The 57,671-nt window shown below is 35.9% G+C and carries 48 protein-coding genes, 2 tRNA genes, 2 rRNA genes and 1 riboswitch (2 of these 53 cut by a window edge); of the genes, 13 read left to right on the top strand and 39 right to left on the bottom strand.

Annotated elements, in window-relative coordinates:
* The 8 genes from NBX25_RS02605 to NBX25_RS02570 all read right to left on the bottom strand — a co-directional run.
* On the bottom strand, window positions 1-1,599 hold the 5' portion of the coding sequence (locus NBX25_RS02605) for a reprolysin-like metallopeptidase (protein ID WP_123909694.1). It extends 1,392 nt beyond the left edge of the window; the window shows 1,599 of its 2,991 coding nt (coding positions 1-1,599); its start codon is at window positions 1,597-1,599; its stop codon lies beyond the left edge, outside the window.
* Between the two features lie 137 nt (window positions 1,600-1,736).
* Window positions 1,737-3,839 (bottom strand): prolyl oligopeptidase family serine peptidase, encoded by a 2,103-nt coding sequence (locus NBX25_RS02600; protein WP_502799720.1) that lies wholly within the window; start codon window positions 3,837-3,839, stop codon window positions 1,737-1,739.
* Window positions 3,840-3,944: 105 nt separating this feature from the next.
* A complete protein-coding gene (locus tag NBX25_RS02595; protein WP_250252698.1) occupies window positions 3,945-4,610 on the bottom strand; it encodes a hypothetical protein in 666 nt (221 codons plus the stop codon).
* Between the two features lie 83 nt (window positions 4,611-4,693).
* The gene (prfA, locus tag NBX25_RS02590; RefSeq protein ID WP_045501508.1) at window positions 4,694-5,779 is read right to left on the bottom strand and encodes a peptide chain release factor 1; all 1,086 of its coding nucleotides are present in this window, start codon (window positions 5,777-5,779) and stop codon (window positions 4,694-4,696) included.
* A 147-nt stretch (window positions 5,780-5,926) separates the two neighbouring features.
* Window positions 5,927-7,225 (bottom strand): APC family permease, encoded by a 1,299-nt coding sequence (locus tag NBX25_RS02585; protein ID WP_123909691.1) that lies wholly within the window; start codon window positions 7,223-7,225, stop codon window positions 5,927-5,929.
* A 7-nt stretch (window positions 7,226-7,232) separates the two neighbouring features.
* The gene (locus NBX25_RS02580; protein WP_250252697.1) at window positions 7,233-9,677 is read right to left on the bottom strand and encodes a TonB-dependent receptor plug domain-containing protein; all 2,445 of its coding nucleotides are present in this window, start codon (window positions 9,675-9,677) and stop codon (window positions 7,233-7,235) included.
* Between the two features lie 94 nt (window positions 9,678-9,771).
* Window positions 9,772-9,876, bottom strand: a riboswitch (SAM riboswitch).
* A gap of 98 nt (window positions 9,877-9,974) precedes the next feature.
* Window positions 9,975-12,809 (bottom strand): alpha-amylase family glycosyl hydrolase, encoded by a 2,835-nt coding sequence (locus NBX25_RS02575; RefSeq protein WP_250252696.1) that lies wholly within the window; start codon window positions 12,807-12,809, stop codon window positions 9,975-9,977.
* A 199-nt stretch (window positions 12,810-13,008) separates the two neighbouring features.
* Window positions 13,009-14,037 carry a T9SS type A sorting domain-containing protein gene (locus NBX25_RS02570; RefSeq protein ID WP_250252695.1) on the bottom strand — a complete coding sequence of 343 codons (1,029 nt, stop codon included), beginning with the start codon at window positions 14,035-14,037 and terminating at the stop codon, window positions 13,009-13,011.
* Between the two features lie 143 nt (window positions 14,038-14,180).
* On the opposite strand from NBX25_RS02570, the gene NBX25_RS02565 reads away from it, so the two are divergent.
* Window positions 14,181-15,053, top strand: coding sequence for a helix-turn-helix transcriptional regulator (locus NBX25_RS02565; protein ID WP_250252694.1), 873 nt, complete (start codon window positions 14,181-14,183; stop codon window positions 15,051-15,053).
* A gap of 93 nt (window positions 15,054-15,146) precedes the next feature.
* On the opposite strand, the gene NBX25_RS02560 is transcribed toward NBX25_RS02565, so the two are convergent.
* Entirely contained in the window at window positions 15,147-15,434 is a 288-nt protein-coding gene (locus NBX25_RS02560) for a hypothetical protein (RefSeq protein ID WP_185145558.1), read from the bottom strand.
* 170 nt (window positions 15,435-15,604) lie between these two features.
* Window positions 15,605-17,212 (bottom strand): fumarate hydratase, encoded by a 1,608-nt coding sequence (locus NBX25_RS02555; protein ID WP_123909686.1) that lies wholly within the window; start codon window positions 17,210-17,212, stop codon window positions 15,605-15,607.
* A gap of 198 nt (window positions 17,213-17,410) precedes the next feature.
* Between NBX25_RS02555 and fumC the strand changes: the two genes are divergently transcribed.
* Window positions 17,411-18,805, top strand: a complete 1,395-nt coding sequence (fumC, locus tag NBX25_RS02550) for a class II fumarate hydratase (protein WP_123909685.1) — start codon at window positions 17,411-17,413, stop codon at window positions 18,803-18,805.
* 82 nt (window positions 18,806-18,887) lie between these two features.
* On the opposite strand, the gene NBX25_RS02545 is transcribed toward fumC, so the two are convergent.
* The 11 genes from NBX25_RS02545 to NBX25_RS02495 form a co-directional block, all read right to left on the bottom strand.
* A complete protein-coding gene (locus NBX25_RS02545) occupies window positions 18,888-19,925 on the bottom strand; it encodes a porin family protein (RefSeq protein WP_250252693.1) in 1,038 nt (345 codons plus the stop codon).
* Window positions 19,926-19,955: 30 nt separating this feature from the next.
* Window positions 19,956-20,570: a hypothetical protein gene (locus NBX25_RS02540; protein WP_250252692.1), complete on the bottom strand. Its 615-nt coding sequence runs from the start codon at window positions 20,568-20,570 to the stop codon at window positions 19,956-19,958.
* Window positions 20,557-21,117, bottom strand: a complete 561-nt coding sequence (locus NBX25_RS02535) for an RNA polymerase sigma factor (RefSeq protein ID WP_123909682.1) — start codon at window positions 21,115-21,117, stop codon at window positions 20,557-20,559. The genes NBX25_RS02540 and NBX25_RS02535 overlap by 14 nt, the downstream gene beginning before the upstream one ends.
* Before the next feature lie 126 nt (window positions 21,118-21,243).
* Window positions 21,244-21,972, bottom strand: a complete 729-nt coding sequence (locus tag NBX25_RS02530) for an ABC transporter ATP-binding protein (protein ID WP_250252691.1) — start codon at window positions 21,970-21,972, stop codon at window positions 21,244-21,246.
* A 3-nt stretch (window positions 21,973-21,975) separates the two neighbouring features.
* A complete protein-coding gene (locus NBX25_RS02525) occupies window positions 21,976-23,442 on the bottom strand; it encodes a DUF5687 family protein (RefSeq protein WP_250252690.1) in 1,467 nt (488 codons plus the stop codon).
* Between the two features lie 50 nt (window positions 23,443-23,492).
* On the bottom strand, window positions 23,493-25,142 hold the full coding sequence (locus NBX25_RS02520; RefSeq protein ID WP_250252689.1) for a DNA repair protein RecN: 1,650 nt from the start codon (window positions 25,140-25,142) through the stop codon (window positions 23,493-23,495).
* A gap of 641 nt (window positions 25,143-25,783) precedes the next feature.
* Window positions 25,784-26,689 (bottom strand): type IX secretion system protein PorD, encoded by a 906-nt coding sequence (porD, locus tag NBX25_RS02515; RefSeq protein WP_250252688.1) that lies wholly within the window; start codon window positions 26,687-26,689, stop codon window positions 25,784-25,786.
* 121 nt (window positions 26,690-26,810) lie between these two features.
* The gene (gene coaBC, locus NBX25_RS02510; protein ID WP_123909677.1) at window positions 26,811-28,016 is read right to left on the bottom strand and encodes a bifunctional phosphopantothenoylcysteine decarboxylase/phosphopantothenate--cysteine ligase CoaBC; all 1,206 of its coding nucleotides are present in this window, start codon (window positions 28,014-28,016) and stop codon (window positions 26,811-26,813) included.
* Between the two features lie 123 nt (window positions 28,017-28,139).
* Window positions 28,140-28,463 carry a DNA-directed RNA polymerase subunit omega gene (locus NBX25_RS02505; RefSeq protein WP_034681463.1) on the bottom strand — a complete coding sequence of 108 codons (324 nt, stop codon included), beginning with the start codon at window positions 28,461-28,463 and terminating at the stop codon, window positions 28,140-28,142.
* A 42-nt stretch (window positions 28,464-28,505) separates the two neighbouring features.
* A complete protein-coding gene (locus NBX25_RS02500) occupies window positions 28,506-29,501 on the bottom strand; it encodes an outer membrane protein assembly factor BamD (protein WP_123909676.1) in 996 nt (331 codons plus the stop codon).
* A gap of 103 nt (window positions 29,502-29,604) precedes the next feature.
* Window positions 29,605-30,234 (bottom strand): TetR/AcrR family transcriptional regulator, encoded by a 630-nt coding sequence (locus NBX25_RS02495; protein ID WP_066693165.1) that lies wholly within the window; start codon window positions 30,232-30,234, stop codon window positions 29,605-29,607.
* A 96-nt stretch (window positions 30,235-30,330) separates the two neighbouring features.
* Between NBX25_RS02495 and NBX25_RS02490 the strand changes: the two genes are divergently transcribed.
* From NBX25_RS02490 to NBX25_RS02475, 4 genes are all read left to right on the top strand, one after another.
* Window positions 30,331-30,957: a TatD family hydrolase gene (locus NBX25_RS02490; protein ID WP_250252789.1), complete on the top strand. Its 627-nt coding sequence runs from the start codon at window positions 30,331-30,333 to the stop codon at window positions 30,955-30,957.
* Entirely contained in the window at window positions 30,950-31,675 is a 726-nt protein-coding gene (locus NBX25_RS02485) for a tRNA threonylcarbamoyladenosine dehydratase (RefSeq protein ID WP_123909675.1), read from the top strand. Before NBX25_RS02490 ends, NBX25_RS02485 begins: the two co-directional genes overlap by 8 nt.
* On the top strand, window positions 31,675-32,046 hold the full coding sequence (rnpA, locus tag NBX25_RS02480; RefSeq protein WP_123909674.1) for a ribonuclease P protein component: 372 nt from the start codon (window positions 31,675-31,677) through the stop codon (window positions 32,044-32,046). Before NBX25_RS02485 ends, rnpA begins: the two co-directional genes overlap by 1 nt.
* A 290-nt stretch (window positions 32,047-32,336) precedes the next feature.
* Entirely contained in the window at window positions 32,337-32,942 is a 606-nt protein-coding gene (locus tag NBX25_RS02475) for a DUF4126 domain-containing protein (protein WP_123909673.1), read from the top strand.
* Window positions 32,943-32,988: 46 nt separating this feature from the next.
* On the opposite strand, the gene NBX25_RS02470 is transcribed toward NBX25_RS02475, so the two are convergent.
* From NBX25_RS02470 to NBX25_RS02410, 13 genes are all read right to left on the bottom strand, one after another.
* Window positions 32,989-34,998, bottom strand: coding sequence for a DUF8458 domain-containing protein (locus NBX25_RS02470; RefSeq protein ID WP_250252687.1), 2,010 nt, complete (start codon window positions 34,996-34,998; stop codon window positions 32,989-32,991).
* Window position 34,999: 1 nt separating this feature from the next.
* On the bottom strand, window positions 35,000-35,551 hold the full coding sequence (locus NBX25_RS02465; protein WP_123909671.1) for an LptE family protein: 552 nt from the start codon (window positions 35,549-35,551) through the stop codon (window positions 35,000-35,002).
* Window positions 35,541-36,248 (bottom strand): hypothetical protein, encoded by a 708-nt coding sequence (locus NBX25_RS02460; protein WP_123909670.1) that lies wholly within the window; start codon window positions 36,246-36,248, stop codon window positions 35,541-35,543. The genes NBX25_RS02465 and NBX25_RS02460 overlap by 11 nt, the downstream gene beginning before the upstream one ends.
* Before the next feature lie 17 nt (window positions 36,249-36,265).
* On the bottom strand, window positions 36,266-37,552 hold the full coding sequence (locus NBX25_RS02455) for a sigma-54 interaction domain-containing protein (protein WP_123909669.1): 1,287 nt from the start codon (window positions 37,550-37,552) through the stop codon (window positions 36,266-36,268).
* A gap of 30 nt (window positions 37,553-37,582) precedes the next feature.
* On the bottom strand, window positions 37,583-38,380 hold the full coding sequence (locus NBX25_RS02450; protein ID WP_123858254.1) for a tetratricopeptide repeat protein: 798 nt from the start codon (window positions 38,378-38,380) through the stop codon (window positions 37,583-37,585).
* Window positions 38,352-38,867 (bottom strand): hypothetical protein, encoded by a 516-nt coding sequence (locus NBX25_RS02445; RefSeq protein WP_250252686.1) that lies wholly within the window; start codon window positions 38,865-38,867, stop codon window positions 38,352-38,354. The genes NBX25_RS02450 and NBX25_RS02445 overlap by 29 nt, the downstream gene beginning before the upstream one ends.
* A gap of 9 nt (window positions 38,868-38,876) precedes the next feature.
* Window positions 38,877-40,313 (bottom strand): tRNA (N6-isopentenyl adenosine(37)-C2)-methylthiotransferase MiaB, encoded by a 1,437-nt coding sequence (gene miaB / locus NBX25_RS02440; protein ID WP_250252685.1) that lies wholly within the window; start codon window positions 40,311-40,313, stop codon window positions 38,877-38,879.
* Between the two features lie 170 nt (window positions 40,314-40,483).
* Window positions 40,484-40,897 (bottom strand): energy transducer TonB, encoded by a 414-nt coding sequence (locus NBX25_RS02435; RefSeq protein ID WP_123909666.1) that lies wholly within the window; start codon window positions 40,895-40,897, stop codon window positions 40,484-40,486.
* Window positions 40,898-41,019: 122 nt separating this feature from the next.
* On the bottom strand, window positions 41,020-41,499 hold the full coding sequence (locus tag NBX25_RS02430; RefSeq protein WP_123909665.1) for an energy transducer TonB: 480 nt from the start codon (window positions 41,497-41,499) through the stop codon (window positions 41,020-41,022).
* 132 nt (window positions 41,500-41,631) lie between these two features.
* Complete coding sequence (locus NBX25_RS02425) at window positions 41,632-43,365, bottom strand: thiamine pyrophosphate-dependent enzyme (RefSeq protein WP_250252684.1); 1,734 nt, start codon at window positions 43,363-43,365, stop codon at window positions 41,632-41,634.
* 362 nt (window positions 43,366-43,727) lie between these two features.
* Window positions 43,728-44,930, bottom strand: a complete 1,203-nt coding sequence (gene lysA, locus NBX25_RS02420; RefSeq protein WP_185145557.1) for a diaminopimelate decarboxylase — start codon at window positions 44,928-44,930, stop codon at window positions 43,728-43,730.
* Between the two features lie 259 nt (window positions 44,931-45,189).
* On the bottom strand, window positions 45,190-46,413 hold the full coding sequence (locus tag NBX25_RS02415; protein WP_123909663.1) for a 3'-5' exonuclease: 1,224 nt from the start codon (window positions 46,411-46,413) through the stop codon (window positions 45,190-45,192).
* 142 nt (window positions 46,414-46,555) lie between these two features.
* The gene (locus NBX25_RS02410; protein ID WP_123909662.1) at window positions 46,556-48,082 is read right to left on the bottom strand and encodes a helicase HerA-like domain-containing protein; all 1,527 of its coding nucleotides are present in this window, start codon (window positions 48,080-48,082) and stop codon (window positions 46,556-46,558) included.
* Window positions 48,083-48,437: 355 nt separating this feature from the next.
* On the opposite strand from NBX25_RS02410, the gene NBX25_RS02405 reads away from it, so the two are divergent.
* The 3 genes from NBX25_RS02405 to NBX25_RS02395 are packed head-to-tail and all read left to right on the top strand — an operon-like array spanning window position 48,438 to window position 50,541.
* A complete protein-coding gene (locus tag NBX25_RS02405) occupies window positions 48,438-49,847 on the top strand; it encodes an MBL fold metallo-hydrolase (protein ID WP_250252683.1) in 1,410 nt (469 codons plus the stop codon).
* A gap of 4 nt (window positions 49,848-49,851) precedes the next feature.
* Window positions 49,852-50,226 (top strand): rhodanese-like domain-containing protein, encoded by a 375-nt coding sequence (locus NBX25_RS02400; RefSeq protein ID WP_250252682.1) that lies wholly within the window; start codon window positions 49,852-49,854, stop codon window positions 50,224-50,226.
* A 15-nt stretch (window positions 50,227-50,241) separates the two neighbouring features.
* Window positions 50,242-50,541 (top strand): thioredoxin family protein, encoded by a 300-nt coding sequence (locus tag NBX25_RS02395; RefSeq protein ID WP_065396340.1) that lies wholly within the window; start codon window positions 50,242-50,244, stop codon window positions 50,539-50,541.
* Between the two features lie 46 nt (window positions 50,542-50,587).
* Here NBX25_RS02395 and NBX25_RS02390 read toward each other — a convergent pair whose 3' ends face one another.
* Complete coding sequence (locus NBX25_RS02390) at window positions 50,588-51,337, bottom strand: nitrilase-related carbon-nitrogen hydrolase (RefSeq protein WP_250252681.1); 750 nt, start codon at window positions 51,335-51,337, stop codon at window positions 50,588-50,590.
* Window positions 51,338-51,522: 185 nt separating this feature from the next.
* Here NBX25_RS02390 and NBX25_RS02385 point away from each other — a divergent pair, with 185 nt between their 5' ends.
* From NBX25_RS02385 to NBX25_RS02375, 3 genes are all read left to right on the top strand, one after another.
* Window positions 51,523-51,963 carry a DUF6646 family protein gene (locus tag NBX25_RS02385; protein ID WP_250252680.1) on the top strand — a complete coding sequence of 147 codons (441 nt, stop codon included), beginning with the start codon at window positions 51,523-51,525 and terminating at the stop codon, window positions 51,961-51,963.
* Between the two features lie 106 nt (window positions 51,964-52,069).
* The gene (rseP, locus tag NBX25_RS02380; RefSeq protein ID WP_250252679.1) at window positions 52,070-53,551 is read left to right on the top strand and encodes an RIP metalloprotease RseP; all 1,482 of its coding nucleotides are present in this window, start codon (window positions 52,070-52,072) and stop codon (window positions 53,549-53,551) included.
* Window positions 53,552-53,631: 80 nt separating this feature from the next.
* A tRNA-Asn gene (locus tag NBX25_RS02375) sits at window positions 53,632-53,705 on the top strand.
* Window positions 53,706-53,755: 50 nt separating this feature from the next.
* On the opposite strand, the gene NBX25_RS02370 is transcribed toward NBX25_RS02375, so the two are convergent.
* Together NBX25_RS02370 and NBX25_RS02365 are read right to left on the bottom strand one after the other, a co-directional pair.
* Window positions 53,756-54,964, bottom strand: coding sequence for a beta propeller repeat protein (locus tag NBX25_RS02370; protein WP_250252678.1), 1,209 nt, complete (start codon window positions 54,962-54,964; stop codon window positions 53,756-53,758).
* Window positions 54,961-55,659 (bottom strand): class I SAM-dependent methyltransferase, encoded by a 699-nt coding sequence (locus NBX25_RS02365; RefSeq protein ID WP_250252677.1) that lies wholly within the window; start codon window positions 55,657-55,659, stop codon window positions 54,961-54,963. The genes NBX25_RS02370 and NBX25_RS02365 overlap by 4 nt, the downstream gene beginning before the upstream one ends.
* 656 nt (window positions 55,660-56,315) lie before the next feature.
* Here NBX25_RS02365 and NBX25_RS02360 point away from each other — a divergent pair.
* Window positions 56,316-56,389: transfer RNA gene (locus NBX25_RS02360), tRNA-Asn, on the top strand.
* Window positions 56,390-57,158: 769 nt separating this feature from the next.
* On the opposite strand, the gene rrf is transcribed toward NBX25_RS02360, so the two are convergent.
* Together rrf and NBX25_RS02350 are read right to left on the bottom strand one after the other, a co-directional pair.
* Window positions 57,159-57,266 (bottom strand): 5S ribosomal RNA (gene rrf, locus NBX25_RS02355).
* Between the two features lie 145 nt (window positions 57,267-57,411).
* Window positions 57,412-57,671, bottom strand: a 23S ribosomal RNA gene (locus tag NBX25_RS02350); it runs 2,500 nt beyond the window's last position.

Raw genomic sequence — 57,671 nt, 5'->3', positions numbered from 1 at the left:
TGCATTTTGATCTCTTACAGTAACAGCATATGTTAATGTTCTTGGAATATAAGACACTGTCTCCCATACTGTTTTATTCGTAAGATTACCAGACATTACAACTGGTAAACTAGGGAAATATCTTCTTCCACTTGCAGTACCAAAATAAGACCTTGTCAATGCACCTTGTGGATTATATCCCCATCCACTATCTCCAGAGATAGAAGCATAATCATCTACACTGTCATTCTGTTCCCATGTATAGGTCAATGCATCTCCTTCAGCATCTGTTGCTGATGCATCAAGATAGTAAGCTGTTCCTTTAGGTACTGTATAAGCAGTAAGCTCACCTATTGTAGGTGGAGTATTGTTAGTAATTGCTTCTGAAGTTCCACAGCCTGATTTTCCTTCCAGACTTGTCAAAATCTGATCTATTGATTTATAATGAAAATAAGCATCTGAAGCCATTGCAACGTTATCACTAGTAATTCCTGCATATCCCATAATGGTAGTTCCTCCTCCAGGTTCTACATTAGCTCCGGATCCTTCTGATTTATTTGAGAAAGTATGATTACCTCCCAATTGGTGTCCCATTTCATGAGCAACATAATCAATATCAAAAGAATCTCCCATAGGGTTAGTATTTTGGGTAAAGGCAGCGCCTTTCGCTAAAGCAGTAGAAGATGCCGGGTTAACACACATTACCCCTATTCCTCCTGCATTACCATTACCCCCTGCTGCATTGAATACATGCCCAATATCATAATTGTCATTTCCAACTTGGGAAGTTAATGTCTGCTGAAGTTGTAGATTTAAATTCCCCGTATAAGGGTCTGAAGCAGGATCTGTGAAAATAATACCTGGTAAATCTTTCATAATAAGCTTAACTCCAAAATCTTTCTGGAAAACACCATTTACACGATCCATAGTTGCATGCATCTGGATAACAGTATTTGTAATTCCACCAGTTGGGTCAAACTTTTTAGTATATTCACCTGTTGTTGAAAGAGCTAATCTATAGGTTCTGAAAGTTGTACTAGAAGGTCTGCTTGTTATTCCTACATTAGAAAGGCTATTTTTTCCATTAAGCTCTAAAGCCTTTATATCTTTAAAGTTCTTCTCCTCTGTAGTACATTCAAAGCCATGCTCTCCTTCGGTTCTTTTTGTTTTATAAAAAACTCCATAAACTTGCTTATCAGTACTAATAGGCTCTATAAACTGGAATTTTCCATCTTTAATAATCATAGACTGCATCTGAGTTGGAGCAGTACTGAATCTTACATATTTTCCGGGATCATCTACTCCAACCCCTACGTAAGAACCTAGCTGATATCTATCTGCCATAGATTTCTCCACAATAGGATCACTATATACAGCAAATCTCTCAATTTTCCCCTCTGCTGTAGGTAAAGATACAACTACTGCCTGGGCACCTCTTCCTCTTTCTACAGCATCTTTTAAAGTATTTCTCAATGACTGTAAATCTAATCTGTAAGAATATTGAACTTCTACTTCTTTTCTTACTTCAGACGTTTTTTGTGAGGCTGGCGTCCACCTCTGTGCATTAAAGCTAGACAGTCCTGCTGCCAATGCACAAACTAGTAAAATTCTTTTTTTCATAATTACTTAATTAATCTAAGATTAATAAACTTTAAATATCCGGCGTAAAAATAACAATTATAAACACAACTAAGCATAAAAAAACGACTAATTTATTAAAAATTAGTCGTTACGTTAAATATTTTATTTTTTAAGTGCTATTTCTTTATTCCCATTTCATACAATGCAAATGATATCAAATCTGCATTTTCACCGATTACCTGATCTGTCGATCTCCCGGCACCATGTCCTGCATTCTTCTCAATTCTCAATAAAATAGGGTTCTTACAAGCCTGTTTTTCTTGTAATTCTGCTCCAAACTTGAAAGAGTGAGCGGGAACAACCCTGTCATCATGATCACTGGTAATAATCATTGTAGACGGATAACATGTTTTCACTTTTACATTGTGTACTGGCGAGTATGATTTCAGATATTCAAACATTTCTTTGCTGTCTTCTGCCGTTCCATAATCGTAAGCCCATCCAGCACCAGCTGTAAATTTGTTATACCTTAGCATATCCAACACTCCAACTCCCGGGAACGCAACTCTTGCCAAATCAGGACGTAAAGTCATTGTGGCTCCTACCAACAAACCTCCGTTTGATCTTCCGGAAAGTGCCATATATTCTTTTGAAGTGTAGCCTTTGCTTTGTAGATATTCTCCTGCCGCAATAAAGTCTTCAAAAACGTTTCTTTTCTGCATTTTTGTTCCTGCATCATGCCATTTTTTACCATATTCACCACCTCCACGGATGTTTGGAACAGCATAAATACCTCCATTTTCCATCCAAATGGCATTCACTACTGAGAAAGATGGCTGTAAACTGATATTGAAACCTCCGTAAGAGTATAGAATCGTAGGGTTTTTACCATCAAGTTTAGTTCCTTTCTTATAATTAATCATCATAGGCACCTTTGTTCCATCTTTGGAAGTGTAAAATACCTGTTCAGAAACGTAATCATCCGGATTGAATTTCACCTTTGGTTTTTGATATACTTCAGATTTCCCTGAGTCTACATTGAATTTATACGTAGTTCCAGGGGTAATATAATTACTGAAAGAATAATAAATTTCTTTCTCTTTTTCTTTTCCTCCAAAACCTGAAATATTTCCTTTCCCAGGAAGTGTAATTTCTCTGACTAGTTTTCCAGTTTTATCGTATTGCTTTACCTGATCTATGGCATCAATCATATATGTTGCAAAGAAATATCCACCACCCGTAGAAATTCCCAATACGTTTTCTGTTTGTGGAATGACATCTTTCCATGTTTCCGGAGCAGGGTTACTGATTCTTGTTTTGACAAGGCGCATATTCGGAGCGTCTTTATCTGTAGAAATGAAAAGATCATCTCCCTGAGTGTCTACAATATTTGCATTGATATCAAATCCTTTATTAATCTGTACAAAATCGCCGCCTTTTTTCAAATCTTTGATAAACAATTCATTTCCATTGGTTGCGTTAGCTGCTGAAATGATTACATATCTCTGATCGTCTGAAACGCTCGCTCCCAGATATCTTCTTGGTGTTTTTTCTCCGCCGAAAATCAATTTATCTTCAGACTGCTTTGTTCCCAGCTTGTGAAAATACACTTTATGTTTATCGGTCATTCCGGAAAGTACAGTTCCTTCCTTCGGTTTATCATAACTCGAGTAATAGAATCCTTCGTCTCCCTGCCATGAAATCCCACTGAACTTAACATCTACTAAGGTCTCATCGATCTGTTTTTTGGTAACAGCATCAATGATAATAATCTTGTTCCAGTCACTTCCGCCTTCTGAAATAGAATAAGCGGCAAGAGTTCCTTTTTTGTTGAAAGAAAGATTAGATAATGAAGTGGTTCCTTTTTCTGAGAATTTATTCGGATCTAAAAATACTTCAGTAGCCTTAGTCTTATTATTTGTTCTGTATAAAACTGACTGCGCCTGCAGACCATCATTTTTAGAATAGTAAGTGTAGTCTCCCTCTTTGAAAGGTGCAGAAATTTTCTCATAATTCCAGATATCTTTCAGTTGGTTTTTAATTTTATCCCTGAATGGAATTTTTGAAAGGTAATTCTGGCTATATGCTACTTCTTCATCTACCCATTTTTTGGTAGCATCAGAATCGTTTTCCAGATCTCTGTACGGATCAGAAACTGCTGTTCCAAAGTAAGTATCGGTTTGACTTCCCTTTAATGCTTTTGGATAATTCATTGTTTGAGAATAAAAAGATGCTGAAAACAGAACTCCAGCAGTTAATAACATAGGTTTAAAATTCATACTGAACGGTTTTTATCAAAAATACATAAAGTATGTGAAATAAAAAAAGTCCCATTTTGGGGGACTTTTAATTATTTAATAATCTATTAATCAATCCTTCACTGATTATAAGTTATCAAAATAGAAATCGGTAAGATTGGTTACAATTTCATCCGGACTTCCGTTCCAGTAGTATATTTTATCACCTTCCTTCAATTCGTATAAACTGAATTCCTGGTCTGTAGTGATTGTTTTATCAGCATTACTTATATTCTGCGCCATCTGAAGCAAATATTTTTTCAGTTCATCAGCCTTAATTTTGGCAGGCTCTACTTTAGGCTCAGGGGTTGGGTTTGCAGGCACCTTAAAACTTACAGTATACTTCACCTCAGCAATTTTCTGATCTTCTATATATTCATTCTGAACAACTTTGATGTCCTTAATTATAAGTTTAGCATTTCTGAAATTGGAAAATAAGATTCTGAAATAATCCTCAGCTTCCTTTTGACAGGCTGAAGTGGCCGCCTTAGGGAATACAGAAAGAAAGCTCTCTGCACTTGTTTTTATCATCCCTTCTTCATTTTCTTTAAAGTTTACATCAAAAGCGTCTTTCCCTTCCACTGTAGGTCTCAGATAATCATTCAGTTTAAGACGGGTGGCTTCATCATTATTCAAAAAAGATCCGAAGAAAAGTTCAAATACTTCTTTTGGTTTCTTTACTTCTGTCTGTGCACTAAGCTGCTGCCCCATCATCGTGAGTAACAGCAAAAAAATAATTTTGTAGTTTTTCATAGTTTAATAATTTGAATTCATTGTACGTTTAAAAGAAAAGCCCCTGAAAAAATCAGAGGCTTTGTTTTATTTTTTTGAAACTTTTAGTAGTTTTCTTCTTCTCCTTTCATTTTTTCTGCATTCTCAGCCATAATTACGGCATCAATCATTTCAGAAATATCTCCATTCATATAAGCATCCAGATTATACATAGACTTGTTGATTCTATGATCTGTTACTCTTCCTTGTGGATAATTGTACGTTTTAATTTTTGCAGAACGGTCACCTGTAGAAACCATAGATTTACGTTGTGCTGCAATATCTCCCTGCACTTTCTGTAGTTCGATATCGTATAGCTTCGTTCTTAGCATTTCCATTGCCAATTCACGGTTAGCTAACTGAGAACGAGCTTGTTGACAAACCACTACCAACCCTGAAGGCTTGTGTGTTAACTGTACTTTCGTTTCAACCTTGTTTACGTTCTGACCTCCGGCCCCTCCTGAACGGGAAGTCTGCATTTCGATATCAGCAGGATTCAGTTCAAAGTCTACTTCTTCCGCTTCCGGTAAAACAGCTATTGTAATCGCAGAGGTATGAACTCTACCCTGAGATTCTGTTTCCGGTACACGTTGTACACGGTGAACTCCTGATTCGAATTTCATGATTCCGTAAACACCTTCTCCTTCCACCTTCATGATCAATTCCTTGTACCCTTTTGCTGCTTCATTAGAATCTGTCACTTCATGTCTCCATCCTTTTGTTTTGAAATACATGGTATACATTCTGTAAATGTCTTCCACGAAGATCGCTGCTTCATCACCTCCGGTTCCGGCACGTAATTCAACGATAACGTTTTTATCATCCGCAGGATCTTTAGGAATCAAAAGAACTTTAAGTTCTTCTTCTAATCCCGGAAGTTTGGATTGAGCTTCTAATTTTTCTTCTTTTGCAAGATCTACAAGATCTCTATCTGAGCCATCTGCAATAATTTCATCAGATTCTTCGATGCTATCTAAAGCACCTTTATACTGATCATAAACTCTTACAATTTTTCCCAAATCACTATATTCTTTGTTCAAAGAAGAATATCTTTTTTGGTCTGAAATGACATCAGGCTGTATAATAAGGTCTGCAACCTCATTATATCTTTGTTTTATAGCTTCTAATTTTGGAATTAATGATTTAGACATTGTCGAATTTTTGTGGGTGCAAAGATAAGGATTATTAATTCAAAAGTAAAGTATAAATTTTTGAGCATTAGGGATCAAGGAAACAAAATAATAAAAAGATCTCTTTATGAATTGACCCATCCTCTTTTTTAGGTTTTCAATATTCCTTTAAACTCCTTTGGAAAGTCTTCTGTCAATCCAATATAAAATGAGTCCTACAGCAATAATTCCTAGTCCTATTAAACTTTCTTTGGGGTTATGAATAAAGGTAAAATAAAGGATATAAAAACTGAATAGTAAAAAAACAGTCGGAAAAATATAAAAAGCATTGGATTTAAATATTTTTCTATCCTTCTTTTTAAGAAAATATACCGTCGAAATTGCTAAACTGGCAAATAATTGAAGGATAAATGCAGTATATACAAAAATCTCCTTGAAGCTTCCTGTTAAAATTATGATGGTCGCGATAACTGCATGAGCAAAGATCGCTCTCACCGGAATTCCTTTTTTATTTCCTACTGAAAGAGGCTTCCAGATACGGGTATCTTTTGCAAAGGCCTGAGTCAATCTTGAACCTACCCATAAGTATCCACTAATTGTTGCAATAAGCTGTAATGCGATAAAAATATTTACAATTTTCCCGAAGGAAATCCCAAACATATTCACCGCAGCCTCACCCATTACATCTTCTTTTCCCGCCAGTTGACTTACCGGAGCATGTTTCAGCATGATATAGTTCACAAGAATATAACTTACCGTCACAAAAACGGTTCCTATAATCAGTGATTTAGGAAGATTCTTCTGAACATCCTTTATTTCCCCGGCAATATAAGACGCTGAATTCCATCCGGTATAGGAATAGGTAACAAAAACCAATGAGGTAGCAAAGGCAGGAAGCATCATTTCATTCTGCCAGCTATTACTGAAATTCAGGCTGTTTCCAATTTGTGGAGAGCCTGATAATCCAACACCCAAAATTATCAATATAATGATAAAGGCAATTTTGATGAATGTAAAAAAATTATGGAACCGGCTTGAAGTCTTTAAACTGAACGACAAGGTAATAGCTACCAAAAAGATCGCTGCAATCGCAAAGCCATTTCCGAATGAATAATCAAATACAGAAAGATATTTCGACATGGCTAAAGCTGCCAATGCGACTGGCGAAGAAAACCCAATAATTAAGGAAATCCAACTTATCAGGTATCCAAATAAAGGATGATACGTTTCTTTAAGATAAATAAAATCACCGCCGTTTCCTTTAAAATGGGAGCCTAATTCCGCATAGCAGAAAGCTCCGAACAGCGCCAGAATTCCTCCGATTATCCATAACAGGAAAATACTGTAGGTATTGGTAATATCTGATAATTGAAATCCCAGGGTTGTAAAAATCCCTGTCCCTATCATATTGGAAACGACAATGGCTGCGGCTGTTTTCCAGCCAATCTGATGTGAAGCAGTACTCATTTACTCATTAAAAATTAAAATTAAGCCTTCCAAAGAAATAGCTTCCCAATGTACCCATTTGAACCGGTGCATATTTGAACACTCCATAATATGAATTTTTATAGATCTGAAGATCCGGGAAAACATCAAATACGTTATTAGCTCCCACCGTAAAGTTGATATTTTTTGTAATATCATACCCTACACTTACATCAGTAACCACCTTTGGTGAAAACTCCTGAACCTCTCCGAAAGGAAATCCGTCTCTTATGACTTTACCAAAATAGGTATTTCTTACGAGAAAATTGAATTTTCCAATTCCATACGTCAATCCTAATGAAGCTTTTGTTTTTGGGGATAAAGTTTCAATAATATTAATCTGATCCGGGCCAAAAAATTCATTCTGAGGTGTTCCCAGATGTTCAGGAAAATGAAAGTCTGTAATTTTTGTTTCTGTATAGTTTCCGGCAAGATTGATATTTAAGTTTCCACCTGCCAGTTTCCAATCATAGGAAACCACTACATCTACTCCTTTTGTTTCCGTATCAATCGCGTTGGCAAAGAATCTGCCGCTTTCTACTGCATTTCCTTCTCCTACTACTGAAATATCAGATAATCTGGAATCTGTGATATTGCTGGTAATGACAATTCTGTCTTTCACTTTAATAATATATCCGTCTACAGTAATGAATAAGCCTTTGGCAGGTTGTAAGGTAAATCCGGCACTTCCGTTTACAGATGTTTCCTGTTTTAATTTATCAAATCCGAGAACCTCTGCTGCCTTGCTATCATTATTAAAAATTCCTTTCCTTACAATTCCATCACCTGAAGTAGAAATATCCGCAAAAGAGTTATTAAAATACTGCTGCTGAAGTGATGGTGCCCTGAATCCTGTTCCTACAGCTGCTCTTACTGCATAATTTTTCACAAACTCATATCTCACAGCCAATTTTCCGTTCAGAGTACTTCCAAAATCTGAATAGTTTTCAAATCTGGCAGCAGCATCAATATTCAGTTTCTTAGCAAGATCATAGGAAATATCAGCATACACCGCTGTTGAATGCCTATCTTTTTTCAAGGCATTATCCGGTGAAAAACCTATAAAAGACTGAGAACCTCCTGCCCCAATCACTGTAGAACCTTGTGTTGCAACATTACCGTTCACATCATATTGGGTATAAGAAGCCTCATCGCCTGCTTTAATCTGGTATTGTTCAAACCTGAATTCTCCTCCAAAGGCAATATTGAAGTTCTTTATCTTTTTTGAAATATCAAGATTAATGGTATTTTGCAGAAAACTGTGTGCTCCTGCATAAAATCGGGTGGGCGATTTTATCCCAAGAGAAGCATTATTGGTATTGCTTACGTTATAATTGAAAGTATTGCTCCCAAAGGTATTACTCAGGTCTATCAGCCAATTATTAACATTATATTTCGCACCCACAGCATAGGAAATATCGTAGATCTGAGAATTCAGAACTGCCTGAAAACCGTTAGGGTATATTTCTTTAACAATATTAAAATCTTCATTGGGAAGTCTTCTGAAACCATACCCTTTTCCTTCTTTAATGCTGAAACCACCAAAGGAATAGAATTTAAAGTTATCGTTCAAAGGGTATTCTGCATTGAAAAACAATTGCCCTTGTCTGATTTGGGCATCTCCGATCTGGAAATTAAAATAGTCTCTTGTTAATCCTCTTTTATTTATTTCTTCATCATCATTTTGTCTTGCAATATCTGGATTATCTGCAAATTCGTAGGCAAAATTATTTCCGAAAATATCAAGATCGTGATTTTGGGTTCTCGTTGTTTTTCCTCTGTGACTTAGCTGTAATGAAAGATTGATAAAACCTTCATCTTTACCCAAAGAAGTTCCATAATTAACGCCGGCCTGGTAAGTATCACCATCATTTCTTCCACTTAATCCATAGGTTAAACTTGCTGAAGCGCCTGCATTCTTTTTTAGAATAATATTAATTACTCCTGCAATGGCATCAGAACCGTATTGTGCTGCTGCACCGTCTCTTAACACTTCAATTTTTTCAATAGCAATGACAGGAATTGTACTTAAATCTGTTCCTACAGATCCATTTCCTACCGTATTCTGATAGTTTACCAGGGAAGTTGTATGTCTTCTCTTCCCATTAAGCAATACCAACACCTGATCCGGTCCCATTCCTCTTAGTGTTACAGGATCAATATGCTCCGTTCCATCAGAAGCAGACTGTCTCACAGCATTAAATGAAGGGATCACATAATTCAGAATGTCCTGAGCCGTCATTTGTGGAGATGATCTTTGGACTTTATCAATATTGATTACATCTACAGGAACCGGCGTCTCCAATTTTGTTCTTTTAACATTTCGGTTTCCGACGATGATAATGTCTTCGATTTGTTTTCCTTTTTCCTCCTGCTCCTGGGCAGCGACTAAAATTGTCCCTAGCAATAATATAGCAGTGCTTAATTTTTTCATCTTTGTTCTTGCCAATTAATAATATTCTTCCGCAGATGATTCTGCAGCTACACAAGACTTCAAGAAATGGAATTCGTATAAGAAATATTGACTTCACTTATCTCCCCATCGGGTTGGAATTAGCACCTTTACACTTTTGGAATCGTGTAGGTTGCTAAGGTTTCATTGGGCCAAATCCCTCCACCTTTCTTGATAAATCTAGTGCAAAGGTAGACTAATTTTTCAAATATGCAAAAAGCGGATAATCACTACCAAGAAAAAAGGCAAATTCGCTGAATTGCCAATTTGCCTTTGTATTTATTTTACGATCATTTTTTCAATAGCCATTCCGTTTTCTGATTTCAGATGAACCAGATACATTCCCGACGGATAATTGACTCTTAGTTCATAAGTCCCATTTTCTTTATTCAACTTAAATGAATCCAACTTTTTACCACTTCTATCGAAGATCATGATTTCTCCATTTCTGGCTTTGTTAAATATTAATTTTGCAACACCATTTTTGATCGGATTATCAGCAATCTGAAGGGATAGCTTGTTTGCAGCATTCACATCAGAGGTAGATAAAGCTCCGGCATAGTTTCCAAAAATTCTGAATTCTCCAGCCTGTAAAGTGATAGGAGCTGTTGTTGAAGCGATGTTTGAAACCGTATCATCCATCAGGTTTTTCCACTGGCCAGCATAAGGAAAATAAGGAACAACATTTTGTACAGCAGTAGAATAATTTGCCAGAACGACTACGTTTTTCATTCCGTTGATTGTATTGTCATATACATAAATTCTTGTGATAAGCCCATCAGGATCATTGGCAAGATTGTTTGACTCTATGGTGTAAGTCTTTGATTTGAATACCGGATTGGTATTTCTGATATCAATAATCTTTGCCCAAGTATCATAAACTGCCTTTCTGTTGGCATCGGTATCATATCCTAATGTGAAGGCTACAGGTTTTTCATCGGTTCTGCATCCATTGTTAATGCTACCATCCGTACATCGGTTGATACTGAATTCGTAGCCCAATTCTCCAAACTGCCAGATCATCTTAGGACCGGGAATGGTAAAGAAAGTAGCTCCAAATGTTTTCATCCTTTCCAAAGCCGTATTCAAATTCTTTACACTATAACTTCCATTGATCGCTCCATAAGCGAGATTTTTAAACATCAGCCTTTCTTCATCATGACTTTCTCCATATCCTACAGCACACATATCGGTAAAACCATGAAGACTATGATTCATGCGGTCATAATTGCTATTATCTTTATACCCCATCGTATTTTGATTATAAGGCTCTGTTTGTTTATTCCAAAGCATCACTCCTTTTCCTTCTGCCACTCTGTAATTGGCCCATTGCTGTTCTTCTGCATCAGTTCCCAAATGCTCAAATATCATATAAGAATTAGGATCCAGTGCCCATTGTCTGTCTGCATAGTTCTTCATAATATCTACCCTATCCTGCTGATAAGCATTTGTACAGTTTTCATCATTTTCAGAACAGTTTTGCGTAAAGCCTTTTGTCAAATCCCAACGAAACCCATCAATACGATACTCCTTTAACCACTGCTGAAGACACCTTTCAACGTAATATTGAGTTGAAGGACTGGTATGGTTAAAATCATTAAACACATTATATGAATGTTTAGGAACCTGATTGAAATAAGGATTATTAGCTGCCACATCACCGTAACCATCACCATCCGGATCTATATTCCAGAGTCTTACCAAAGGAGAACGCCCTGTTGCATGATTAAAGGCAACATCAAGAATGACAGCAATCCCATTCTGATGACACAGATCAACAAACTCTTTGAATTTTTCAGGTGTTCCATAAGCTTTGTCTAAAGCATAATGAAAAGAGGTATTATATCCCCAGGAAAGATTCCCTTCAAATTCCATAATAGGGAGCAATTCAATGGCATTAATCTTTAGATTTTTTAAATAAGAAATTTTGTTAATTAAAGACTGCCAGTTTTTTTCCTGTGTAAAATCTCTTAACAACAATTCATATACAATAAGATCTTCTTTTGCGGGTCTTTGAAAATTAGTCACCTGCCAGTTGTAAGGAGTTTGCCCCGTTTTGAATGTTGAAACCTCAAAATCCTGTCCTGCCGGAAATGCCGGAAGATTCGGATAGGTAGAAGAGGAAATCCACTGGTCATCATAAGATGATAAGATCTGAGGAGAATAAGGGTCAGCCACTTTTTTCAAATCATTAGTCCTATATTGGAACGTATACATTTGTTGTGGAGTTAATCCATTTAATTCAATCCAGTAAAGATCGGGATTAGCGGTATCTCTTTTCATCAGATAGGTATCATTCACAACCCAGTTATTAAAACTTCCGATCACGTGGACAAAGCTTTTGTGAGGAGCATACAAAGCAAGCCCAATCTTCGTTTGATCTGCCGGATCATAATTTATTCCCTGTTTGATCCAACCCGGTATGGCTTCAGAAACAACATTTCGGGGAACCTGTAAAATAAATGTTGCATTTTTTGAGCTGCTTCCCTCTGTGGCAATCACTTCCATATTCGCATCTTGAGATACCGTGTAATTATAAGAATAAGACTGAGAGGGTGTAGATGTAGAATTTACTACAACCCCATTGGCTTTAAGCTGAAAAGTAGCATTAACGTTCGTTGTTGCCGTAATATTAATTGAATTCCCTGTTGGAACTGTTGTAAGGCTGTTTGCAGTTGGATTCGTTAAATTTAAATTCAGTACCCCTACATTCACAAAAATATCAGGGGAAGTCTGATGTGATCCAGTTTTATCTTTTAATAAAAATCCAAATCTTCCGATTCCTGTTCTACCGAAAAAAGCCGTTGGCGTTAATGTTAGAGTGTATGTATCTGTTGAAACATTGTAATTAAGCTTATTCAATTCATTGGAGTTGTTCCAGCTTCCGTTGGTTGGACAATCCTGGCTGTTCTGATAATTGGTATCAAAGGACCAGGACCACATATAAATTGAATTATTAGTTACTCCCCAGGCCGATTCATCAATCTGATCACCTGGAACTGTCAGTGTAATTGCATCTGTTTCATTAAACGGATTGGGTGAAATCGTATAATTAATCTGCCCGAAAACAACCGTTGTAATGATCAACAAAACAACGAAATAGAATTTTTTCATATCTTTATTTTTATCGAATATAATATTAATTTCTTTTTTGCAGTGATGATTTTATTCTTTTTTTGATTAAACAAGGATCAACATAGCATAAAAAAGGCCCATGAAAAAAATTCCATGAGCCTTTCAATAAAAGTAATTGTAATGAACTATCGTATGTAACGGAAATCTGACAGATATATTGATTCAAATGTTAAAAAAATTAGTCTTTCATAATTTTCTTTACCACAGATTCTCCGTTCTTTAATTTTAACTCTATCATGTATAAACCAGAGGGAAGAGCATTCATGTTGATCTGATTATCTGAGAAAGGAGCCATTATACTTTGCCCAACAGCATTAATGATCTTGATTCCTTCAATCAAAGAAGTACTTTTTACCGTAAGAATTCCTTTCACGGGATTTGGAAAGACCTCAACCGTTTTTTTCTTCAAATTGAGATCAGAAGTTCCAAGCTCTGACTCTACTTTCATACATCTTACTGAAGATCCTTGTCCTCGTGAAGCTCCTGCAGAAGCATTAGTAATGGTAGTTCCTATGTACAAATATTTTCCTCCAATACCAGTAGGTGTAGAACTCCAGAAGTATCCTTTTTGTCCTGCAGAAGTAATCCCTCCATTTGATGAACTACGGAAACCTCCCATAGGTAATTTTAAAACTCCTGCATATGCTTTTATGGGTGAATGAATTCCTGTAACTTCAATAGCATCTGTCCAGTCTGCCTGGGTGGGCAATCTCCAGCCATTCCCTATTGCCTTACATGGATCAATTCCCACCGACTCTGCTACTTCTGAAAAACCTGTACCAGCCCATTTATCATTGAGCCCATTAGTAGACCACCATGCAGGAGATCCTGTAATAAAGGATCCACCTTCCAGACCATTCGGAGAGTTAACAGCAGGTACAGAAGTTGTGGAAGAAGCCCGTAATTGATGTCCGTCATCCCATCTTCCCCACTGAAACAAGTCTCCATAAGATTGTTCATCATCTATAGACTCCGCAACCCTTTCACTTCCAAGATTTTGCTGAAGCCAGATCTTTCCATCTGCAGTCCTTACCGTAGTATAAGTAACTAATTGCCCCTGATATGTAAAGGTTACACATCCCAGATCTCCAGTATTATTTCCCGGATTTGTATTATTGCAGCTTTGCTGGGCACTTAATGCACTTCCTCCCATCAGCAATATTCCAATTCCCAGATTTCGTACTGCAAAATATAAATCTCTAATCATAAATATTATTTTTAATTATTCTAAATTTAATTTAATTTTGCGCAAAAGTACCTTACGTAATTAATTCCGGGTTATCATTTCCCAACTTTTAGTTATCCTATAAAGGTGCTTTACATGGTACTATGGCTGTAAAAATGTGTTGTATGGGAGATCAACAGGAAAAAGAGGTCGTTTTCAAATCGGAGAATATTGAAATTAACATGCAGAATTCATCTGCCATCGAAGGCTCTCCAAGATCATATCTGCTTGAATCCATTTCAAGTTTCAATCTTCTGTTTTTATTAAGTCCGGATATTCATCTGAAGGCTCATGATTGTGATACCCAATTCTTATTTAAGAAAAACCAGTATATCCTTCATTATTCATCACAGAAAAACAAGGCAGAATTATGGACCGACAGTGAAGAGAATCTGAAATATCTGCACATTCAACTCAATTACCAATACATTTCAAACCTTATCAATCCTGAAACCAATAAAGAAGGCGCAGAAATCCTGGAAAATATGATTCATAATAACTTCATCTTTCTTCAAAAAGCCACTCCCCCCAACATGACGGTTGAAATGCATATTATTTTAAAAGAGATTTTAGCCTATTCTAAAAAAGGAGTCATGCAGAAACTGTTTACTGAAGCAAAGATCATCAAGCTCCTGATTCTTATTTTTGAACAGTTTAATGAAAAAAACAGTCTAGAGGCCGCTTCAAAAACTCCTGAAATGATTAAAAAATTCATTGATGAAAATTATCACCGGAATATTAAAGCTGAGGAAATCGGAAAATTGATTGGAGTAAATCAAAACCTCATCAGGAAAGCGTTCAAGACGGAATATCACACTACGATCAGTCATTACATCTCTGAACTTAGAATGCTAAAGGCCAGAAAACTTATTACAGACAAAAACATTATGATTAAAGAAATTGCCATTGAATGTGGTTATGAATATCTTCAGAATTTTACCCGAGCCTTTAAAAAGAAGTTTGGGGTATCTCCGGAACATCTGAGGAATAATAAATAGAAAAACCGCTTAAAAAAATTAAGCGGTTTATATATGTTGTTTTGCTTTGATATTACTTTTTCAGAATTCAGGTGAAAAAGCAATGACAATCAATTAATGATGATGTCCGTGATCGTGATGAAGGAAAGGTCCATTTCCTTTAGGCTGGCTGTAAATAGTTTCTACACCTTCCTGCTCAGTAATAAGCTTTCTTCTGATATCTTCAGGATCGAAAGGCTTCACTTTTCCGAAGTACTCTTTCAAACCTTCAGTTAGCCACATTGGGATAACTAATCCGAAGAACATAAAAATACACCAGAATCCTACTAAGAACATAGTAATAAAGAATACAGTCCAAAGGAACTGGTAGAACGGCCAAAATGCTGATAAAATAGTTATCATTCTCTTAAAGATTTTAGGCAAAAATAAAGCTTTTTTCTTTTTTACACAAAAGATACCGGCTCTATTTTTTAATTTATTTTAATTCTATATAGATTTTGAGACGGTGAGAAGGGAGGTTTGAGGCTCATATAAACAGCTCATATCTCCGCTCTCAAGGTCTTTTTATCTGATTAATGAGCTAGATCAGCAAAGAAATCGTTTCCTTTATCATCGGTAATGATGAATGCAGGGAAATCTTTTACTTCAATTTTTCTTACCGCTTCCATTCCTAACTCAGGGAAATCTACTACATCTACGGATACAATATTATCTTTTGCCAGAATAGCAGCAGGTCCTCCAATTGATCCAAGGTAGAAACCTCCGTATTTGTTACAAGCATTGGCAACATCCTGACTTCTGTTTCCTTTTGCCAGCATAATCATACTTCCGCCATGGCTTTGGAATTCATCTACATACACATCCATTCTCCCTGCTGTTGTAGGTCCGAAACTTCCTGAAGCCATTCCTTCCGGTGTTTTTGCAGGTCCTGCGTAATAGATTGGGTGATTTTTGAAATACTCCGGCATTGGTTTTCCGCTGTCGATGATTTCTTTGATCTTAGCATGAGCAATATCTCTTGCTACGATCAGAGTTCCGTTAAGTTTTAGTCTAGTTTTGATCGGATATTTAGAAAGCTCAGCCAGGATTTCAGGCATTGGCTTATTCAAGTTAATTTCAACAGCTTCTTCAAGGTGTGGCGGTGTAGCGGGTAAGAATCTCTTTGGATCCTGTTCCAACTGTTCAAGGAAGATCCCGTCTTTTGTAATTTTTCCTTTGATATTTCTATCTGCAGAACATGAAACTCCCATTCCTACCGGGCAAGAAGCAGCGTGTCTTGGAAGTCTTATTACTCTTACGTCGTGAGTAAGGTATTTTCCTCCAAACTGTGCTCCAATAGCACTTTCCTGGCAGATTTTCTGAACTTTCGCTTCCCATTCAAGGTCTCTGAATGCCTGACCGGCTTCATTTCCTTCTGTTGGAAGGTTGTCATAATATTTTGCAGAAGCTTTTTTCACAGCGGCAAGGTTCGCTTCAGCTGAAGTTCCTCCAATTACCAATGCTAAGTGATAGGGTGGACAAGCTGCTGTACCAAGATCTGAAATTCTTTCCTTTACGAATTCTTCAAGAGATTTCTCGTTTAATAAAGATTTTGTCTTTTGGTAAAGAAATGTTTTGTTTGCTGAGCCACCTCCTTTTGTTAAGAATAAGAATTCATAATAATCTCCTTTTTTAGCATAGATATCAATCTGCGCCGGAAGGTTAGATCCTGAATTTTTCTCATCAAACATCGTTAAAGGAACCACCTGAGAATATCTTAAGTTTCTTTTTTGATACGTATTATAGATTCCGCGGCTTAAGAATTCACCGTCATCCACACCTGTGTATACGTTTTCTCCTTTTTTACCCATTACAATCGCTGTTCCCGTATCCTGGCAAGAAGGAAGTGCTCCTTCTGCTGCTACAGCAGCATTTTGTAATAAATTATACGCAACGAATCTGTCATTGTCAGTAGCTTCAGGATCATCAATGATTCTTTTAAGGCTTTCTAAGTGTGAAGAACGCAACATGAAAGAAACATCTGCCATAGCTTCTTCAGCCAATAATTCCAATCCCTTTGGGTCAACTGTTAAAATTTCTCTGTCACCCAGTTTTTCAATCTTTACATAATCTGATGTAAGCTTTTTATACACCGTATCATCTTTCTGAATTGGATACGGATCCTGATATCTAAATTCCATTCAATTTTTTTGTTTGTACAAAAATACGGCTTCCAATAAAAAAATATGAGCAAAATCAGTCATTAAAATTGATATTTATAATGATTATAAATTGCGAGTTTTTGAGTTTATAAGTACCTTTATACTAATCAAATAATGAAGCCAAAAAAGATAAAAACAAGGCTTCAGGAATAAAAATACTATAAAATTTCAACCACAATGAATTACAGAATAGAAAAAGACACCATGGGAGAAGTGCAGGTACCTGCAGATAAACTTTGGGGTGCGCAGACCGAACGTTCAAGAAACAATTTCAAAATTGGTCCTGAAGGATCTATGCCTCACGAGATTATTGAGGCTTTTGCCTATTTAAAAAAGGCTGCAGCCTACACCAATGCTGATTTGGGAGCTCTTTCCTCTGAAAAAAGAGACATGATCGCTAAAGTTTGTGATGAAATCCTTGAAGGAAAACTAAATGATCAGTTTCCTCTGGTGATCTGGCAAACCGGCTCAGGAACTCAGTCAAACATGAATGTGAATGAAGTAGTATCTAACCGTGCTCATGTGAATAATGGCGGAACTTTAGGAGAGAAATCTGAAATTCACCCAAACGATGATGTGAATAAATCCCAATCATCCAATGATACTTATCCAACGGCTATGCATATTGCAGCCTATAAAAAAGTAGTGGAAGTTACCATTCCGGCAGTTGAAAAATTAAAAAATACGCTTGCTGAAAAATCCAAAGCTTTCAAAGATGTCGTAAAAATCGGAAGAACACACTTAATGGATGCAACTCCACTTACATTGGGACAGGAGTTTTCCGGGTATGTTGCTCAATTGGAATTTGGATTAAGAGCTTTAAGAAACACACTCCCTCACCTTTCTGAACTTGCTTTGGGGGGAACCGCAGTAGGAACAGGTTTAAATACACCCGCTGGCTACGATGTAAAGGTCGCAGAATATATTGCAAAATTTACTAACCATCCGTTTATTACAGCTGAGAATAAATTTGAAGCATTAGCCGCTCATGATGCGATTGTTGAAAGCCACGGCGCTTTAAAACAACTTGCGGTTTCTTTATTCAAAATTGCTCAGGATATCAGATTACTGGCCTCCGGACCTCGTTCAGGAATTGGGGAAATCTATATTCCGGAAAACGAACCTGGATCATCCATCATGCCTGGAAAAGTGAATCCTACTCAAAATGAAGCTTTAACAATGGTTTGTGCACAGGTTCTAGGGAATGACACGACGATTTCTTTTGCAGGAACTCAGGGTAATTACGAGCTGAATGTTTTCAAACCGGTAATGGCCTATAACTTCCTTCAATCTGCACAACTTATTGCTGATGCATGTATTTCATTCAACGACCACTGTGCTGTAGGTATTGAGCCCAACCACGAGAGAATTAAAGAACTTGTAGATAAATCTCTAATGCTTGTAACGGCTTTAAATACTCATATTGGGTACGAAAATGCTGCAAAAATTGCAAAAACAGCCCACAAAAATGGAACAACTCTCAAAGAAGAGGCCGTTAACCTTGGCCTTTTAACTGCGGAACAGTTTGATGAGTGGGTAAAACCTGAAGATATGGTAGGCAGTCTGAAATAACAATTCTAATTTTCATTCATAGACTTTAAATAAAAACACTGGAGAGCTTTCTCCAGTGTTTTTTAATTGATATGAATAAGTATTATTCTATTCCAATAGAAACTCCGAAAATAAGAGCTTTATCATTTTTAAAATAATTGTCTTTAAAGAAATTACTAAAATCTTTCTTCACAAATATACTGATACTGTTATACGAAAAAGTAAGCTGGGCTCCATACACAAAAGGATTTACCTGATAATTTCCTTTGTTTCTTATCTCGCCTTCGTTTCCTTTTACAATATTATTGGTCGTCATTTTCACTCCTCCGTATACATTGGCTCCTACTTTGAACCCTCTGTAATAATTTCGGTACTGAATATCCATTCCTCCATTTTTAAGTTTTGAAAAATTATACTGCATTCCTAGCGGAACCATAATATAGCCTGTTCTCAATTTATTTTTACTCAGGTTTCCGCTATATTGCTCAAGAGCAACTCCATACTCCGGACCTTTTGTAAATAACATATTATTATCCATTCTAATGGTCCTCCAGGAAAATCCTAATCCGGAAATTACTGCCCACGGGCTTGTTCTGCTTAGCTGATAGTTTAGTTTTAATCCAAATTCGAGATTATTAGCGTATCCTATATTCTTATCTAACTCATTATCTGGCAGATTATTGGTAAGCGTCATTACACCATAAGAAAAATATCCGGTAAGGTTTCTCGTTGGGCGAAATTTCTTTAACAACTTTGCTTTAAGTTCTTCATTAGAGTTCACATCAGTATTTAAAAGTGAATATCTGACCTGCTTTTGGATGACCTCATCCAGATCAAATCCAAGATCTTCAATTCTTTTATCCATTTTTTCTGAATAACGATCTGCAATCTGAGCTTTTTCTCTATTAAAATCTGCAGTATCAAGATTTCTGGATTTCAATACCTCAAGCTCTTCTCCCATCAATTTCTTTTCTTCCTGAATAATTGCATTAATTTTTGTTGCATATTCTTCAACTTTCTCTTTCACAATAGGGCTTACTTCAGTATCTTTTTTAGACAAATTGATATTGAACTTCTTTTGTGCATAAAATGATGTCGAAACAAGGCACACCATTCCCATTACGATTAATTTCTTGATCATGTTATTATTTTTTTTATTATTTGGAGATAATTATTTAGTATTCAATTCTATAGTAGCCACATTGCTTCCACCTTTTGTTTTTTCAATCACATCTTTATGTTCTACTGAGAAGAGAAGTGTGGAGGGATCCACATATTTTTTCTTTTTTATCTGAACTTTTGAAGAGTCTGTCTTTGCAAGAATTTTAGGAGTCTGAATTTGAAGTATTTCAAGTTTCTTTTCAGCCATTATTTCTTTGGAGCTCAATTTACTTTCTTTCGTTATAGGTAAAGCTGCTATCTCTTCAGTTCCTTTTGGAATGGAAGTGTTTTTCAGTTCTTTCTTTGTATTATTCTTCTCTGCAAGCTGAGCAGGCTCCTGCTCCGGCATGGTGATTACTTGTTCCACATCATGTTGTGGTGTTTTCTTTACCAATTCGGGTTGAACAGATGATGAATCTTTCAGTAAGAATAAAACCGTTCCTAAGCTGAAACTTAGCACAATACATGCAGCGACTAAAAACCAGTTTATTTTTGATCCTGTTGTGACCGTTTTATTTTCGGATTGCAGCTCAATTTCAGACCACAAATCTCTGGAAGGGGTAATTTCTCGTTCTTCAATCTGTTTTCTGATGTGCCATTCAAAATTATCTTTAGACGTGTTCATTTTTCATTTTTTTTTGTTGTTGAAAGTAGATCTTTCTTAATTTTTCTTTTGCTCTGAACAACTGTGTTTTGCTCACTGCAAGAGAAATCTGCAAGGTATCAGCAATCTCCTGATGAGAATACCCCTCTAATACATACAGATTGAAAACCATCCTGTAAGCATCCGGCAACTGATCCAACAATTCCTGTGCATTAAAATCAAATTCAATATTCGGTTCATGAATATCTTCCTGAAAAGACTGATTGATCTCATCGAGATAAAATACCGTTTTATGGCTTTTAATAAAATTCAGACATTCATTCACAACAATTCTCCTTGCCCAGCTTTCCAGATTTGCTTCTTCCCTGAAGCTTTCTATATGCTTAAATATTTTACAGAATGCTTTAATGAGACAATCTTCCGCCTGGTATAAGTCACTTACATAACTTTTTGCCACACTTAGAAATCTCTTTACATTCTGTTCATAGAAAAGCTTCTGTGCAGCCGGATCCTGTTTTTTCAGAAGGCTCAACAAATCATCTTTTTTATTTCCGAACAAAAATTTCATTCTAATACTGTTTCTACTATAATGACAATCAAAATTGTAAAAGGTTACACAAAAAAAAATATTTTTTACTTTGAATTATTTGAGTGGTAAAAAAGACAGGAAATAGAGCGTTCCTGTCTTTTAAATTTATAATCCGGCCAATTCATTCGGGCCGGATACCTGATCTGAAAAATACTGTTCCAGATCTTTCAGGGTCTCAGGTGTTGTTTGGATATCTTTTACTAATTGTCCTTTGTTTACCACTACAATTCTGTTGCAAACTTCTGTAGTATGGGATAAATCATGACTGGAAATAAGAAAAGTTACACCGTCCTGTTTTGATAATTCTTTGATGAGATTTTTAAGCTTGATCTGGGTAGAGGGATCCAGGTTAGCGAATGGTTCATCCAGAATAATGATTTCAGGATTTCCAATAATGGCTCCTACAATTCCTACTTTTTTCTGATTCCCTTTCGAAAGATCCCTGATATATTTACCGGATGCAAGGATCTCACCGTTAAAAAGATCGTGAAAGGGTTTTAAAAAATCATCTACGGAAGCCTTATTCTGTTCTCTCAATTCACCGATGAAATAAAAATATTCCTCCGGAGTCAGATAGCCAATAAGAAAGGAATCATCTACAAATGCGGAAACTTTGTTTTTCCAGATCTCTGATTCATTTACTTTTATTCCATCAATGCTTACAAAACCTGTACTTGCCTGAATAAGATCCAGCATCAAACTGAAAAGAGTCGTTTTCCCAGCCCCATTATTTCCTACCAGACCAAAAGTTTCACCATTAGGGATTTCAAGATGTTCAATGTTCAGAACGGTTGCCGTCCCGTATGTTTTAGATAAATTATTGATAGTAATCATAGCTTAGTCTTTATTTTTAAATGCATCTAATGTGCTGTATTTTTCTCTTTTATAATGCCTTACAATGATATCAAAGATTTTTTCCCGCAGTAAAAATCCTATCAGTCCCATTATGGCAATACTTATAACGCCTGCCGTAATTCCAAAAAGAGATTTTGCACCGGCAAATACAGCCATAGGAAGCAACATTTTAGGAATCATCAATAACATTGACTTCAGATTGAAACTATTTTTCTGTCCAAATCTTTTTTCTTTTGAATTAAGATCAATCTGGGTTTTATTAAAGGCTCCGGACCAAAGGGTAAATTGTGAATTCACTCCAATATTATAAAGTCCGGCAGCAAAAAAAGTAACATAAATTTCCCATCCAAAATAAGTATAGACAGCGGCTATAATAATTGAAACTCCAGTCACAATATTCATCAGCCACCACTTGGCTTTTAAATATTCTTTGTAAGGGACATTCAGGGTCATCATCAGAGGGTAATAAGAGCTGTCAAACGCAGGAACCCTTTGTCCAAACAGAAACTGAAAACCACCGGTTACAAAAAGTCCCATAAACATAGTCATTGCCGGAGTTTTATAAGCTTTAGAAGTATACATCAGCAATCCATAGAAAAGAAACATAAAACTTCCCAAAAGAATCCCTTTGGCTACTTTATTACGCTTCAACATTTTAATATCGTTATTGATGAACGTTCCTATGACCCCATATTTATTCAGAAATGCAATATTCTCTGTTTTCCCTACTGACTTTTTAGCCTCAAGACCCTGATCCAGATAAAATTCTTTACGGATATACCTAAAACAGAAGATCCAAAATAGGGCAAACAAAGCAATAGGAATCAGTGAAAGATATGGGTTTTCATAAAGACTATGGAAGGCCATTTCTGAATAAGAAAGTACCGGGATAATATTATAATAACCTAACGCGCCTACTATCGCAAATACTATCGCCACAGCAATCGCAATCTTTTCTGTACTGTTCAGAAAAATATTGATAAAACTATTCAGGTAAAATAATGATGAAATACCAATCAGCCACGACAAAACTCCCACGACACTATAGCCGTGAAATAATGCAATTCCAGAAAATGTAATAAAAAAGAGAGAGTTCAGCCAACTGAAGGCTGAAAAAAAGGTTTTTACTAAAAGATAATTGACCAGGGTTCTCCTTTTAATATTCAAAGTAAGAAAGGGCTTAATATTCTGCGTTGGAATTTCCTGCCAGAGATATTTAATGGCTAAATCTACCACCCAGCCTATAAGTAAGAATTTGGAAACAATCTTTAAAGGATCCTGATGCATTTCTTCCTGTACATACATAAAGACCAGAAAGGCCCCACCAGTAAGACAGCCCATGAAATAAAGAATCGCAATGAATCTTAAAATCTTCATGGTAAGATTGATCCCTAAAGATGTACCACGGAAGAAGCTTTTAATTTCCAGCTTAAGGAACTTTAGAAACATAGTTGAGTTTTTTACATTAGTAACTATAAGGTAAAAAACGTTACAGCCTCTTAGCCAATAAGTTCTTTAGCCTGAGCAAGAGCTGCTTCGGTAATCTTACTCCCTGAAAGCAACTGTGCAATTTCATTCAGTTTTTCACCATCACTCAATGGAATGATGGTAGATTGAGTTTTCCCGGCAATATCCTGCTTTACCACTTTATAATTATCATTTCCTTTGGCTGCAACCTGTGCAAGGTGGGAAATAACAATCAGTTGCATATCTTCAGACATTTCACGCATAAGATTTCCGATTTCTTCGGCTACTTTTCCTGAAACTCCGGTATCAATTTCGTCTAAAATCAATGTTGGTAATTCATCACTTTCTGCAATGATCTTTTTTACCGCCAACATCACTCTTGATCTTTCCCCACCAGAAATGGCTGTCTGGATAGGCTTTAAAGGAAATCCTGAATTGGCCTGGAATAAAAGCTGGATATTTTCTTTTCCAAATAGATTAAACTCTTCAGCATCCTGCAATTCTATATCTACTCTCGCTTTTTCAAGACCTAGCTTTTTAAGCAGTCCCTCTGCTTTTTTAATGAAAACAGGAACATTCTTTTTTCTGTTTTTGGAAAGCTTTTCAGCCAGAATCTGAAGTATTTTTTCTTTTTCAGCAATGTTTTCTTCAGTTTCAATAATTTGTGCTTCCAGCTCTGAAGCTCCTTTCTGATCTCCTGCAAGTTCATTTCTGATCTCAATCAGCTCAGTAAGGCCTGAAACATTATGTTTAAGGAATAAAGCATTGATTTTGTTATTCAACTCGGTAAGAACGATAAGATTTTCCGGATTGATCTCCAGTTTCTCTGATTCATGTTCCAACTCGGAAATAATGTCTTTTAACTCTACAAATGAGATTTCAAGTCTTTGATCCAATTCAGCAAAACTGGTTGAAATACCCGCAATTCTGGAAAGCTTAGCTTTGGCTTCATTAAAGAATGAAAGAATTCCAATTTCTTCCTGATGAAACCTTGACAGAATCTGACCAACATTTTCAGAGATCATTCCTGCATTTTCCTGAACAGCTAACTGGTTTTGAATATCTTCGTAATCTACATCATCCAGTTTTAATTCTTCAAGTTCGTTAAGCAGAAAATCTTTATAATCACTTTCTTTATTGGCTTCTGAAAGTTGTGTTTTCAGTTTTTTCAGCAATGTTTTCAAATTCTGAAACGCTGAAAACTCCTGCTGATAATCATCAATGATCTTTTTATTTTCAGAAAGTCCATCAATGATTTTAAACTGATATTCTGAGGTAAAAAGATTGGAAGTTTCAAATTGAGAATGAATATCTATTAATTGAGAAGAAAGTTCTTTCAATATATCCAGCGTTACCGGAACATCATTGATAAATGCCCTTGACTTTCCGGATGGTAATATTTCTCTTCTGATGATGGTTTGCAATTCATAATCAAGATCGTTTTCAATAAAGAATTTCTTGAATTGATTATTTAAAGCAAACTCAGTTTCTACAATACTTTTTTCTTCTGCTTTTGAGATTGATTTTACATCTGCCCTTTCTCCGAGAATAAGGCGCAATGCACCCAAAATAATGGATTTCCCAGCTCCTGTTTCTCCGGTAATTACCTGAAGACCGTTATTCAATGATACTTCAAGGGTATCAATCAGGGCAAAATTCTTAATGTAAATTCTTGAAAGCATGGATAAACGACGAGTTACTTTAAATGCAAATATAGAACTTTAGAAGTCAGTATTCAATATCTGAGAATGGCAATCCTGTGAAATTTTTAAATCTCCATATTGAAACGGGGAAAACCTACCATTAGACCAGTTTCAAAAATCAAGATACTGAAATAACAACCCAACATATCTTAATAAACATATTAAAAAAAGTAATCCTTAAAGCCATCTGAGGCTTTTGAGGATTACTTTTAAAAATTACAGCCGGCTACAAATACAATTCCTGTTTTTATATGGCTTTTATCTTTATACGATTGAGATCAATTCATATATCTCTCAATACAGTATTTTAAACCATGCAAGTACAATCTCTGTTAGGAGGATAGTATCCTATACATGTTCTTACACCGTCTTGAATTGCCCACAAGCAGCAGCCACTGCATCCGTAAGAGATTGGACCACTTCCTAAAATGTTTTTTTGCTGATCTCTGGTTAACTTTTGTGATTTGATTTTTGATTTCATAATATTAAGATTTGGTAATAATTAAGTATTATAATAACAAATATAGAAAATAATATCAAACACCAATGAAAAATTCAAAATGCTTACCCCAAAAACAATGGAACCATTTCATGCATTCACCTCTCATATAAGCAAGATGCTAAACCTTCCACTTATTCCACTTATTATCAATGTTTTTAGGAGAAAGAATAATCATAGTCTGCTTCAGATCATTAAGGATAAGTCCGCCATTATTACCGGAATTGAAAACATTGAAGATTTCATCACTCTTTGTATCCATGAAAAGATTGAAGAAAAACCCTTGTTGGAAAGTATTCTCATACATCTTAAGCTGCATAAGGGCATCAAAAATCACTTTTTTACCTGGGGTCTGATCCTGATTAAAAAGGTTATCCATCCCGGATCTGTGATAAGTATACATGGTAGATCTCAACTGGCTCCAGTTGGGATTCATAATTTCATTGATTAATATGGTACGGCTTCTCGGTTCGTTGATTGTATTCCAGCCGTCATAGTTTCTGTTTTGAGAATTTTGAGCAATCTGCTGAGCTTTTGAAAACCATTGAGTTCCCCCCATAGACTGGAAACTGTCTGCATCATAACCCAAAATAAGGTAAATATAGAAACTGATTACATCAGTAAGGTTCTTTCCGGAAAACTGTCTTTCATTGAAAATAAGGTTTTCGTTCTCAATATATTCAAAACTAAAGCGCTGATCCTGAAGATTCAGTAAAGGAGACTCATATGTGGTATTATAAACCGGACGCACTGCCTGTACAACGATAGACCCTTTGAATTTGTTGACATCTCTTTCAGCAATGACAATCGAAAACCCACACTTGATTTTTTCAAAATTCTGTAACTTCTTTCCCGTCCAGCTGGTATTATTGATAAAATCCCTAAGACTTTTCTCCAAAGCTTTAAAGGCCTGCTGGTTACTTCCTCCTATTTGTTGGGAGTTCACCTGAACAGTTGCCAACAACTCCTGGGAAAAACCAAGATTACAGATAAATAACAGAAAAAATAAACTTATAATTTTTTTCATATGGAGATGCTTATTGTTTTTTTAATGTCATATGTAATCGTATTATCCCCATAGATATTGTCTTTGCAAATTCTGACGATTTCATGGTCTATTAAAAATTGAGAACGGAAATTTATTAAAATTATTTTAAAAGCTGAGATTCAACAAAATTGAGAATATCTTTTGCTACTTCTCCTTTCGACTTCAAATCAAATTCTCTTTTCTCTGTTTTGGTGAATATTTTAATTTTATTGGTATCATTTTTAAAACCAGCCCCTTCATCACGTAGAGAGTTCAGCACAATCATATCAAGATTTTTCTTCTCTAGTTTTCCTTTGGCATTTTCCTCTTCATTTTGAGTTTCCAAAGCAAAGCCTACCAGAAACTGATGGGTTTTCTTTTCACCCATTGTTTTAAGAATATCTGGATTTTTCACCAATTCAATGGTTAGGTTTTCATCATTTTTTTTGATCTTTTCCTTGGCAATATCCTTCGGCGCATAATCTGCCACAGCAGCACTTGCAATCCCGATATCGATCCTGTCATAAAACTCAAATACTTTAGCCAGCATTTCTTTTGCAGAAGTTACTTTATGCAGTTCTACCCTTTTATCGGTAAGGATTTGTGAACTTGGTCCTGAGATTAGAATAACTTTTGCACCTCTTTTTGAAGCCTCTTCAGCCAAAGAAAACCCCATTTTTCCTGAAGAATGGTTTCCGATGAATCTCACAGGATCAATTGCCTCATAGGTAGGACCTGCAGTAATTAAAACGGTTTTTCCCTCCAAACTTTTTTCAGTTGTATGATCTGCAAAGTAATCTTCAATTGAACTGAAAATCGTTGATGGCTCAGCCATTCTTCCCTGCCCGATAAGGCCACTTGCCAGCTCTCCGTTTTCAGCAGGAATGATACTGTGTCCATAGCTTACCGCCAATTCGAGGTTTTTTTTCGTAGAAGGATGCGCGTACATATCCAAATCCATTGCCGGAGCAATAAATACAGGGCATTTTGCAGACATATATGTTGCAATAACGAGATTATCACACATTCCGTGCATCATTTTAGATAAAGTATTGGCGGTACATGGAGCCACAATCATTACATCTGCCCATAAAGCAAGTTCAACATGGCTGTTCCAGGTTCCGTTGTTATCATAAAAATCGGAATAAACAGGTTTCTTCGATAAAGTAGCCAAACTCAGTTTGGTTACAAAATGTTCTGCATCGGGGGTCATAATCACCTGTACTTCGGCTCCTTGTTTTACAAAGTCTCTTATCAGAAAGTGAACTTTATAGGCTGCTATTCCTCCAGAAACAGCAATAAGGATCTTTTTACCGGAAACACTCATTTAGCTTTAATTTTTTTGAAATACTAAAATACTTATTTTTTCTTACAATCACGGTTTAAAACAGCAAAGGTCATAAAAGAACGTAATTCCTTTATGACCTTTGTTTATAAAAAAGACAGAAGATTACTTTCTCTCTTCTGTTTTTCTGAAATACACGTCTTCATTTAACCACTCTTCAATAGCAATTGAAGTTGGCTTTGGAAGTTTTTCGTAATGCTTAGAGATCTCAATCTGTTCTCTGTTTTCGAAAACTTCTTCTAATGTAGAATTGTGAACAGCAAATTCATCCAATTTATTGTGAAGCTCCGTACGGATCTCCGCATTGATTTGCTCTGCTCTCTTTCCCATGATAACAATAGCTTCGTAGATTGAACCTACTTTATCTTCAATCTTATCTTTGTCGTAAGTAATAGTATTTACTTCTGCTTTTGTATCTTTTACACTCATTTTGAGAAAATTATTTTTATTTTAAGATGGCAAATTTACGAATTATCTTTTAATTTTGAAAGTCGCTGCAGGTGGAGGGGTCTGAAGTGCCGCACTATCCCTCTGCATCTGCTTTGCCTGCTTTTCATTGCTGATCTGATCTTTAATCTGCTGCTCTTTTTTATCCTGGCTGGCAAGCTTTTCAGCCTCTTTCTTTTGCTTAGCTGTTAAAGCGGCAATTTTTACTTCGGTTTCTTTTTTAACCACTACAAAATGCTCCTTTTCTTTTTCCAGTTTTGCTCTCAGATCAGATGCTGTCTTAGAGTACTCTGTATTAGGAAGCTCTTTTTCAACCATTTTCACATAGGTCAAAGCACTTTCAATACGTTCGTCTTTAAGATTATAAATAGACTTCATGGCCAATTCATAACGGGATTTCATGATATAATCATAAATTTTCGGACGAAGTTTCGTACTCGGGAAGTCTTCCAATACATTTTCCAAGGCTACGTTAGCAGCTTTGTACTCACCCATTTTAAAGTATTGTCTTCCGTTCTCATAAGCCTTAAATTCTAGCTTATAAGTTAATTCGTCAATAAGCTGACTGATATTCTTTGATCTTTCTGAATTCGGATAGTTGTTCAGGAAGTCCTGAAGTTCATTCACCGCTAATTCTGTACTTGACTGATCCAGGTTATAATCCATAGACCCTTCATAGTAGCATAATGCAGACATATAAGCCGCTTCTTCTGCTCTTGGATCTTTTGGAAAGTTAACCGCAAAGTTTTTAAACTGATGACCTGCCAGTTTATAACTTTTATCATAGTAGTTGGCATAAGCTGTATTGAAACCTACGTTAGGAAAATCATCCGTTCCTGCTACAAGGTTCGCAAGTCTGTCATAAAGAGCCAATGCATTTTTCCACTTTTTCTTAGCGAAGTTTTCATTGGCAGCTTTTAAGATAAAATCTTTATCAGCACTCTTCATTGCTCTTTCTTGCTGGCTTACACATGATGCCACCACTGCTACAGCAAAAAGACCTAAAATATATTTTTTCATATAAAAAGTTCAACAGTTTTCGGATTATACAGCCGATTTACTAATTTGCAAAAATATAACTTTTTTGCCAATAGATTTTTTTTTATGAATATTTAACGTAATTTTAGTCTGCAGCGTATCCTAAAATTGCAAAAACACTCAATAAAAGATTCATTCTTACTTTCTTCTCAGCCTCTTTTGCATAAGCTTCTTCGTTTTTACTCGGTACATAAAGCTCATAAAAATTTTTATTCCGGATCACAAATAAAGTAGAGCCGATAATCATGGTAAGAATATCTTCCGGCTTTGGCGTAAAGGTAAACACTCCGGAGGCCACTCCTTTTTTGATGACTTCATCCAGTTTTTTTACAAACAGCTGATAAAAATCAAGCAATTCGTCCTTTAAATTCTCTGTATGACGGAGTTCCTGGGTAACAAACCCATGAAAATAATTATATTTGAAGAGCTGGGAAACAATATATTTTATCATTTCACGCATCTGCATTTCTGGCTTTCCTTCTTTGATCGTATCCGCAAATTCTGAAAAATTTTCCCTCGTCTTTAATACTCTATATTGATAAAGGTAAGACATCATTTTCTCTTTAGAACCGAAGTAATAAGAGATCATAGCGACATTGATATTGGCTTTAGAACAAATATCTCTCACAGAAGTTCCTTCGTACCCTTTTTTTGCAATTAATTCTTCTGCAATATCCAGTATGTGAATCTGTTTTTCAGTAAATTTTTTTTTCATGAAGTGCACTTTGAGTAAAGTTAAGAAATTTTTAACACATTTATAAACGATCGTTTAATAATTTTATATTAATTCCAAATAGTCGTATTTTTGAATATGGAATTTTTTGATTTTCATCATCATAAAAAATACATCAAAGACGGAATTTACAATTTGGACATAGGGCAAATTCCGCCGGATTCCCTTTATTCAATAGGAATACACCCCAATGATATTGATAGTAATAATATAGATCACCAGCTGAACTGGATGAGAAATATGATGTTTCAGAACTGTTTTGCCATAGGTGAATGTGGGCTGGATTCTTTGGTTCCAATCGATCAGAACATTCAGGAGGAAGTTTTTTTAAGACAGATCAATATTTCCAATGAGGTAAAAAAACCTGTTATTGTACACTGTGTAAAAAAATTTTACGAGGTGATTTCTTTTAAGAAAAAAGCAGAACAGCCCATGATTATTCATGGTTTTAATAAAAAACAGAAAATTGCTGAGGATCTTCTGGCCAATAATTTTTACCTGAGTTTTGGAAAAGCTGTTTTGTATAATTTATCTTTGCAGCAAACTTTGAAATCTACTCCTTTACATCGTTTTTTTTTAGAAACGGATAATGATGATTTTGATATTAAAGAATTATATCTGAAAGTTTCGGAGCTCAAAGAGATTTCACTGGAAAGTTTAAATAAACAAATTATAGAAAATTTAGAGGCAATACAAAATGGATAAATACTGGTTGGAAAGAACAGAACTTCTTATTAAGGAAGAAGGTTTGGAAAAATTGAACAAAGCAACTGTTCTTGTTGTAGGGTTAGGTGGTGTGGGTTCCTTTGCAGCAGAATTCCTGGCAAGAGCTGGTGTTGGAACAATGACCATTGTAGATGGAGATACTGTAGACATTACCAACGTAAACAGACAGCTTCCCGCTTTACGATCCACTGTTGGGAAACATAAAGTAGAAGTTGTTGCCGAAAGATTGCTGGATATTAATCCTGACCTTAAATTAACAAAAATCAATGAGTTTCTGAATCCTGAAAGAATGGAGGAAGTGCTGGATTCATCACCATTTGATTATGTCCTGGATTGTATAGACAGCGTCACTCCAAAATTAAGCTTAATTATTGCTGCTAAAAGAAAAAAAATAAAGGTGATAAGCTCAATGGGAGCTGGTGGAAAGACAGACCCGAGCAAGGTATTGGTAAGAGACATCAGTAAAACCGAGCATTGCCATCTTGCAAGACAGATAAGAAAAAGACTGAGAAAAGTAAAAATTGACAAAGGAGTGCGTTGTGTTTTTGCCAATGATATTCAGGACGAGGAAAGCCTGAAAATGACCGACGGAACAAATTATAAAAGATCTTTTTACGGAACGATAAGTTATATGCCAGCCATTTTTGGACTTTATGCTGCTGCTGAAGTGATTAATTATTTAGTGGAAAAAGATTAATGCAGAATTCCAAATATCCCAGAGCGGAAAAGCTCAAAAAAAATACAGAAATCAGTTTACTTTTTGAAAAAGGTAAATGGAGAACTTCTGGAAATCTGAGAATCATTATTCTCAAAGATAAGCCTACTCTTCCGATTGAAAGCGGAAAATTTGGGGTTTCTGTTTCTAAAAGATATTTTAAGAGAGCGGTTCACAGAAACCGTATCAAAAGATTGCTTAGAGAATGTTATAGGCTAAACAAAGCCTTATTTCAAGAAGCTTTTGGAGAAAAAACTATCGCTATGATGTTCTGGGTTTCTTCTGAAATGCCTCCAAAATTTCAAGATGTAGAAACACAGTTTATCAAGCTTTGTGAGGCCCAGAAAAAGTAATTTTCCTTTACATAATAAGAATCCATGAAAATCTGTGTTTAATACTTTATCACAGGTTTTTATTTCTTATTTGGCATATTATTTTTCTTACTATAGATAAGAGTAACACAGATAATTGCCTATACAAACTTCTATCAAGTCTGTATTTCATAGGGTTTTGCTTATTATGCAATATACAACCCGAAACGACACACTTTGTCAACCGAATCCCAAATCGAACCTCCTCATAACACTTCAAATCTCACATACTTTTTGTAATTTTATAGGAAACAATAAATCTGAAAATTAATATGTTGGATCAAGTTCCCTATCTTTCGTATGTCATTAGTGCCTTTATCGGCATTGGACTATCTGCTGCTACAGGCTTCAGGGTCTTTCTTCCTTTGTTTGCTGTAAGCCTTGCTTCTTATTTTCACTGGATTCCGATGAATGAGAGCTTTGAATGGCTGGCGGGCTTGCCAGCACTCATCACTACGGGAATAGCAACGGTTGTCGAGATTCTGGCTTATTATATTCCATTCGTAGATCATTTACTGGATACTATTTCTGTTCCTATGGCGACTGTAGCCGGTTCTATCTTATTCGCCAGCCAGTTTGCCGAATTGGGCACATTTCCACAATGGGCGCTGGCTCTAATTGCGGGTGGAGGAACAGCAGCTACCATAAGCTCGGGCTTTGCAGGAATACGGGCCGCTTCTACTGCGACCACAGGAGGATTGGGAAATTCTGTAGTAGGAACTACCGAAACAGCAGGAGCAGGTATCATGACTATACTTGCTATGGTTGCACCCATTATTGCAGCTGTTCTGGCTATTACTTTATTGATATTGGTAGTTGTATATGGGCGAAAAGCATGGCGAAAAATTCGGGGTAAAAAAACGCCATCAACTGAATAAAAAACAAAGGTACAGTCTATTATAGCTGTACCTTTTATATTATATTTTAGTTTTTACTCCTAAAATCTTTGATCTCTTTAATTCTGGTTTCGAAATATTCTTTCTTCTCCGGATGCTTTTTAATCAGGATATCAAATGCTTTAATTGCTTTTGAATATAGTTTCTGTTCAAAATAAAGATTCGCCAATGTTTCGGTCATCAGGTGGGAAATATCATCATTCTTTTCTTTGACAACATATGAGCTTTCTTCTTTCAACTGACTGATCCTAGGGTTGTTTTCGATAAAAGTTTCAATCGCTTTTTCCTTGATTTCTTCTTTTTCTTTTTCAACCTCATCTGGTCTGTCTATTTTCAGCCAACTCTGCCATGTATTGATAAATCCAGGGACGTTGCTGTTGATTGATGACTGAGGATTGCTTTCTACTGCCGCTTCCTTCATTGGTTCTTCTTTTATAGGCTCTTCTGTTTCTTGCTTCGCTTCTCCAACTTTCAAACTCGATATATCTGAACCAAAGAATGAAACATTCATTACAGGAACTTCCTCATTTTTCTGGCGATCCGTTTCGGGAATGCCCTGAACTTCTTCAGTATTTGTAGGTTGTTTTTCCTCTTCTATAGAAGTATCTTCAGCAGAGACTTCTACTACCGTTTCAGGCTCTTCAACAGACTGTATATTTTCCGTTTTTGTCTCAGCCGCAGGTATTTCTGTTACTACAGGAATGTTTGTTACAGGAGCAGCCGTATCTACCGGTTTATTAATTAAAGAATCAGGCACATTAGATTCAAGACTCATAGGCTTCCATGTTGTCTGAGCCTCAGGAACAACTTCTTCAACAACTTCTTCTTTTGTAGCTTCTACTTCAGATTCTGTATCCTCAATTATTACTTCCTGTACTGGCTCTTCATTTACTTCTTCTGATTCTTCTGAACTTTCCTGATCGGTTGACCAGAAGTGGAAACTTTGAGTTTCTGCAAAGCTTATTTCATGATCTTCAACAACTTCCGGCCCTGCCTGCTCTTCTTGCGGAACAGATTTAGTCTCCTTCATCTTTTTCTCAACCTCTTCAATCAGACGTCTCATTTCCTCCTCATGCTTATTTACATTAAGTGGAGAAACTTCAACAGGTTCAATACCTTCTTCATTATTGGCCTGGATTTTCACATCCGGCAGGAATGCGTCTGTTGCGTGGAAACTTAATTCTGCACCCGGTTGTTCTGTAAGCTCTTCTTCAATTTCTGAAACAGGAACTTCTTCATCAGCAATAGCTTCGGCATCTTCTGTTCGAACTTCAGATACATTTTCTTCAACAGCTCCTTCCGGAGATAAGGATTCTGTTCCCTCAAAACTCAGATTTTCTTCTTCATCAACTTTTTCTTCTACAGTTTCTGAAGCGATCTGGTCTTCATTAATAACGGTTTCCGGTGTAAAATTTTCTCCTGCATTCTCTTCGATTTCCTCCTGTACTTTTTCTTCTTCCTGTTGAACCGATACTGTAGTTTCCGGTTCGGATTTCTGAGTAACCAACGTTCCTGATTCTAATGTAGATTCAAGATCTATCGTTTCTGTATTTTCCTCATCCAGGAAATTTTCTTCCCCTTCAAACAGAATTCTGTTACGTTCTCCATTTACATAGAGATGCTTAACTTCCTGTCCTGTCTGTAATAGACATGTTTCCTTTTCTTCTTCCTCATTTTTTTCCGGAGCCGGAGCGGTTTCTTCTCTTTTTATCGGGAAACCTTTGACATTATAATTGTACTTAACAGGCTTTTCAGCTGCTATTACAGAAGGTTTATCTTCAGTTATTTTCTCTTTTACTTCCTGCTGAATTTTCCCGTTGATCAGTTGATAAAGAATTTTTTTATCAGTGGTATAAGCTGCCGTTGTAGAAAGCTCTTTCTGATAGTTTTCTTTTTCATACAGGTGTACTCCATACAGATGGAGCGCCCTGATATTTTGAATATAGGGAAATGCGTGAATCTCTTCCTTCAAAAGTCCAAGGTCTTCTGACTGAATATTTTTCGGATTTTTTATTAATTCTAGAACTCTGGGATTCATCTTACCAATTCGCTACAATATCGTTAAATATCTTATTAATAATTCTTTCTGTCACAATCTTCACTTGAGAGTTTTCGATCTCACTTTGTGATAAGCTACTGTTAAAAGCAGCTTCATCACTATAGGTTCTGTCAAAACTGGAATCCGGGTGTACTTTATTTTCGTAATGCACCTTCACAGTAATTGTAAGCTTATTCTGAGCCTGTTGTACTACACCACCGGAAGGGTTGGTCTGCGTATTGGAACTGATGGTGGTAGGCGTAATCGCATAATCTGTAATTTCTCCTTCTATCAGGATATCAGGATTTGATTTTGTTCCTTTCAGAGTGGTTCTCTGTAAAAACCTGTTCTGAATATCTGTTGAGAACTGTTGTGACAATGTCGGATTTACAAGAGATGCATTGTTCGGAAACTCATTGATCTGAACCGTTTTTTCATCTGTAAGAGAAGATCCGGTAAAACTGTAACATGAATTCAACATTCCCAGCAAAGCAAAGAATACCATCATTAATAATGGCTGTTTCAGACTGATATTTTTAATTTTAAAATTCATTTTTAGATCCAATTTCAATGATTTCGTCATGTTCAATTTGTTGAATAGCGTCTTCATAAGCAAAATAATTAGCAGTATATACGAAAGGAAGGGTAAGAAATATCCCGATCCCACACGCAAGAACTCCGATTTGAGCTAAAAGGCCTACCACGAATGAGAAAAGAAGAATTGCTATAAGGTTTCCCTGAGTCATTACTCTTGAAATATTCCATGCTGTTTTTAAGTCTTTAATTCCTTTCAGGCTGATCAATGGAACAATGTAGAACGCTTTCAAAGCAAAATAGTAGATGGCTACTATGATAAAAACTACATAAGGAATTACAAATATCATGGCAAGCGGACCAGCATCATTCCCATTATTAGATAATGCTCCTGTTAAAGCCAATACAATAATCAGTGGAATGTAAATAATGAAAACTCCTCCAAAAATAATTAACTGTAGAATAAGGTAGGGCATAAAATCCTTAAAATCAAAAATATCCCCAGGGCTTGCAGGCTGATTTCTATTGATTTTTTGAAGATATTTATACATATTACCCATTGCTAACAACCCACAAAAAGGAATAATCGACATAATCATGCATACTAAAAATGCGATAAAAATGTTCCCGAAGTCTTTCTTTAAAAGTTCGAAACCTTTGTTAATATATTCTCCGAATTTAAAATTGACCGGCTTAGGCATTAAATTTACATTCATACTTATTTTGTGCTTTACTAATCTTCCAGATTATACTGTTTTATTTTTCTATATAAGGTTCTCTGTGAAATTCCAAGCTCATCAGCAGCTCTGTTTCTTCTTCCTTTATGTTTTTCCAGGGCTTTTATAATCAAATCCTTTTCGTTATTCTGAAGAGAAAGTGATTCTGGTCTGTTTTCTTCTATTTCAATATCCTCAATATCTTCATAGCTGTCATCCGGACTTGAAATGATTGTAGGGGTTTGTACCGCCGGCGCATCGTTATTCTCAAAATACAGTAAAGAACCGGAATTTACCTGTGGCTGAGCTTCAGGAGTATAAATTCTGTTGATGAGACTTTTTTCATGATTGCTCAGATCTGCTGTTCCTCTGTTCTTTATCAATTCCGAAGTTAAGGATTTTAAATCATTAATATCGCTCCTCATATCGAATAGAATCTTATACATGATTTCCCTTTCGCTTCCAAAATCATTCGATTTCGGTGTACTCTGATTGTTTACCACCATTGGGAGATGGGTTTCCATCGGAATATATTCTGCAAGCTTTTCTGCCGTGATATTTCTGTTTCTTTCCACAACGGTCATCTGTTCTACAAGATTCCTCAATTGACGGACGTTACCCGGAAAAGAATAATTTTCTACATAATGAACAGCACTTGGCTCCAGTTCCAGTTCCGGCATTCTGTATTTTTCTGCAAAATCTATGGCAAATTTTCTGAACAACAAATGAATATCTCCCTTTCTTTCTCTTAAAGGAGGCATATCAATCTGAACGGTATTCAAACGATAGTACAAATCCTCGCGGAATCTTCCGTCATGAATAGCCTTCATCATGTTTACATTGGTAGCTGCCACGATTCTTACATTGGTCTTTTGTACCTGCGAAGATCCCACTTTCATAAACTCACCGCTTTCCAGCACTCTTAAAAGACGAACCTGTGTCTGTAACGGAAGTTCTCCTACCTCATCTAAAAAGATTGTTCCTCCGTCTGCTACTTCAAAATACCCTTTTCTGGTGGCAGTAGCTCCTGTAAATGCTCCTTTTTCATGCCCGAATAACTCTGAGTCTATGGTTCCTTCAGGAATAGCTCCACAGTTGACTACGATATAAGGCTGATGTTTTCTTCTGGATTCTGAATGAATGATCTTCGGAATAAATTCTTTCCCTACTCCACTTTCTCCAATCACAAGGACGGAGATATCTGTAGGGGCAACCTGTATCGATTTTTCCAATGCTCTGTTAAGTGCCGGAAAGTTCCCGATAATTCCGAAGCGGTTTTTTATGTTTTGTAGCTCGTTGCTCATAAGTAAATTTTTGATTATTGATTTAATGTTCTACAGCTCTTCAATCTGCTGTCTGTAAACTTTGTTAAAATGATGGGTATAGACATCTTTCATTGTCTTGCCTTCATCATACGTTTTTAAGGCTAACATTTTTAAATCCAAATAATCCTTGTTTCTGATCTTAGAAACTTTACTTTTAAAGTATATATTCTCGGCAAAGTTGTACTCTTTGCTTTGTTTTTCAAAATTTTCCAGGGCTTTATCATATCTGCCCAGTTCAAAATAGGTAACGCCAAGCTGGTAATGGTCAAACATTCCCTTTACATACCCTCTTGTAGCCAGAAGCTTTTCGATAATGCCGGCCGCTTTTTCTTTCTTCCCTAAACCACTGTAGGACATAGCTTTCACCACATCCAAATGATAATCTCCATTTAAAGATCTTCCAAGATCTTCAGGATAATATTGACGGAACTCTTCTAAGTCCTGAATTGCCCCTTTATAATCCCCTAAAAATTGAAATTTACACCAGCCTCTGTAACCAAGGTGCATTTTAGGATTTAAGGCAACGGCTTTATCAATCAGGATTTTCCAGGTTGAAAAATCTCCGTTTTTAAGATAAGGTACCGCTTTCTCCATATAAGCATTGGAGAAATCCGGACAAAGTTCAATAGCTTTATCAAAACCTTCCTGAGACTCGCGGAAACCTTGTAACTCTGAAGCTTTGTTGTAAAGTTCACACGCTTTTTTACAGTCCTCACCCTCTATTGCATTACAGTTGACCTGTGCAATAGTATTGGTGTACACGATAAGTAACAAAAAGCTAAGGTAATACCTCTGAAACTTTTCCATCTTCAATTTTATAGGTTAAATACTGATAGTAATCTACTTTTAAACCTTCTATCTCTTTCGGCATCCAGCCACTTAATGATTTTGTGAACTTCAACAGCCTATTTTCCAGTTCTTCATCCAAAGCAATATCTTTCAACTCTGAATTCATATGCTTTAGTCTGAACAATCCTGTTTTTCCTTCACAATTTACTAAAAATCTAACGGTAATATAATCATTGATCTTCTTTTCTGAATATATATTTTCTTTTTTAAGTTTTTCGACGATAGCATTTTTTTCTCCCTTATAATCGAACTTTTGCGGTCCGTGATAATATTGAAAACTGAAAGGCTTGTCTTTTCCTGCTCCACATTTCTTAAAACCTGCTTCATCTAACTTGCTGTCAAAAGCTATATCACCCACGGTATCCGGATATTTGCTCCTATTTTTCTCTGCCTGACAAGAAAACAGAACAAAAGAAAATAGAGTAAAAAGGTAAACCGCTTTCAAAACTTAAATTTATTCTGTGATTTTCCCTAAAAGTGTGCCTTGGGTATTATCATGTACAAATACGTCCACAATGTCACCTATTTTCTGCCCCTCAAGCTTATCGAAGACACAAACTGCGTTTTGAGAGTTTCTTCCTTTCCATTGATTTTCATTCTTTCTGGAAGTTCCTTCGATCAGAATCTGGTGAACTCTTCCCACATACGACTGCATTCTCATTCTGGAAAGCTCACCCTGAAGTGCAATTACCTCAGCAAGACGTCTCTGCTTCACATCAGCCGGGATATTATCTTCCATTTTCTTGTGAGCAGGTGTTCCCGGTCTTTCCGAATAAGCGAACATATATCCATAGTCATATTCCACTTCTTTCATCAGACTTAACGTATCCTGGTGGTCTTCTTCGGATTCGCTGCAAAATCCAACGATCATATCCTGGGAGAAGGCAACTTCAGGAACAATTTCCTTAGCTTTTCTGATGAGTTCAAGATATTCTTCACGGGTATGTTGTCTGTTCATTGCTTCAAGCATATTGTTGCTTCCACTCTGCACAGGAAGGTGAACATATTTACAGATGTTATTATGTTTCGCCATCATTCTGAATACATCCAGGCTCATATCCTGAGGATTTGATGTGGAGAATCTGATTCTCATTTCCGGAACTGCCTTGGCAACCAAATCTAATAACTGAGCGAAATTAACCGCAGTTGCTTTCTGCATTTCGGATGCTTTGGCAAAATCTTTTTTAGGACCGCCTCCATACCATAGGTAAGAATCTACATTCTGTCCTAAAAGCGTAATTTCTTTATAACCACTATTCGCAAGGCCTTTACATTCCTCAATAATGGAATGGGGATCACGGCTTCTTTCTCTTCCTCTGGTAAATGGTACTACACAGAATGTACACATGTTATCACAACCTCTCGTAATGGTAACAAAAGCAGTAACTCCATTTCCGCCTAAACGAACAGGGTTGATATCTGCATAGGTTTCTTCTTTGGAAAGAATTACGTTGATGGCATCTCTACCATCGTCAGTTTCCTTTAGTAAGTTGGGTAAGTCTCTATAGGCGTCTGGTCCTACCACAAGGTCTACCAATTGTTCTTCTTCTAAGAACTTGGTTTTCAACCTTTCTGCCATACATCCCAGAACCCCTACCGTCATGTTTGGTTTTTCTCTCTTAAGATTTTTGAATTGGGAAAGACGCATTCTTACTGTCTGTTCCGCCTTTTCACGGATAGAACATGTATTTAACAGGATCAGATCGGCTTCTTCCACTTTCATCGTTGTATTATATCCTTGTTCATTAAGAATGGAGGCAACAATTTCGGAATCAGAGAAGTTCATCTGACAACCATAGCTTTCTAAAAACAGTTTTTTAGAATTTTCAGGTCTTTCGGCAATCGCAAATGCTTCTCCCTGTTTTGTTTCGTCTATATATTTTTCCTGCACGATAATCAATTTAAGGTTCGGGATTAAAACACGGGAAACCTTTCCGTGAATTTTAATCTACGAACAGATGAGTCTGCAAAGATACAAAATATTGTGACAGAATGGCAGGAGGATTATTATGATATGTTAAACTCATGAAAAGAGTAATTTTCCTCTACTTAAAATGAGTATTAATCTCCGTGGTCAAAATGATCTGATGTAAAATTAATTTTAATGATTTTTTTAGAAACGACCGGCTGACCATCTTTCATTGCAGGTTTCCATTTCTTTTTTACTTTTTTAATAGCAAACTGCATGTCATCTATAAACATCTCGCTATTTTTCACTTTAGGTAAGACATCAAGATTTTCGACTTTCCCACTTGTATTCACATCAAAGACAAAAACAAACATTCCGTTTACTGCATATTTTTTCAAATCAATATAGGAATGGATCATTTGTAAGAATTCTTTGGTAAAAGCGTCATCGCCACCCGGAAACGCTGCATTTTGAGAATTCATAACGGTTTCTGCCGGATTTTTTGATCCTTGTGAATATCCTATAAATCCAAAGAACAGGAACAGGATTAAAATGTATTTTTTCATGGTTATTATTGGTTCTTCAGTACAATCAATTTCCAGTCAACCCCAATATTCAGGTCGACGCAATAAAAAAAAGAAAAAGTAAATAAGAAAATGGTTAGTAGTTTTTCATTCATGCCTTTGGATTACATATCTACTGATAAGGATGAGAAGTTCATTTTCACTTTCATCTCAGATTTTACCGGTTGTCCATTACAGGTAGCTGGCTTCCAGGTTTTTTTGATCCTTCTTACGACATATTGCATATCATCAAAGAAAGCTTCACTGTGTAAAACTTTTGGAGCTCCTACAGCATCTATTACTTTTCCCGTTTCATTGATTATCAGAGTAAATGTAAAGTCTCCACTCAGCGTATAGAAATCTGCATTCAGGTATGTATACATGTATTTGCTCAAAATATCTCTATATGCCGAAGCTCCACCTTCAAATGCTGCCGGTTTAAAATCAGTACATTTTGCTGCAACCTGTAAAAAAGGTTCCTTAATGTCTATTTTAAAAAGGTTTTTATTATTTTCTACAATAAAGGAATCATCTCTATCTTCAAGCTCTTGTGCAAAAGCAAAGTTTGCAAAACATAAGGCAAAAAATAAAAGTATCGTTTTCATAGCTTGATCTTTTCATTAAATTAATAAACAAAGGTAAATATTTAAGAGTCTTACCAAAAAGAAAACTTCACACAATGTATGAAGTTTTCAATTTTTTTCACTTCATCTTTATAAAGATATCTAAAACTGCCTCTATAACAAGCCTTTAATATGCTTATAATTACTTTTTACCGTTTCGAGTACTTCATCCATTTTTCCCCCCAGCATCAGCTGAGCCATAGATTTGGTCATCCCGAGAACCTGATCCAGTTCAATCTTAGGAGGAAGAGCCAGCGCATTAGGGTTGGTAAAAATATTAAGGAGATAAGGTCCGTTATAATCCAGACATTCTTTAATCGCACTTTCTACCTCTTCGGGTTGATGAACATTTTTTCCAGGATATCCCATAGCCTGGGCAACTAATGCAAAATCAGGATTAATCATATCGGTTTCGTTATCCAGCATTCCGCCCACTTCCATTTCTAATTTTACCATTCCCAACGTCCTGTTATTAAAAACAATCAATTTTACGGGAAGCTTATATTGGAAAATGGTTGCCATATCTCCCAACAGCATAGATAAACCACCATCCCCACACATGGCAATAACCTGCTTATCCGGATGGGCAAGAGACGCTCCAATAGCCATTGGCATTGCATTGGCCATTGATCCGTGGTTAAAAGATCCCAACATTTTTCGTTCTCCGGTTCCTGTAATAAATCTTGCTCCCCAAACACAGCACATTCCTGTATCTACAGTGAAAATTGCATCTTTTTTAGCCAAACGGTCCAACGTATGGGCAACATACTCCGGCTGAATAGCATTTTCTTTCCCGTAATCCTTTACATATTCCAGCTGATTTTCCTTTACTTTATCGTAAAATGCCAATTGCTCATTGAGAAAGTCAACATCTGTTTTCTCATTCAGCATGGGAAGCAATGCCATAATCGATTGTTTTACATCTCCAGTAAGACCTAATTCAAGCTTTGCCCTTCTTCCCAGCCTTTCCGGACTTTCATCGATCTGAACTATTTTATTTTTTACCGGCATAAACTTTTGGTAAGGAAAGTCAGTTCCCAGAAGAATTACAACATCTGCTTCGTGCATGGCATGATAAGCGGAAGGAAATCCTAACAAACCTGTAAGACCAATCTCATTAGAATTATTAGGCTGAATCGCCATCTTTCCCCGGAATGAATATCCTACAGGAGCCTTTAGTAAGTGAGATAATTTGATAACCTCAGCACTCGCTTCAGCAGCTCCAATCCCGCAGTAAAGGGTTATCTTTTTATTTTCATTAATCAGCGTTGCCAGATTTTTCAACTCATCATCTGATGGTCTTATTACAGGATTGGTTTTAAAGATTTGAGTAGAAGTCGTTGTTTCCTGTGCATCCAGTTCTGAAACATCACCCGGAAGGCCGATGACCGCTACTCCTTTTTTAGAAATCGCATGTTGGATAGCCGTTTGAACTGTTCGTTGTACCTGCTCAGGACGGGTAATCATTTGATTATAATAACTGCAATCGTCAAATAATTTTATTGTGTTTGTCTCCTGAAAGTAATCCATTCCCATTTCATCACTGGGAATTGTAGATGCAATCACCAGCATCGGAACATGCGATCTGTGTGCCTCATATACTCCATTAATCAGGTGAACGTGTCCAGGACCGCAGCTTCCTGCACACACTGCAAGACCATCAAGTTCAGCTTCGGCAGCAGCAGCATAAGCTCCTACTTCTTCATGTCGTACATGAATCCACTGGATGCTGCTTTTCTTCACCGCAACATTTAGGTGATTGAGGCTGTCACCTGTCACTGCATAAATTCTTTTCACATTAGCGTTTTCGAGCATTTCTACAATTTGCTCTGCTATATTTTTAGCCATAAATAATAGATTTGGTAGTTCTTTTTATTATAATAACTAGGATAAAAGTACCCTAATCCTATCAAATTTAGCCAATTAATTGGAGTTTTCGAGACGTTTAACTATTAAAAAAATGGTAAATTTTTCATCAAACTCTAATTCAGTTGTTTTTATTTTAACGTAGTGCCCGCTAAGGTTTTGGATTGTATAATAACTTTTAGTCCGCAAAGGCGTTTCACTCAGCTATCTTAAATAAGTCCTTTACTGACGTTCTACCAGACTTACGGTTCATTTTTTTACCACATTGGTTAAACTTTGCCACTCCAGCATAAAACAAAACGGCCATCCTAAAGGATAGCCGTTCGTATATTATTTTCTATTGATTAGATAACCACTTCAATCTGGTTTCTCAATAAGTCTTCGAATTCGTCTCTTTTACGGATCAGATGAGCTTTTCCATCAAGGAACAGAACTTCAGCAGGCTTTAATCTTGAATTGAAATTTGAACTCATCTCAAAACCATACGCGCCGGCGTTGTGGAACGCAAGGATGTCACCTTCTCTTACTTCGTGTAGTTTTCTGTCCCATGCAAAGGTATCCGTTTCACAGATGTTCCCTACTACGGTATAAATTCTTTCCGCTCCTTTTGGATTAGATAAGTTTTCAATAGCGTGGTAAGAATCATAAAACATAGGGCGGATCAGGTGATTAAACCCTGAGTTCACTCCTACGAAAACAGTAGCAGTAGTTTGTTTGATTACATTCGCTTTCACTAAAAGGTAACCACTTTTTCCTACTAAGAATTTCCCTGGTTCAAACCAAAGCTCGAATTTTCTACCTGTTGTTTTTGAAAACTCTCCTAAAACTTTTTCTACTTTTCTGCCTAATGTTTTAACGTCAGTTTCTTCTTCGCTGTCCTGGTAAGGGATTTTGAAACCACTTCCCATGTCCAGATATTTCAGGTTAGGGAAATGTTCAGAAAGTTCAAGCATGATATCCAGCGCCTGAAGGAATACCTCAGGATCTTTAATCTCACTTCCTGTATGCATGTGAAGACCTTCAACATTAAGGTTGGTACTTTTCATCACTCTTTCAATGTGACGAAGCTGATGAATGGAGATTCCGAACTTACTGTCGATATGCCCTGTTGAGATTTTATAGTTCCCTCCGGCAAAGATATGCGGGTTGATTCTAACAAAAATAGGGTAAGAATTTCCGTATTTATTCCCAAATTGCTCAAGAATAGAAATGTTATCAATATTAATATGAACTCCGAAAGACATTGCTTCCTCTATTTCAGCTAAGTCAACACAATTGGGAGTAAACAATATTTTTTCTTTTGGAAATCCTGCCTTTAATCCTAATTTGACTTCGTTAATAGATACGCAATCTAAAGATGCACCCAGCTTCTTGACATACTTAAGGATATTGATATTGGTCAACGCCTTCGCTGCATAGAAGAACTTAGTATGTTTTAAAAAAGAAGATGTAAGTTTTTCGTATTGAACTTTGATGGATTCTGCATCATACACATACACCGGGGTGCCAAACTCATTGGCGATCTTTAATAATTCTTGTGAATTCATAATTTCATTTTAACATAAAAAAAGGCAGATTCTTTGAAAAAGAGCCTGCCACATTGATTATTTTTTATGCAAGACAAGTCTTTTAAATATTCCAAACCTTAGAGAACTTAATAGCTCCCTTTTTTCCAGTTTTTATTTGTTTAAGAATTTGCATTGCTTCTATTTATTTTTTGCAAAAATACTATTTATTTTTTATTCTGAGAAAATTGATTTAAAAGTATCTTCTTTCTAATCAAAATTTAAGGCCTAAATTTCTGTATTATTTAGGTAGCGGTAAAGTCTCAAAATCACCGCGCAGAAGTGCCAACTGCAGTTCATTATTCAAATCCGTTGAAGACAGCTGAAGATCAATTTTTAATTTGGCAAGTTTACTGAGCGTTTGTATCTGTGTAAACAGCTCATAAAAACCAAAGGATATTACTTTTCCGTTTTCAATAATTAAAAATAATTTCTCGCCTAATTTTCTTCCGGTGCCCAGCCAAAGCTCATTCCTTTTTCTGAATTCTATCTTCTGTTTTAACACATTTACATCATTGTATTCTTCCTGAGCACCAATAAACTGAACGGCTTTTGCACCTTGAGTAAATGATCTGAATTTCAAGATTGCCTTTTCTGTTTTATTGAGAGTATTTTTTTCAACAACATATTTGTTGTTTCTGAAATAAAGTCCGAATGGCAGAACCTCTTTTTTCTTAACCTTTTTAGAGTTCAGGATTAATTTCGCGATAATATCCGTTCCGGTAAGTTCAAAATTAATCTGTTCAACGTCCTTTTGAACCTGTTCCCATTTCTTGGATTTGGAATTGAATACTTTTTTTGAAAATTTATTGATATCCTGCACATAATCGGAAAAAATAATTTTTCCTGCTTCATCCTGAAAATAAACGAACCCTTTTTCGTTGGGAAGATCCTGTGTCAATTGCTTAATCTTATTGATATAGGTTTTGGCATTGGTTTCTTCGTGCTGTTTTTGGATTATCTCGTTTTCGGTATCTTTGGATATTAAAAGTTTAAACAGTTCCAGCGTAGCTCTGGCATCTCCGTCTGCTCTGTGATGATTAGTCAAAGGAATCCCTAATGATTTTACCAATTTACCTAATGAATAGCTTACTTCATCAGGAATCAGTTTTTTAGCTAAAGGAATAGTATCTAAAGTATTGATTTTAAAATCATAACCCAATCTTTTAAACGATTGGCGAAGCATTCTGTAATCGAAATCAATATTATGTCCTACCAGGGTTGTATTTTGGGTAATTTCAATCACTCTTTTAGCTATTTCATGGAACTTCGGGGCCGTTTTCACCATCTTAGGAGTGATACTGGTAAGCTTCTGAACAAAAGGAGTAATATCTCCTTCCGGATTGACAAGGGATATAAACTGATCTGTAATTTTCTGTCCATCATACCTGTAGATGGCGATATCTATAATGCATTCATTTCTATAACCTGCACCATTACTTTCTATGTCTATAATTGAATACATTGATTTTCCCGTTAACTGCTGTGTTTATTATTTAAAATTTCAATTCTTTACCCCGATATCATTTTCCTATCAGTAAAGATAACCTGCTAAAATAACAAAAAATATATCAAAATATAGCAGGTTACTCTATATTAGGTTCGGATTATCTTTTTCTGCCTCCAAGACCAAACATTCCGAGAATAGCTTTTGCACCTTCCCGCATTAATGTATTGGTAAAAGTTCTTCCTGCCTGGCTTTGCAATACCTGCTCAAACATTCCCGGTTCTTCTTTTACCGGTCTTGTTCTCTGATTGGTTGTTGGATTTTGGGCTGCTTGCTCCATTCTGTTGGTTAGCATTTCATAAGCAGATTCTCTATCGATTGCTTGCTCATATTTGGCTACCATGGCTGAGCCGGACGTTAATTCTGTAATCTCCGCCTCACTCAAAACATCCATTCTTGATTCTGGAGAAATAAGATAGGTATGAACCAGTGGTGTTGGAATTCCTTTTTCATCCAAAGCTGTTACAAATGCTTCCCCAATTCCTAAATTCTGAATAAGATTGGAGGCATTATAATATTCTGTCGTTGGATAATTCTCAACAGCCTTGGAAATTTCCTTTTTATCTTTTGCTGTAAAACCTCTCAAAGCATGTTGTATTTTTAACCCTAATTGAGACAAAACACTCTCAGGTACATCACCAGGAATCTGGGTAATAAAATAAATACCCACTCCTTTTGAACGGATAAGCTTTACCATCGTTTCAATCTGTGAAAGAAGAGTTTTTGAGGCTTCATCAAAAAGTAAATGTGCTTCATCTATGAACAACACTAATTTTGGCTTACCACTATCTCCTTCTTCAGGAAAAGTCATATAAATTTCTGCAAAAAGAGAAAGCATAAAGGTAGAAAATAGTTGTGGCTTATTCTGAATATCTGATACTCTTAAAATATTCACAACTCCTTTTCCATCTCTGGTTTGTAATAAGTCCTGAACATCAAAGCTTAATTCACCAAAGAAATCTCCCGCACCCTGTTGCTCTAGAGCTACAATAGATCTTAGAATAGCTCCCAAAGAAGCTGGTGCTATCGATCCGTAATTAGCGGCAAGCTCAGCTTTCCCTTGTGCATTATCTGTCACATACTGAAGTACTTTCTTTAAATCTTTAAGATCAATCAGAGGAAGTCCTTTATCATCACAATATTTAAAGACAATAGACATGATACTTTGCTGGGTATCATTAAGTTCAAGAATTTTACTTAATAAAACAGGGCCGAATTCTGTTACAGTAGCTCTCAATTTTATTCCTTTTCCTCCTGAAATACTCATCAATTCTACCGGAAAACCCTGTGGAGTATAAGGAAGCTGAGTTTTCGCATACCTCTCTTCAATGATAGAATTCATCTGCCCGGCTTCTGCAATTCCGGAAAAGTCACCTTTGATATCCAAAACCAATGATGGAATTCCCTGATGAGAAAGCTGTTCTGCAAATACCTGTAATGTTTTAGTCTTTCCTGTTCCCGTTGCTCCTGCAATAAGACCGTGACGGTTGATTGTTTTTAAAGGAATAGTTACATTCACTTCCGGAACGACTTCTCCGTCCAGCATTCCTTTCCCTAATATGATGTGATCTCCCTTTGGAGTGTATCTAGCATTTAATTCTTCAATAAATTGTGCTTTGTCTGCCATTTGATTGCTTTTTTAACTTATAAATATAAAGGTTTTTGTAAAATATTTTGTGATATTTCCCCTCTAACTTTCATTAGTAACCTAGGGGAACAACTTTTCCCTGTTTAAGCAAATTTCAAACCATGGTTTCTGGGATTGAAAAAACAACCCTGATAAAGAATTGCCATTCAATAGAGACATGATAAAAAACAGCATTTCTATCTTAACATTATGTAAGGCATTCTTTTTGCTGAAAAAAACAAAAGAACTTAAACAATCGTTTAACAAGTATTGAAAGAAACTATCAATTGAATTTAACATTTGATTTAGAATTTATCTAATACTTTGTATCTTTAACTATTAAAAAAATACCCCAATGAAAATTGAACAAATATATACGGGCTGTCTGGCTCAGGGTGCCTATTATATTGTATCAGAAAATGAAGCTGTCATTATTGATCCTTTAAGAGAGGTAACACCTTATCTGGATCGTCTGGAAAAAGACAATGTCACTTTAAAATATATTTTTGAAACTCATTTCCATGCTGATTTTGTTTCAGGACACTTAGATTTAAGCAAAAAAACCGGAGCTCCAATTGTATACGGACCTACGGCTGCTCCTGAATTTGAAGCGATTATCGCAGAAGACAATCAAATTTTTGAGCTTGGAAAAGTAAAAATAAAGGTACTTCACACTCCTGGACATACGATGGAGAGTACCACTTATCTTTTAATTGATGAAAATGGCAAAGAAACCGCCATCTTCACGGGAGATACTCTGTTCTTAGGAGATGTAGGAAGACCGGATCTTGCTCAGAAGGCTACTAACCTTACTCAGGAAGATCTTGCAGGGATTCTTTATGACAGTCTCCAGAACAAAATTATGCCTTTGGATGACAGCATCACTGTTTATCCCGCTCACGGAGCCGGTTCAGCATGCGGAAAAAATATGCAGAAGGAGACCGTAGATATTTTAGGCAACCAAAAAAGAACGAATTATGCACTTAATCAGCCAGACAAGGCCTCTTTCATTAGAGAAGTACTTGATGGGCTGACTGCACCTCCAAAATATTTCGGAATGAATGTAGCCATGAACAAAGGTGGCTATGAGAGCCTGGATACAGTAATGGATAAAGGACTAAACCCTGTTTCTCCGGAAGATTTCGAAGCAATGGCAGAAGAAACCGGAGCTTTAATTCTTGATACCAGAGGAGCCGCAGATTTCCATAAAGGTTTTGTTCCGAATGCTATCAATATCGGATTAAAAGGAGATTTTGCCCCTTGGGTAGGAACTTTAATCGTAGATGTTAAGCATCCATTATTATTGATAACTGACGAAGGAACTGAAGAAGAAATTATTATCAGACTAAGCCGTGTAGGTTTTGACAATGTGGTAGGTTATCTAGAAGGAGGTTTTGAAGCCTGGAAAAACGCAGGTAAAGAAATTGATGAAGTAAAAAGAATCTCTCCAACTGAATTTGCAGAGCAGTTTACAGCAGATGCAAAAGTAATTGACGTGAGAAAACTAACAGAATATTCTGCTGAACATATTGACAATGCTTATAACAGACCTTTGGATACCATCAGTGACTGGGCACGCAATCTTGATGATTCTGAACATTTCTTCCTACACTGTGCAGGAGGATACAGAAGCATGATTGCCGCAAGCATTCTTAATTCACACGGAATCAGAAACTTTACTGAAATAGAAGGTGGTTTTAACGGGATTAAAAAAACAGAAAAACTTCCGACAACAGACTTTGTCTGTCAATCCAAAACATCATAACATCATGAAAGTTAATTTTTTTGGAATTTCTTTACTTTCTATTCTAGCGTTAAGTAGCTGTAAAACAAATCATTTCACAGAAGCTCCCAAGACTAACATTAAGGAAGTGGTGACCAGTTCAGATGTAACATTGGTAGACGTAAGAATTCCTGAGCAATATGCTGCTGGAACGGCAAAGAATGCTATCAATATTCCATTGGCAGAAATTCAGAACAATATAGAAACTCTGAAGGGTAAAAAAGTAGTTGTTTTCTGTAATAAAGGAATACAAGCAGATCAGGCAATGGAAATTTTAAAGAAAAACGGAGTAGAAGCTTATGATGGAACGAGCTGGAAAAATGTAAAAGGTATCCAGGACGAAGTTGATAAAAATAAATAAAAAGAAACTTAAACTATGTCACAAAAATTTCAGGAAATCATCAATTCCGAAAGACCGGTACTTATTGACTTTTTTGCCACCTGGTGCCAACCTTGTAAGGTTCAGTCTTCGGTTTTAAATACTGTAAAAGAAAATATAGGCGAAGGAGCCAGAATCATTAAAGTTGATGTGGACCAATACCCTGCTTTGGCAGCACAATATGGAGTAAGAGGAGTTCCTACTTTAGCTGTCTTCAAAAATGGAGAACTTCTATGGAAGGAAAGTGGAGTGCATGATGTAAATACATTAACAAACCTCCTGCAACAATATATTTAAGACTAAAAATAAGGCTGAGTTTAAATTAACTCAGTCTTATTTTTTATCAATCCATTGAAAAATGATCACGATCATTTAAAAACTGGAAATGATTTCTGAAATCTTTCAATTCGTTCATATCCAGCTCTGCCGATACTATATTTCCATTTTTATTCGAAATTTCTCTTCCATCAGCAAAGAAACAATGAGAACTTTCCTGATAAGACAGATTATTTCCATCCGTTCCTATTCTGTTTAGGCCAAATACAAAAGAAAGATTTTCAATGGCTCTTGCTTTTAAAAGATGCTCCCAAGCTCCTACTCTTTTTTCAGGCCAGTTCGCAACGTATAAAATAGCATCATAATCATCATTATTCCTTGCAAACACAGGGAAGCGAAGATCATAACAGACCTGAAGCAAAAACCGTATTCCTTTATACTCTACAATGACTCTGTCTCTTCCTGAAGTATATACTTTATCTTCTCCTGAAAAAGAGAACAAATGTCTTTTATCATAAAAAGTAATTTCACCGTTCGGTTGTACAAAATACATTCTGTTATAAAATTTACCCTCTTCTTCTACCGCAGCGCTTCCGCAGAATGCTGCATTTTTTTCTTTTGAGATCTTTTTCAAAAACTCCAGAGACTCTTTATTTTTGTCAGAAACTTCAGCTGCATCCATACAAAATCCTGTTGAAAACATTTCAGGAAGCAGAAACAGATCTGCATCAAGATTTTGAAGTTCGTTCTCTATTATGGTAAAATTTTCAGCTTTATTTTTCCAGATGATATCCAAGTTCAGTCCTACAATCTTCATCTTTTTATTTTTAGTTATGACGATATATAATGTATAAAAATACACCTTTTATGTTTAATAAAGAAAAGTGATTTATAATTCTTAATATTTATTAAAGTCTGCTATTTTTATAATATTCAGGGTCTTTCGGTTTCATTTTTGATGCAGGTAATTTTTATTAATATCATTAAAAAAATATAAAATTTATGAAGAAATTGGTTTTTATGGTGATGATGTTCTTTTTTGGAATCACGGCGAATGCTCAAGCATGGACAGGAAAAGGAGATCAAAAGGTTCAACTGGGTCTAAGTGCCTGGGGATACGGAACCGGGATAACGGGAACTTATGATTATGGGTTGAATAAGCTTATATCTGTGGGTGCCGGGCTTAACGGTTACTTCAGTAATTATAAGAACAACGATAAAAACAATCGGGTGTTTGTTTTCGGAAGACTGAACTTCCACCTGCAAGAAGCCTTAAACCTCCCGCCAAAGTTGGATATATATCCGGGTGTTGACGTAGGAGTTGTTGGAAAAGATTTTGGAATAGGGGCTCATATTGGTGCCCGCTACTTCTTTACAGAAAGAATTGGAGTATTTGCAGAGGTGGGTAATAACGGAAGTCTTGGCGTTTCATTCAATTTATAATCAAATAGTCCTGAAATATGACAAAGCTTCTCGTTTAGAGAGGCTTTTTTATTTGGCATAGTTTTGATAATTGTTACCTTTGCAAATTAAAATCTAAAATTTATTAATGGAAATAGCAATCAAACTCTTCCAGTTCATTCTGAGTATCTCTATACTTGTAGTTCTTCATGAGCTTGGGCACTTCTTACCGGCAAAATGGTTCAAGACCAGAGCAGAGAAATTCTTCCTGTTTTTTGATCCTTACTTCTCCATATTCTCTATGAAGAAAGTCAACGGAAAATGGAAGTATAAATTCTTCTCTCAGAATCTACCCGATACTGAAGTGATAGAGGTAAACGGGAAAAAGGAAGAAGTTCCTATCGATATATCAAAACTTTCTGACGACGATTGGAGAAAATATCCGGAACAAACCAAATACGGTATCGGATGGCTTCCTTTCGGTGGTTATGTAAAAATTGCCGGAATGGTAGATGAAAGTATGGATACAGCCCAAATGAAAAAACCGGCTGAATCTTGGGAATTCAGATCTAAACCGGCCTGGCAGAGACTAATTATCATGTTAGGAGGTGTTACAGTAAACTTCTTCCTGGCTTGGATCATATTCTCAGCTTTAGTTGGAAAAAATGGAGAAACAATTTTTGACGCAGATAAAATCAATACGCCCCTTCACTATACGGCAGCAGCCAAGAAAATGGGCTTCCAGGATGGAGATAAAATCTTGAAAGTTGATGGAAAAGTTCAGAAAGACTTCAAAAAACTGGCATTAGACGTTTTATTAAGTGATGAAATCACAGTTTCCAGAAATGGAAAAGAGGTTACTTTTCCTACCAGCGATGATGGAAAAGTAATGGCATTTCATGATCCGGAACCAAGATCATTCTTAACTCCAAGAATGGCTCCTATTATTGATACCATTGTAACCCAATCTACAATTGATGCAGGATTAAAGCTAGGTGATAAAATTGTTGCCATCAACGGGAAACCTGTTTCTTATTATGATGAAGTAAAGCCTTTGGTAGTTCCTAATGCAGGAAAAGTGGTAGACTTCCAGGTGTCAAGAAATAATCAGATTGAAGACCTTAAAATCCCAGTATCTAAAGAGGGAACCATTGGTGTTCTTTCTTTCAAAGAAGCTGAGAAATTTATGGTTCATAATGAATATAGTTTCTTTGGTTCTATAAAAAGAGGATTTACCCTTACAATTGAGAGTTTAACATATCAGATTAAACAGTTTAAATTAATCTTCAACAAAAAAATCCAAGGGTATAAAAAAGTAGGTGGTCCACTTGCTATTGTAAAGAATATGCCGGTAAGTAAAGATGCACAAGGAGGTGTTTCTATTGACTGGACAGCATTCTGGGGCTTTACAGCAATGTTCTCAGTATGGTTGGCATTCCTTAACCTTATTCCTATTCCGGGACTTGATGGTGGACATGTTATATTTACACTATATGAGATGATCGTAGGAAAACCGGTTCCACAAAAAGTATTGGAAAATGCTCAGATGGTGGGAGTTATCTTCCTATTAGGATTAATGGCTCTGATCTTTGGAAGCGATATTATTAAAGCCATTACAGGAACACTATAATTTTTTGAAAATTTTTCTTAAAAATATTTGCAGGGTATAAATATTCGTCCTATATTTGCACCACTTAAAACAAAGGACATTCCTCCTTAGCTCAGTTGGTTAGAGCATCTGACTGTTAATCAGAGGGTCGCTGGTTCGAGCCCAGCAGGAGGAGCAAAAAAGACTTACAGAAATGTAAGTCTTTTTTTATTTGTAATCATGTATCTAATGAGAAATGATATACGTTTTCTGTTCATTATAGATCAGATCTTCTGCTAAAATATAAAAATCGTTTCCGATTGCATTGCTGATTATACTTATTTTTATTAGAGAGCCATCATATTCAAGAAATTTATACCAAGACCTACCACAATCTTCCGAATACATAAGCAGGCTCCTATTGGGGCTTAAATGATTATATAGACTTGCCCAAATAATCCCATTTTCCAAATAAAGCATTCTGAATATTACAGATCTTCTATACGGATCCGGAATCATTACATAATCAAATGTTTTAAGATCGGTTGTGGATACCATAAAATTTGTTCCATGATAGTAATCGGTACCCAATACTATATTTTCTTTGGTCTCGGCTATGCTGGTATAGCCCCCTTTTTGAATATGAAATCTATTCCGTTTAAACCATCCGGACTTTTCATCCCTGCTTTGTAATGAATAATTATCGGATTTGTTTGTCCAAATCCCTTTTTTATCATCGCCTTCCGTAAGAATCAAACATTTTAATTGATTAACCCATTGTAGTATATGAATGTGTTTATTGATGTGTTTTTCTAAAAAGTCATTTTTTTCCCACGTCTCTCCTTCATCATTTGATACATACACATAACCAACAAAAGTCCATTTACCCTTTTTTTCAACATTTCCATATTCTCCAATTAATATATTATTATCAGTTTCTGTTATCGTTTCAAATAAGAATCTACTCTCATCTGAAGAAAAATCCAGGACCTTTTTAAATGTCAATCCCAAATCATTCGATTTAAATACCATACCACCACTACAAATGAAAGTATTTTCCCTTTTATCTATAAAAATACCCTCGATCTTAGTTCCAAAATCAAAACATTCCGTAGTAACTCCATGATGGTCTTGAAAGAATAGTTTTGAAGGCTCCGCTATTCCGGATCCAAAAATTCCAATATTTCCTTTAGCAAACACTAGACTTAAATCTACTGAACTTTCGCGAAGCTTTACATGTGAGATTTTCTTAAGACTATCTAATCCACACTCAATCATTAAATCTGGAAAGGCATTATTAAATTGAAGCAGTTTTATATTTTTTTTTAAAAACCGCCAAGAAAACTCCCAAATTATAAACGATAAAAATTCCTCCGTTTTATTAGCTCTTACTACATTATAAGCGAACGGGATAATATTTCTTATATTGACTTTCGAATACTTCTGTGTTATCATTTTTTACCAATAATTAAAACTAACCAGGAAATATGTTTTATAAAATTAAAATTCATCAGAATTTTATCAATCTTTTTTAAGATTGGCTTCACAATTTTAAATCCTGATATATAAAGTAAAGGACCAAAGACATGATAAGTTTTAACCCTGATTAAGTTAAAAAACTTTTTCATTTCTTTAATTTCTTTTAAGGTTAAATGATTCCATGGATATGATTGATAATCAAATTTTCTCAATTTCAGATAAGCTCTACCAACTCTTGTAATGGGATTATTTTTTAGATTTTCAAGAAAAATGACACATCCTCCCTTCTTTAAAACTCTGAGGCACTCCCTAAAAAAAGTATCATGATCTATATACTGTACAACACTGCTTGAAAAAATTACATCAAATGAATTATCGGCAAAAGGCAGTACATCTGTATAATTATAATTCAAAAAGTTAACATTTGAATATTTTGCTTTTGCTTCAGTTATTCTTTCAATGTCTGAATCTATTCCAGTAACCTCAAATCCCGCCTGATAAAAGACATCTGAAAGGTCTCCGAATCCACATCCAAAGTCTAAAACATTAGTGTAAGTATCCCTATTTTCATCTAAGAAATTTGAAATTTCATCAACAAAAGGAGTTATATAATAGAGTTTGTATTCATCATGAATAAGTTCATAAAATTTCTCCTTGAATGAAGATCTCATAAGTAATACAAGTTTAGTGTTATAACCAAATATAACAAAAATAGTATATTCTGTGAACAAAAATAAAATTCTACTTATTATTAGAAAGGAAAAGGATAAGCAAGAAATTATATGGAAGTAATAGTATTTTGGTATTCGGGAATGATTAAGCTTATAAATAACAGAATACGAAAAAATTACAACTTACATCAGAAACATTTTTTGTTGCCTTTTATTTACAAAGTTTTTACCTATCCATAAATGAGGTGAAAAAAATTAGAACTTACCCCCTCAATCATAAGGAAAATTGACGAATTGAGTCTATTATAGTCCAATTTCAGAGATAAGAACAAATGATTTGGATACCATTAGCAGACAAAGAATAAAGCCACTTCAAATTCTATTATTTCGGATATTTAAAAAAGATCTTGGCACTGCAAGATCTGTTAAAAGTGATCCTGTATAGATCATTTTATAGCTGAAATATCTTATCTTGTTTCAAAAGATAGAGTCTTTAAACCCATTTTTAGTGTTTGTCTTTTAAATTATATTTATTTTATGCAATTTTAATTTACTGAGAAATAAAACAATAGCAATTTTTGTTAAATATTAAGTTATAAAAACTTGCTTGGTACGGATATTCCTATTATATTTGCACCACTTAAAACAAAGGACATTCCTCCTTAGCTCAGTTGGTTAGAGCATCTGACTGTTAATCAGAGGGTCGCTGGTTCGAGCCCAGCAGGAGGAGCAAAAAGACTTACATTTCTGTAAGTCTTTTTTTATTTCTATATAATTCTATACATTAAATTGGAGACGATGATTCTATGATTATCTAAGCCAAGGTCAATAATTGGTTGATTCAATCTAATTTTATTCTTAAGAGCAATAAAACCTTCTTCCTTTTCATTATCTACATCATTAATTGCTTTGACTTTTTTCAGATCTAAATGTAATTCATTACAAGCTTTCCTTCATGGCTTGAAATAAGCCTCATTTTTATCACAATTACTTCTATTTAATATAAACCTATACTACAAATAATTTTAGGGGGAAAAAGACGTCAATTTGTAATAGATGAAAGTCAGATAATGAATGATGAGTATTAGTATGATACTTCAGTTTATCCGTAACCTTCTCCCTTTGTCATTCTGCAGGGATTCAAAAGAGCATTATCCATTATTATTATACTACTATGTTTACTATTGAAAATAAAAGTATTATAACTCTTTTTACGTTATGGGTAAAACTCCTTACAGGATGGCAATAGAGGGTATAATTAGATTTGTAATGATAACAAGGAAAAGATCTAGGATAAATTCAGAATAAATAAAGGTAAAGACTTAGATAAATAATCATGATGGGTATTGAGAACAATCCTGATTACTCATTACTCATTACTCATTACTCATTACTCATTACTTATTACTCATTACTTATCGATTCTTGTTTTGCTGTGGAGTATAGAGCAAAAAAAAGTCTCATACAATTATGTATGAGACTTTTAAAAATAAAATAAAAACTGGCGGCGGCCTACTCTCCCGCGTTAGCAGTACCATCGGCGCTGGTGGGCTTAACTTCTGTGTTCGGAATGGGAACAGGTGAGCCCCACCGCTAAAACCACCCTAAAGGTTGTATATAAGATGTCAGATGCAAGACATCAGATGTCAGACGAATTTGTCTGATATCTGAGATCTAATCTCTGATATCTGTTTTAAGCGATAAAAACTTTCACAAAGAGCTAACCTTGCTGCACTTTCGTGCGCCATATCAGGCTATAAATCTACGGGTAATTAGTACTACTCGGCTATGACATTACTGTCTTTACACCTATAGCCTATCAACGTGGTCATCTCCCACGACCCTTAAAAGATGTCTCATCTTGAGGCGAGTTTCGCACTTATATGCTTTCAGTGCTTATCTCTTCCAAACGTAGCTACTCAGCAGTGCACCTGGCGGTACAACTGATACACCAGAGGTTTGTTCAATTCGGTCCTCTCGTACTAGAATCAAGCCCTCTCAAACATCTAACG

Origin of the sequence: Chryseobacterium sp. Marseille-Q3244 (assembly GCF_940807095.1) — a bacterium.
In the GTDB taxonomy this organism is placed as follows: domain Bacteria; phylum Bacteroidota; class Bacteroidia; order Flavobacteriales; family Weeksellaceae; genus Chryseobacterium.
Note: the sequence above shows the minus strand (reverse complement) of the source record. Positions and strands in the feature narration are given on the sequence as shown.

Excerpts from the sequence above, each read along its gene's own strand:
- NBX25_RS02425 (WP_250252684.1), bottom strand. The coding sequence starts at position 43,365 with ATGGCTAAAAATATAGCAGAGCAAATTGTAGAAATGCTCGAAAACGCT.
- NBX25_RS02435 (WP_123909666.1), bottom strand. The coding sequence starts at position 40,897 with ATGAAAAAATACATTTTAATCCTGTTCCTGTTCTTTGGATTTATAGGA.
- NBX25_RS02470 (WP_250252687.1), bottom strand. The coding sequence starts at position 34,998 with ATGAATCCCAGAGTTCTAGAATTAATAAAAAATCCGAAAAATATTCAG.
- NBX25_RS02370 (WP_250252678.1), bottom strand. The coding sequence starts at position 54,964 with ATGATAACACAGAAGTATTCGAAAGTCAATATAAGAAATATTATCCCG.
- NBX25_RS02385 (WP_250252680.1), top strand. The coding sequence starts at position 51,523 with ATGAAGAAATTGGTTTTTATGGTGATGATGTTCTTTTTTGGAATCACG.
- NBX25_RS02465 (WP_123909671.1), bottom strand. The coding sequence starts at position 35,551 with ATGAATTTTAAAATTAAAAATATCAGTCTGAAACAGCCATTATTAATG.
- NBX25_RS02460 (WP_123909670.1), bottom strand. The coding sequence starts at position 36,248 with ATGAATGTAAATTTAATGCCTAAGCCGGTCAATTTTAAATTCGGAGAA.
- NBX25_RS02400 (WP_250252682.1), top strand. The coding sequence starts at position 49,852 with ATGAAAGTTAATTTTTTTGGAATTTCTTTACTTTCTATTCTAGCGTTA.
- NBX25_RS02535 (WP_123909682.1), bottom strand. The coding sequence starts at position 21,117 with ATGAAATTTTTGTTCGGAAATAAAAAAGATGATTTGTTGAGCCTTCTG.
- NBX25_RS02525 (WP_250252690.1), bottom strand. The coding sequence starts at position 23,442 with ATGTTTCTAAAGTTCCTTAAGCTGGAAATTAAAAGCTTCTTCCGTGGT.
- NBX25_RS02390 (WP_250252681.1), bottom strand. The coding sequence starts at position 51,337 with ATGAAGATTGTAGGACTGAACTTGGATATCATCTGGAAAAATAAAGCT.
- NBX25_RS02540 (WP_250252692.1), bottom strand. The coding sequence starts at position 20,570 with ATGAACACGTCTAAAGATAATTTTGAATGGCACATCAGAAAACAGATT.
- coaBC (WP_123909677.1), bottom strand. The coding sequence starts at position 28,016 with ATGAGTGTTTCCGGTAAAAAGATCCTTATTGCTGTTTCTGGAGGAATA.
- NBX25_RS02500 (WP_123909676.1), bottom strand. The coding sequence starts at position 29,501 with ATGAAAAAATATATTTTAGGTCTTTTTGCTGTAGCAGTGGTGGCATCA.
- rseP (WP_250252679.1), top strand. The coding sequence starts at position 52,070 with ATGGAAATAGCAATCAAACTCTTCCAGTTCATTCTGAGTATCTCTATA.
- lysA (WP_185145557.1), bottom strand. The coding sequence starts at position 44,930 with ATGAATTCACAAGAATTATTAAAGATCGCCAATGAGTTTGGCACCCCG.
- NBX25_RS02585 (WP_123909691.1), bottom strand. The coding sequence starts at position 7,225 with ATGAGTACTGCTTCACATCAGATTGGCTGGAAAACAGCCGCAGCCATT.
- NBX25_RS02495 (WP_066693165.1), bottom strand. The coding sequence starts at position 30,234 with ATGAAAAAAAAATTTACTGAAAAACAGATTCACATACTGGATATTGCA.
- NBX25_RS02555 (WP_123909686.1), bottom strand. The coding sequence starts at position 17,212 with ATGGAATTTAGATATCAGGATCCGTATCCAATTCAGAAAGATGATACG.
- NBX25_RS02410 (WP_123909662.1), bottom strand. The coding sequence starts at position 48,082 with ATGGCAGACAAAGCACAATTTATTGAAGAATTAAATGCTAGATACACT.
- NBX25_RS02595 (WP_250252698.1), bottom strand. The coding sequence starts at position 4,610 with ATGAAAAACTACAAAATTATTTTTTTGCTGTTACTCACGATGATGGGG.
- NBX25_RS02570 (WP_250252695.1), bottom strand. The coding sequence starts at position 14,037 with ATGATTAGAGATTTATATTTTGCAGTACGAAATCTGGGAATTGGAATA.
- NBX25_RS02600 (WP_502799720.1), bottom strand. The coding sequence starts at position 3,839 with ATGAATTTTAAACCTATGTTATTAACTGCTGGAGTTCTGTTTTCAGCA.
- prfA (WP_045501508.1), bottom strand. The coding sequence starts at position 5,779 with ATGTCTAAATCATTAATTCCAAAATTAGAAGCTATAAAACAAAGATAT.
- NBX25_RS02430 (WP_123909665.1), bottom strand. The coding sequence starts at position 41,499 with ATGAAAACGATACTTTTATTTTTTGCCTTATGTTTTGCAAACTTTGCT.
- NBX25_RS02560 (WP_185145558.1), bottom strand. The coding sequence starts at position 15,434 with ATGATAACTATTTTATCAGCATTTTGGCCGTTCTACCAGTTCCTTTGG.
- NBX25_RS02475 (WP_123909673.1), top strand. The coding sequence starts at position 32,337 with ATGTTGGATCAAGTTCCCTATCTTTCGTATGTCATTAGTGCCTTTATC.
- NBX25_RS02520 (WP_250252689.1), bottom strand. The coding sequence starts at position 25,142 with ATGCTTTCAAGAATTTACATTAAGAATTTTGCCCTGATTGATACCCTT.
- NBX25_RS02365 (WP_250252677.1), bottom strand. The coding sequence starts at position 55,659 with ATGAGATCTTCATTCAAGGAGAAATTTTATGAACTTATTCATGATGAA.
- NBX25_RS02545 (WP_250252693.1), bottom strand. The coding sequence starts at position 19,925 with ATGATCAAGAAATTAATCGTAATGGGAATGGTGTGCCTTGTTTCGACA.
- NBX25_RS02530 (WP_250252691.1), bottom strand. The coding sequence starts at position 21,972 with ATGATTACTATCAATAATTTATCTAAAACATACGGGACGGCAACCGTT.
- NBX25_RS02485 (WP_123909675.1), top strand. The coding sequence starts at position 30,950 with ATGGATAAATACTGGTTGGAAAGAACAGAACTTCTTATTAAGGAAGAA.
- NBX25_RS02565 (WP_250252694.1), top strand. The coding sequence starts at position 14,181 with ATGGGAGATCAACAGGAAAAAGAGGTCGTTTTCAAATCGGAGAATATT.
- rnpA (WP_123909674.1), top strand. The coding sequence starts at position 31,675 with ATGCAGAATTCCAAATATCCCAGAGCGGAAAAGCTCAAAAAAAATACA.
- fumC (WP_123909685.1), top strand. The coding sequence starts at position 17,411 with ATGAATTACAGAATAGAAAAAGACACCATGGGAGAAGTGCAGGTACCT.
- NBX25_RS02580 (WP_250252697.1), bottom strand. The coding sequence starts at position 9,677 with ATGAAAAAATTAAGCACTGCTATATTATTGCTAGGGACAATTTTAGTC.
- NBX25_RS02395 (WP_065396340.1), top strand. The coding sequence starts at position 50,242 with ATGTCACAAAAATTTCAGGAAATCATCAATTCCGAAAGACCGGTACTT.
- NBX25_RS02415 (WP_123909663.1), bottom strand. The coding sequence starts at position 46,413 with ATGTATTCAATTATAGACATAGAAAGTAATGGTGCAGGTTATAGAAAT.
- NBX25_RS02490 (WP_250252789.1), top strand. The coding sequence starts at position 30,331 with ATGGAATTTTTTGATTTTCATCATCATAAAAAATACATCAAAGACGGA.
- NBX25_RS02405 (WP_250252683.1), top strand. The coding sequence starts at position 48,438 with ATGAAAATTGAACAAATATATACGGGCTGTCTGGCTCAGGGTGCCTAT.
- porD (WP_250252688.1), bottom strand. The coding sequence starts at position 26,689 with ATGAAAAAAATTATAAGTTTATTTTTTCTGTTATTTATCTGTAATCTT.
- NBX25_RS02455 (WP_123909669.1), bottom strand. The coding sequence starts at position 37,552 with ATGAGCAACGAGCTACAAAACATAAAAAACCGCTTCGGAATTATCGGG.
- NBX25_RS02450 (WP_123858254.1), bottom strand. The coding sequence starts at position 38,380 with ATGGAAAAGTTTCAGAGGTATTACCTTAGCTTTTTGTTACTTATCGTG.
- NBX25_RS02505 (WP_034681463.1), bottom strand. The coding sequence starts at position 28,463 with ATGAGTGTAAAAGATACAAAAGCAGAAGTAAATACTATTACTTACGAC.
- NBX25_RS02575 (WP_250252696.1), bottom strand. The coding sequence starts at position 12,809 with ATGAAAAAATTCTATTTCGTTGTTTTGTTGATCATTACAACGGTTGTT.